Raw genomic sequence first — 57,671 nt, 5'->3', positions numbered from 1 at the left:
AACCTTTCCGCATCCTCATACCGACCAATGCGCGCCGCCACCTCCGCCAGCATGCGAATGGCCGCCACATCCGACGGCTGGCGCTTCAGCCGCTGGCGCAGCAACCGTTCGGCAATGGCGAGGCGATTGTCGAGAAGGGCGTCCGCCGCCTCGATGAGTTCGGGATCGGTGACGGAGGCGCGAATAGCCTCAGCATGGGCCCGATCCGCTTCCTGAGAGAGTCCTGCCAGCGACAACTCTGCCGCCAGCGCCCGCCATGCTGCCGCATGGCGGGAATTGCGGGCAACCGCGCGCCGCAGCGCAGCCAATGCTGCAGCGTGCTCGCCCAGCGAGGCCAGGGCCTGCCCTAATTCCAGGTGCACATCGCTACGGGCCTCCGGCTGCCGGGCCAACGGCTCCAGAAGGGCGCGGGCCTCAGCCGCTTTTCCTTGCCGGCGCAATGCAGCCGCCAGCAGCAGGATGCCATCGGCATGGCCAGGGTGGCCCGAAAGGATTTCCCGCGCGCGCCTCTCTGCCGCAACCGGGTCTTGCGATAGGAGGCGGCTCGTCTCCCGGACCACGCGGGCAAGATCCGTCGTCGTGTCCTGAGCCCTCACGCCTGCCCCCTTGTCGATTGCATGGTCCGCTTGGATTCAACTTCATCCTGCGGGTGAATTATACAATCGTCAAACAGTAATTGGGTGGGCGAGGCCAAAATGCTGGCTGATAGCCAATGCACAGGCACTCATAATTTCAGCAGGCAGGAGCCGCTCGCAACAGAGGCACGCCGTGACGAGCCTAGCCAGGTAGTCACGACATGCCGGTTTTAGGACCTGCATCGCAGCCGTAGTACCGCCGGGCCTGCTCCTCGGTCACGTAGCCGTCGCGCAGGTCTTGCGCCAGCTTGTCGCGACAGCGCTTGCGCGGGTCGCCGTAGCCTCCGCCGGTGCCCGTGACGAGCCGGAATACTTCTCCACGCACAGCCTTCAGACCAGTCACCATGGAGTAGGTCTCGACAGTGCCGTCCTTACGGTGAACCTCGGCACGGTTGCAGGAGCCCTCCTGGCCGCCCTCCAGACCCCAGGGGCGGGAGCGGGTGCGCGTTGCCGAATAGGTCAGGTATGCCTCGTCTGCAGTGACCCGGTAGTCGAGCACGACGCCCTTGCCGCCGCGGTATTCGCCCGCGCCGCCATCCTCCTGGTGCAGCGCATACTGGTCAATTTCAAAACCATAACGGCTTTCGGCAAGCTCGACCGGAATGTTGAAGGTCTCGCCATTGGCGCAACAGAACTGGCCACTGTCGCCATCGCGATCAATGCCAGCGCCCCAGCCGCCCACCAGCGGTTCGCCCATGACGAACAACTCCCCCGTCTCAGGCAGCTGCCCGGAGATGAAGGTGGCCCCGACGGTGCGCTGATGGCCGGCCGTCAACTTGTGCGGCATAACGGGGGCAAGCGCCTTCCACATCACCTCGATCGCGCCGAGCAGGGACTCATAATAGATCGAAACCGGCGCCGGGCTTCGCGCGGAAAGAATGGTGCCCGGCGGACAGATGACCTCAAGCGCCCGAAAGCAGCCGCCGTTGGCAGGAATTTCCGTGTTGGTGACCGCCTTGAACAGGCACCGCGCCCCGGTGATTAAACCGGCATAGCTGAGGTTGATCGGGCCGACCGCCTGGGGGCTGGTACCCGTAAAATCAGCAACCATCTTCTCGTCGGTAATGGTGATCTTCACCTTGATCGTAAACGGGCCGTTGCCGTGGCCGTCTTCTTCAACCACGTCCTCCGCCGTAAACACGCCCTTGGGCAGCTTCTTCAGCTCCTCCTGGGTCATGCGCTCGCCATAGCCAAGTAACGCCTCCATGGCGTCGAGCAGGCTCTCCAGGCCGTGTTTTTCGGCAAGCTCGATGATACGCCGGCTGCCGACGCGGCAGGCCGCAACGCCTGCATGCATGTCCCCGATCGTGCTGTCGGGCAGGCGGACATTGGCCCGGATCACCCCAACAAGCGCCTCGTTGAGGCGGCCCTCATCGTAGAGCTTGAGGAAGCGCAGGTGTAATCCTTCCTGAAAGATATCGGTCGATGCCGTCGTCGCGCTGCCCGGATAGGTTCCGCCCACCTCGGTCCAGTGCGCCTTGTTAACGGTCCAGGCGATGAGCCGGTCGCCCATGAAAACCGGCAGCAGGATGACCACGTCCGACAGATGGGTGCCTCCACCCTCATAGGGGGAGTTGGTTATGAAGATGTCGCCCGGCCGAGATCTTCTCGAGCGGCCAGTGTTCGAGCGTGCTCTGCACCGCCGTATCGAGGGTAGCCAGGAAGCCGGTAACGCCATTGCCCTGGGCCAGAAGATTACCGCGCGCATCCGTGGCGCCGACGGCGAAGTCCGTCGTCTCGTAGATGATCGGGCTCATCGAGGTGCGGATCATCGCGTTGAACATTTCATCCCCGAGCGCAACCAGGGCGTCCTTGATGATCTCTTGCGTAAATGGATCGCTCGCCATCGTCTGTGTCCTCTCAAGCCCCGAGGTGAACATGGTAGTTGCCGAACCGGTCCAGCTCGGCGCGCGTTCCCGGCGGCAACGGCAAGGTAACCGATGGTTCCTGAATGACGGCCGGGCCGAAGACGCTCATGCCCGGTTCCATGGCGAGGCCGTTGTAGATCGTGGCGTCGTGAATGCCGTGCTGATCGAAGTCGACCCGACGCATGCCGAGCACGGCATCGAGCACGGCCTTTCCGGTAACTTTCCGCTCGGCAAGCCGCGGCTTTTCGATCGGCACGGTTCCAATGACATGGAAGTTGACCAGCTGGACAGCATTGTCGAGCCGGTAGGTAAACCGCTTCTCATGGCTCACATGGAAGGCTTCGATCGCCTCCACGACCGGATCGGCCGTATCCAGCGCGAACGGTACGCTGACCGTGTGCTCCTGTCCAACATAGCGCAGATCCGCACGGAACTCGAAACTCGGCACGCCGCCCGCCTCTTCCGCCGCAAATTCCGTGATCGCCTGACGCACCATGGCGTCAAACACCTCTCGGATATCCGCCAGCCGCTCAGCCGTGAGCGGCGTCAGACGCGTGCGGATGTAATCGCGCCGCAGGTCGGTCAGCAACATACCCCAGGCCGAGAAGACCGACGAATTCACCGGAACGATGACCTTAGGGACCTTGAGCTCCTCGGCCAGCGCCACCGCGTGCATCGCCCCGCCACCGCCGAAGGCCATGAGCGCGAACTCACGGGGATCGTGTCCCTTGTTCGTCGAAACGAGCCTCAGAGCCGTCGTCATGTTGGCGTTGGCGATGCGGATCACGCCGCGGGCCAGCTCTTCCTGGCTGAGTCCCATCTGGCAGCAGAGCGGCTTGAAGGCTGCGCTGACCGCCTGCCAATCGGGCTCGATCTCGCCGCCCGCAAAACTGCTTGGGTCAATCCGGCCGAGCACCAGGTTGGCATCCGTGGTGGTTGGCCTGGTTCCGCCCCGGCCATAGGCCGCAGGACCAGGGCGCGCGCCCGCCGATTGCGGACCAACATGCAGCTTGCCGCCCGCATCGATCCAGGCGATGGAACCGCCGCCATTGCCGATCTCGACGATTTCGGAGACGGGCGTCTGCACCGGATAGCCAGGGTTGCGCCTGTCCCGCTCGATGTAATAATCGGTCGATACCCTGATCTGGCCGTTTTCGATCAACGTGCATTTGGCAGTTGTGCCACCGACATCCAGAACGATGAGGTTGGGCTCTCCGATTTCACGGCCGAGATAGGCGGCTGCGTAAATTCCGCTCGCGGGACCGGATTCGATCATCGTAATGGGGTTGGCTTTTGCCGCCGCCGCCGTGGCAATACCACCGTTCGACTGCATCATATAGGGCTGGCCGGGAAAGCCGCCGTCGGCAAGCTTGCGTTCAAGCGAGTCAATGTATTTGCGCGCGATGGGCGACACGTAGGCTGAAAGGACCGTGGTGTTGGTGCGCTCATACTCGCGCCATTCCCGGCTGATCTCGTGAGATGCCAGAACCGCCACTTCTGGCCACAGCGAGCGAATCGCCTGAGCAACGGCGCGCTCATTCTCCGGGTTGTGGTATGCGTGCAGGAAGCAGACGGCGATTGCCTCGACGCCCTCGGCGCGGAAAAACTCCAGCATCTCCGGCAAGGGCTTGAGGTCGACAGGCTTCGTCACAAGCCCCTTGAAGTTGGTGCGCTCCGAAAGCTCGGCACGCAGGTAACGGTCGACGAAGGGCCTGGGCTTGCGAAAGTTGAAATTGAACAGGTCCGGCCGGTTGCCACGGGCAATCTCCAGCACGTCGCGAAACCCTGCCGTGGTGATGAGCGCCGTGCGGACGCCTTTGCGTTCCGTCAGAGCATTGATGACCACAGTTGATCCATGCGCGAAGAAGGCGAGATCCGCAGGATCGAACTGCGCCTTTGCAATCGCAGCCATGACGCCCTCTTCGAAATCAGGGGGCGTCGTATCCGCCTTGACCGCTCGAACGGTCCCGGCTCCTCCCGGTCCTTGCGCCACTTCGTAATAGACAAGATCGGTGAACGTGCCGCCAACATCGCTGGCGGCCCTGAGCTTGTGAGCCATGTTCAGTCTTCCGGTTAGAATCTGGCGGCTGGAGAATGGGATCAGAAGCTGTAACGCAGGTCGATGCGCCAGATGCGCGGCGCAGCGGCATGCGCGAAGCCTGGGATCACGAACTCCGAATTGTACTTCTTATCGAAGAGGTTCTCGGCCGAGACGGTTATTGACCAAGTCCGATCGATATTTTCGAGGCCGAGCCTGGCATCAACCAGATCGACAGCAGATCGGGGCGTGCTGTTTTCCGGATCCCAGTACTGCTTGCCGAGACGGCGATAATCAAGACGGCTGAACAAACCAAGGGGCCCGTAAATCGGCGTGCGGTACTGCACGCCGGCATTGATCGTGATCTTCGGCGCATAGGGCGCATCGTTGCCCTTCGCCGCAGGGTTGGCTCCGTACTGCTTGATCTCGCTGTCCGTGAACCCGACACTGGCATAGGCGTCCAGACCTTCGGCAAGGTTGGCGGTCAGCTCCAGCTCGGCGCCGAACAGGTGCACCTTATCGATCGGCACGAGCACCTGTGCGCCCACCGCGCTCAGAAACACAAAGTACTGCTGGTTCTCAACGTTGGTGCGGAACAGGGCACCGTTCAGCCGCACACGCCGGTCCGCAAATTCGGTTTTGAAGCCGATCTCGCCGGTGGTCGTGTTCTCTTGCGGGACCAGATCGAACACCCCGGACACGCCGCCCGCCGCAGCCAGGGCCGCCGTTCCGTTCTGGTTGAACTGGCCGCTGCGGAAACCAACGCCGTAGGAGCCGTAAATATTCACCGTGTCGGTCGGCTTGTAGGAAAGAGTGACCTTAGGCTGCCACTTCTCGAACGTCGCCTGGTTTTCGGCTCCGGGCGCGCCGCTCGTGTTGAGCGGGGAGACGTGCTGATGCCGCGTCTCCCGGTCATAGCGCAGCGCCGCGCTCGCCTCGAGGCCCGGCAGAATATCGTAGGCGATGTTGGCAAAACCCGCGATGTCCTCGTTATCATTGTCGTCGGCCAGGAAGGTCGCCGTCGGATTGGCCGCTGCATCGAAGGCAGGCGTGCGGATGACCCGACGGATGCCATCGCCCGTGTCCACGCCCGTGGTGGTCGAGATGAACCGGTCGATCGAAATATAGTAGAAGCCTGCCATCCAGCGGAACCGCTGGTCTGATGGCGAGGTCAGGCGCAACTCCTGACTCCAGCTTTCAACGTCGGTGTACTGGGTTTGCGTTCCGTCCAACGAAGCTGAATAGGGAGCGGCATCTCCGGCCGTATATTCCTTCAGCCGGACATACCCGGTGACCGAGGTGAGCGTGGCGAAATCCAGGTCCAGCTCAGCTTTCAGCGAAAGTTCGTCGATATCGCGATCATCCTGCCCGCGATTGTTCGAGTAGAAGGTGCGTTCCACCTTGTCGGCATCGCCCGGAATTGTGAAGTCCATGCCGGAAAGCGTCCCGTCGGGGTTGAGAACGGCCTGCTGGAAACGGAAGTCGAGCGCTCCGCCCCGCGTGCGCGAACGGGAGCCATTGAGTGCGAAGGTCAGGTCATCAGAGGGCATCCACTTCAGAAGGCCCCGAACGGTGAAGTCCTTGTAGGGGTCCTGCTTCTTGCCGATAACCGGGTTATCGAAGTAGCCATCCCGATCGAGATAGCGGGCCCCGACGCGGAACTGCAGCCGGTCCTCGATGATGGGACCGCTGGCCGAGCCTTCAATCATCCGTTCGTCGCCAGTTGCGTAGCCGGCGCGCACGTGGCCTTCAAAATCGTTCGTCGGCTGGCGGGTGGTAATGATGATCGCGCCGCCGGTCGCATTCCGGCCATAGAGCGCGCCCTGCGGGCCGCGAGCCACCTCGATCGACTGAACGTCGAAGAGTTCCTGGGTGAACTGGCGCGAATTGCTTTGAAGCACTCCGTCAACCACAACCGCGACAGGAGATTCGCTGTTGCGGACCTGGGTGATGCCGCGAATGGAAATGGCGTTTAGCCCTGCGCTTTCCGACTGGGCAATGGTCACGTTCGGAATCAGGCCGATGAAGTCGCCCACCTGGTCGATCTTGGCATCGGCGATCTGCGCTTCGCCGAAGGCATTCACTGCGATCGGCACATCGACAAGCCGCTCCTCGCGCTGGCGTGCCGTGACGATGATTTCGTCTGCCTGCCCAGCCGCCAGCGAAGACCTTCCGCCCTCCTGCGCGAATGCCGAGGTGGATAACAGCGCCATCGCAACCAGCGACGCGCCATGGAAGCAGATGGTCTTTATGGTCTTGCGTGACATTCCTGACCCCCCGTCAGTGATTTTGTCCAAATATTGGGGCCAGATCGGCTTGTGCGCGAGCGGAATAGATCTCGCACCAGATACCCAAGGAGGTAGCCCTCGCCGCTGGCGCCGGAGCTACCTACCCACCTGGGTAGACCTAAGGCGCCGCATCCACCAGCTGTCGGCGGATCGCGGTTAAAACCGCCGCACTGCGCGAGTTGGCCCCAAGCTTCTGGTAAATGCGCTTCAGGTGGAACTTCACGGTGTTTTCGGAGAGGTCCAGATTGGCGCCGATCAGCTTGTTTGAATATCCAAGGCAAAGCTGACGAAGAACCTCCCGTTCCCGCCCGCTCAATTCGTTCGGGTCCGCTTCGGTCGTGGCCTTCAGCTCGTGGAGGAGGCTGCTGATATATGCCCCCTGCCGCTCCTCCAACTGATCGGCATATTCAGCCGCCGCATACTGGAGAAGGGGCGCTACGGGAACCGCGAGATCCAGGGCAAGCCTCATCGCCCCAGGCTCCATCAGCTGGTCAAGCCCACGGCAGAGATTCTCGATCATTTTGGCTCCCTCGCCGCGCTGCTTGAAGACCGCGGCCAGGATGAGCGCCACGCGCCCGCCATCGAGCTTGCGACCCGCAGTCGCGCATTCTTCCTCGATCGGGCGCAGGATACGCAGGGCATCGGCTGAGCGGCCGCCGGCGAGATGCCATTGCCCCAGCGCCATTCCCAACGCCGTGCGCTGCCGCCATCGATAAGGCCCCACCATGGTTTTGAGCCGGTGTTCGAGCTCCGCGGCACGGACGTAGGCATTGGCGGCGCTCGGGTCTAACGCGAGCAGCAACTCAAGCCGCCATGCCGCTGCCATGTCGATCAAACAACCGAGGCCGCGCGCATGGCCGGTTGCCTCGGCGCGTTCCACCATCTTGAGGGCCGCTGGAATGCCGCGGTCCGCTCGTTCGAGCATGACGGCCGTGCCATAGGCGCTGGCCAGCACATCCATCCAGCTGTCATGCGCCTCAACCGCAGGAAGGGCTGAGGTAATGCGCGTCAGCGCCTCGTCGGTTTCATTGCCGAGGAAAAGAATCTGGGCCAGCAGGCAACTGCCAATCGCCTTGAGCGCGCTATCCTGTCCGTAGTGCGCCTCCGCAATCACCAGCGCCTGGCGCAGCAACGCCTCCGCCTCGCGCAGGAGCCCGCGGTAAAACCAGCTCTGCGCCAGATGGAACATGCAGTAGGTGTTGCCCAGTACCGAACCCGCGACTTCCATTTCGCGCATTCCAGCGCGGCTTTCATGTTCGGTGCGCTGAAAATCACCCATCGCCAGCGCGCTGACGGCCAGCGCCGCCAGAAGCGTTGCTCGGCCAAGGTGATCGTCACGATCCAGCGCCTCGATATGGCTGGTCAGGGTCTCCGTCCACCCCGGCATATCCAGATCATCCGCATAGGCCCGCAGAAGTGTCTCGACGATAATCTGATCGCGCCTGGTGGATTCTTCCTTGTCTCCAACGATCGCCGCCTGCTCGATCCAGCGGGTGGCAGCGTCGACATTGCCGAGCTTGATCTGAAGATAACCTTGAGCAAGCAGCAGCACCGAAGAGGAGCGAATGGCATCCTCGCTGAAATTTTTCAGAAGATTCCGAACAAATCCGATACCGCGGCTCAGGATCAGCTCCCACCCGCCGGCAGCGCGGACAAACCCGATGGCCTGCCGGGTATCGCCGTTCTGCAAGGCGTGGTGAACCGCTTCCAGGAGATTGCCCTCCGCATTTAGCCTGAGCGCCGCACGGTGGTGCAGACCAGCGACCTGGTCAGCGCCACGCAGAAGCAGCCGTTGCCGGAGGAAGTCCGCAAAGAGATGATGATAACGAAACCACCGGCGGCCAGAATCAAGCGCCAGCAACAGGGCATCGAAATGCGCCAACCGCTCCAGCATCAGCTCGCTGTCGTCCCTGTCGCGCACCGCATTGGCAAGGCTGGCGTCAAACCGCTCCAGAATGGAGGTGTCGACCAGAAAGTCCTGCAGATCCTGGCTAAGATCGCTCAAAACCTGCTCCACCAGATATCGGGTGATCTCAACGGTCCGGCCGGAGAAGTCATGCAACGCCTGGCGCCGCCGGTCATCCTTGTCGAGCCACAGGCTGGCGAGCTGGAGAGTTACGGCCCAGCCCTCGGTTCGGCGGTGGAGAACCTCCGCCTCCTCCCGCGAAAGCCGCCCCCGGAAGAAGCGAAAGGTATCTTCGAACGACATGACCAGATCATGTGCATCAAAGGTACTGACGAGGCCACGCGTCTCCAGTTCGGCGAGGGCCAGATTGGGCCGATCGCGGCCGCTCACCACCATATGCATCCGCGCCCCGCCGTTGCGGATAATCATGTTCATGATCGCGTCAACAGGATCTGAACGGACGCGGTGATAGTCATCCAGAATGATGACGACCCTGTTTTCGCCGCGATGGAGCAGGTCGAGCAACTGATAGATTGTCGCCTTGGCATCCGCCTGGGAGAGATCGCGCCGCGCAAGCTCATCGAGCATGCCGAGGTCAACCCCAGCCTCGGTCAGGGCAAGAATGAGGTGGGCGACAAAGCTTGTAATCTCTGCGTCGCGTTCATCGAGCGTCAGCCACGCAACACAGGTTCCGCCCGCCGCCCGAAGCCGATGCCACCATTGTGTTAGCAGCGTGGACTTACCAAAGCCCGGCGGCGCCAGCATGATCGTCAGCGGACAGGACAACGCTTCGTCAAGGCGCGCCAGCAGAGCCGGCCTGTCCATGAGGAACAGACGCTGCTGCGGCGGCCGCAGCTTGCCGACCAAAACGCGCGATCCTTGACCAGAGGTCAAGTCAAGGCCTTCACCCATGGTAATCCCACACCCCCATTGGACAATGAGGGGCAGAGCCCGCCAAATTGTCAAGTGCCGGTTCAACCGCAGAGTGCAAGCCGCCTTCCCGTCGACAGGGGCCAACGACGGCTTCAGCCCAAAGAAATGGTTAAAACTCAAGGACGGGATAACATTCGCGGCGCCCGTACCTCTCCCTTCCTGCGCCTGCCAGGCATCCGCATACACCAGGAGGTTCCACCCTAACGGGTAGGACCGCAAAAGCGCCCGCAGTCCCGCCACCCGCACAGGCAGGATCATCGAAGCCGAAATGACTTTGACCACGCATCACGATCGGTGAGCATTACCGGACCACAAGACGCTCTCGCGCCACATACCCGACGATGCGTACATTGAGTTGAGGACAGTTGCTTTCAGGACGGCAGGGAGCCGAAGCCAAGCAGGAGACTGTCATGAGCAATGCGTCGCTTGCCCTCACCGGGGTTATCTTCCCGATGCAGCGGGGCCCTTTTCAAAACAACGGAGCCAGTCCCTGGTACACGGAAACATCCTTGGGAACGCCACCCCAAAGGCTTAAATTCGCCATGGACACCGGCACCAACATAGTGTGGTCCACTTCTTCTCTCTGCTCGCCAACCAGCTGCCAGCACTATAGCGGCGGCCGGTTTATCTGGGAGAAATCGAGCAGCTACAGATTTGTGGACTGCATCCAGGTTCCGTTCAGCTTCGGCCCTTGGGGTACGATGCAGGTGGAGACCGGCAGTGACGTGATGGCTATCCCAGGGCAAACTTCTCTGCCGCTTACCTTCTATCTTTCAGCCGATTATTCCGGTTCCCAGTTCGCGCAGATCGATTGGGACGGCGGCATCGGTATCCCATCCGGCAGTCCCTATGCCCAGGGCGGCACGACGTTCATCGTCGAAGCGCTCATGAACAATGGCATGATCTCGCCGCTCTACCCTTATGTCTCTTTTAACTGGAATCGGGCCAGTAGCACTGGCAGCTGCCAGATCGGCGGATTTGACAGCTCACAGTACATTCCCTCGGAAGGCATTTACATGCCCTGGACGCCGTACACGGCGTTTGAGGGTGTTGAATATATTTGGTCCACGCCTCTGGACAGCTATGCCGTCGGCGGCAAGGTTATCGCGCAGAATGTGCAGTTCTGCCTCGACTCCGGCTCGTCTCAGTTCAAAGGCGACAACGACATCATGAATCAGACGCTGCAGCTCATTCAGCAGCTTGGCCAGCCAGATGTCACGCTCGGCATTGGCGGCGGCCAGATTGTCGTGCCACCCGCATTGTATAATATCACGATCCAGGCAGGACCGGACCAAGGCAAGACGATTCCGCAATTCAAGCCACTCGGACTGACCAATCTGGTGCTGGTTGGCTCCATCCTCATGGAATATTGCTACACAATCTTCACCTACCGCGTCGTACAATGCTCGCCCGGCGTCTACTCCCTGGCACCAGTTGGGATGTACGCCTTCAACAAGGTGAACGGCCCGAAAATCATCACGCAGCCGTCAGCCATACCAGAGCTTGGCCCGCGCGAAGTCACGCCGGGTCGAGGCATGCCCAAATAGCCCCGCCACGCTGGAAATAGCTGATTCCTAGCGCAATCAACCTATGGGATGGAGCTTACAATGACACTTGCCGGCACATGGGTAAATGAATACGGCTCGAAAATGCAGCTCGCGCAGCTGAATACGAACCTGGTGATTGGGACCTATTCATCAACAACAGGATCGACCGGCACCTATGCGGTCATCGGCTACCAAACCTCAGCCGAGCCGACCACCAATGCCGGGCAGGCCGTGGCGCTCGCCATTGAGTGGCACTCGATTACGGGCGGGCAAGGCGATAACAGTTGGCACTGGGTATCTGGCCTGAGCGGGCAGATCAGCATTGAAAATAATGCCGAAAGCCTTGTGCTTGCCCATGCAATGGTCGCCTCAACCGACTTTCCCGGTTTGGCAACGGCCGGAACTTATATTGACAAACTTATCTATACGCGCGTTTCAGATGAACGCAGCCCGGCAACCGTCACAGTGCAGGAAGATGCCTCTCTGGCAGATCCCATGGTCGGCAGTTGGTCGGCAAACGACGGCACGGGCCTGCTCATCACCAATGTTACGCCTTACACCAATGGGGAGTTTGGCTGGGTTCGGGGCAAGGCGATCATCGGCGGCGTCGTCTGCGAAATTCAAGGCGTGACCGATATCAATGCCGCATCCAATGGCCTGACCCTGCAGTCCGTCGCAATTACGGCCTTGATGGGCACCAGCGGCCCAGCAGTTGCCTTCGGCGGCACTCTCAACCTGCAGACCGGGGTCTTGACTCTTCTGGATTTGCAATCCCAGCCAACAGCAGCCAATGCCACCTACGTTCAAACTCAGGTTTCGTCGAAAACCTTCACAAGAAATTGATAATCACTGGTCACTGCCAGCTTTGCAGCTGGAGCAATATAAGCGCCCTTTTCGGGGCGCTTTTTTTCATGATCGCGTAGCACCATGGCATCAGTATCGATCAGGCTTGGGGCGCCTGCCCGCACCACTTTTGCAGCGGCAAATCAATTAATTCTCTCAAATAAATTGTGATAATTATGCCACACATCAAGCTGGCATGACCCCGATTTTCCGCCCATACGGTTGGCATAGCGAAATTAAACGGTTACACGCTGTCCCTGTTTTCAAGGGGCCGCAGCATTGGCCTCTTTCGTCCGGTGCAGTCTTTCTGCTTTGCCGTCGCTTCGCGATGGCGCCGGTTCCGCAGGGCGCTTTTTGCGCCTGCCCAACAATCCACTCCTTCACTTAAAGGGGGAAACATGACCGGTTTTTTCTCGAGCGCGTCCGCGCTCACTGTTGCTATTTGTCTTTCAGCGCCAGCATTCTCCCAAAGCGTGCCAGCCGCGGAAAATGGCCTGGCAGACCTGGTCGTCACCGCCACCAAAACCAAACAAAACATGCAGGACGTCCCTCTCGCCATTATGGCGATGGGCGACAAGGCCCTGCAGCAGATGCATATTCAGAATTTCGATGATTATGTGAGCAACCTGGCCAATGTTCGTTCAGGTGGACGCGGCCCGGGGCAGAATGAAATCTATATTCGCGGCCTCACTACCGATGGCGCGGCCGTCTATCTGGCTGGCGCCAATGGATCCTTCCCCAATGTGGCGCTTTATCTCGATGAGCAGCCGGTTACCATTCCCGGCCGTAATCTGGACGTTTACATCACCGACATGGAGCGGATTGAGGTGCTGCCTGGGCCGCAAGGCACGCTATTTGGCGACAGCTCGCAGGCCGGGACCGTTCGTTTGATCACCAACAAGCCGCAGCTGGGGAAATTCGACGCGAGCCTCACCGGCACGGTTTCTTTTACCAAGCATGGCGAGATGTCAAACTCGCTCGAAGGCTTCGTGAACGTTCCTGTCACTGATCGTCTGGCCGTCCGCGCTACCTTCTATAACGACAATCGCGGCGGCTACATTGATAATGTTCGAGGCATTTTTACGCCGGATCGCGACATCATCAATGCCAATGCCGGCGCCGAAGTCCTGCCCGAGGGTACAACATTTGAAAGCGCGGATAATGCAGCCTTAGTGCAGGACAACTTCAACGACGCTGTCTACCAGGGCGCGCGCTTTTCCGCCAAATACGAGATCGATAGCGACTGGTCGGTTTTGGTGCAGCACATGCGCCAGAAGCTCGATGCCGATGGCGTGTTCGACTACGATCCGACCGTGGGCGATCTTGAGGTAAACCGCTTTTTCCCCGACTACCTGGATGATGAGTTCAGTCAAACATCGGCAACGATCGAGGGGCGCCTGGGCGCGCTTGATATTATCTATACCGGCTCTTACCTCGATCGCGAAGTCGAGCAATCGGTTGATTACACCGGTTACAACAACTCGGGCGCATACATCGCCTTCTACACTTGCCGTTATGATGGCGTGCGTACCTGCCTAACCCCGGTTAAAGGCTTCCAAGGCGTACAGACCAACAAGCGTTTCACCAATGAGCTGCGCGTCAGCTCGCCGCAGGAAGAGCGTTTCCGCTTCACCGCCGGCGCCTATTACGATTGGCTGAAAATCGAAACGCAGGATAACTTCCTGTATATGGCAACCACCGATCTGGGCTTTGTCAGTCGGCCACCACTGCCGGACGCGCGGAGCATTAACGACGACGTTCGTGAAACGCCCATTACTTTCTTCAACGACATCACGCGCAAGAACGAGCAAATTGCCCTTTTTGGCGAAGCGACGTTTGACATTGTTCCGGACCTCGTCGCAATTACCGGCGGGCTTCGCTATTACGACCTGAAGCTGGACTTCTACGGATCGTCCAACTTCGGCACGCAGGACCCGGACGTTCTGGGCGGCAACAACTTCGACGTTACCTTTGGCGAGAACGGCGGCCCCCGCCATCAACGCGACGTAATCCCGAAGATCACACTGACGGTGACACCCAATCGCGACCTGCTGTTCTACGGCACATACTCGGAAGGTTATCGCCCTGGCGGCTTCAACCGCGCAGGCGGCACACAGGCACGCGCGAGCGGCGCTTTCCCGGACTTTGTGATCCCGGTTTTTTACAAGTCAGATAATGTCAATAACTGGGAGCTTGGCTTCAAGACGACCTTGTTTGATAATCGGCTACGCTTCAATGGCGCGTTCTACTATATCGAATGGAACAACATTCAGGTATCGCGCTTCGATCCGGCAAATATCAGCATCCTGACCTTCATCGACAACGCCGCCAATGGCGAGATCAAGGGATTCGAGGGTGATTTCGAGTTTGCTGCAACGCCTGAGCTGATAATCTCGGGTGCGCTGTCCTATAACGACGCAAAGCTCACCGACACCAGCTCCAACGTCATCACGCTGGCCCCCGTGGGCAGCCAATTGCCACTGACGCCGAAGTTCCAGGCCAACTTGCGGGCGCGCTATACCCGCGCACTCTCCAATGATGTGGATGGCTTTATCCAGATGGGCGGACGATATGCCAGCACGTCCCACAGTTCCCTGGTAGCGGAGGAGCGCCGCAAGCAGGACAGCTATGCCATTTTCGACGCCTCCCTAGGCGCCACCTACCAGAGCTGGCAGGCAGAGTTGTACGTTCAAAACCTGACGGATGAGCGCGCGGAACTCTTCTACAACACCCAGGATGATATTCCGCGTATCACCACCAATCGGCCGCAGACAATCGGTCTGCGCGTATCCTACCGCTATTGATGCGGCCTGCGCGGGGCGGGCTGCCTGCCCGCTCCGCCCTCTCATCGCCGGAGCGACAATGAACACCGCCGATAGTCTGGACCAAGCAAAAGCCGCCCTGCAACAGGGACAGCTTGGCACTGCACGCGATCTGCTCGAACGCCTGATCGCCAAGGCTCCGGACAACAAGGACGCGTTCTATCTCCTTGCTGTCACCCAGCGTTACATGCAACAGCCTGACGCTGCATTAGCAACGCTCGAGCGGCTATCTATGCTTCGCCCTGGCTATGGCCATGATTGGCAGGAACGCGGGCATTGCTTCCTTGCCAAGGGGGAGGTTCTCGCCGCCATCAATGCGTTTGGGCGCGCCGTTCAGGCCAATCCAGCCCTGCTGGCAAGTTGGCGTGCGCTGAGAGAACTGGGCGCGTCAATGAATGACTCCGCCCTCATTCGCGAAGCGGACGAGGAAATCGCGGCACTATCGGCCATGGCGCCGCCTCTTCGGGCCATTGCCGTTATGATTCATGATGGTGAACTCGATCAGGCAGAGAAGCTCTGTCGCAATATTCTCCAGCGTGACAAGCGCAATGTGGAGGCCATGCGCCTGCTCGCGCGCATTGGGTTGCATATGCGCGTTCTGGACGATGCCGACTATTTGCTCGAAAGTGCGCTCGTTTTTGACCCTAGCCATTTCGGTGCCCGGCTCGACCATGTACGCGTCCTGCTGCAACGGCAGAAATTCGCCAGCGCGCTTGAGGCTGCGGAGATCGCCTGTGCCGCCCGGCCGGAGAGCGGCGCGGCGCGGTCGCTGCGCGCGGATGCGCTGGCGGCTGTCGGCCGCAACGAGGATGCGATTGCAGTCTATGACCAACTGATCGCCGAGCATCGCAGTGCCCCTGCTAATGCGCTGATGCGGGGCCATGCCCAAAAAACCATTGGTCAGCAAGGCGCAGCTATCGAGTCCTATCGTCTCGCGAGCCAATTGCGCCCCGATCTGGGGGATGCATGGTGGAGCCTGGCCAATCTCAAAACCTACCATTTCACTGATGATGAGATTGAGACGATGCAGGCCATGCTGGCCTCTCCCGAGACCGCGCCGCCTGATCGCTACCGGCTGGCCTTTGCGCTCGGCAAGGCATTTGAAGGCCGCAAGGACCACGAAGCCGCATTTACCCATTACCAGATTGGCAATGCGGGCAAGCGTGCCGAGCTGGATTATGAGGCCGAGGGCATGCAGCGCGCCTTCGACCTGCAAAAATCACTGCTCACGGCCGACTTCTTTGCCGAGCGCCAGGATCATGGCGCTTCCTCCCCTGACCCAATTTTCATCGTCGGCCTTCCGCGTGCCGGATCGACCCTGATCGAGCAGATATTGGCATCGCACAGCCAGATAGACGGTACGCTGGAGCTGCCCAATATCATGGCCTTCGCGCAGGAACTGGGCGGCACCCGCAAAAACGGGAAGGGCCCACGCTATCCCGACGTTCTGGCCGACCTTGATGCTCGGCAAACACGGGAGCTCGGCAAGCGTTTCCTGCGTGAGACGCAGGTTTTCCGGCAGGGTGCGCCATTTTTCACTGACAAGATGCCCAACAACTTCCGGCACATTGGCCTGATCCAACTGATCCTGCCCAATGCGAAAATCATCGATGCGCGGCGCGACCCACTTGATTGCTGCTTCTCCTGCTATCGCCAGCTCTTTGCCGAAGGGCAAAACTTCTCTTATGACCTCAGCGACATCGGCGCCTATTACCGTGGCTATGTCGATCTGATGGCGCACTGGGACAAGGTGCTGCCCGGCAAGATCTTGCGCGTGCAGCATGAGGAGCTGATCGCGGACACCGAGGCGCAGGTGCGCCGGATGCTCGACTTTCTGAGACTTGAGTTTGAGCCCGCCTGCCTTGACTTTCACCGCAACAAGCGTGCAGTGCGGACTGCGAGCTCGGAGCAGGTTCGCCGTCCGATCAACCGTGATGGCGTGGGCCAGTGGCGCCCTTACAAGCAGTGGCTCGAACCGCTCTTTGAGGCGCTCGGCCCCGAACTGGCTTCCTCATAGATAACCAAAAGGCGCGCCGGCCTGGCCATAGGCCAGGCCGGCAGCACAGATCAATGCACAACCGCGCCGCGCCCATGCCGTTCCTGCACCCGCGTAATCCACTGGTCAACGCGCCGTTCCACGACCGAGAGCGGCATCGGGCCATCGGTCAGCAGCAGATCATGAAACTCGCGGATATCGAAATTCTGTCCAAGCGCCTCTTCAGCACGCTTACGAAGCTCGACGATTTTGACCTCGCCCACCTTATAGGCCAGCGCCTGAGCCGGCCAGGCGATATAGCGCTGCGTCTCGCCTGTAACAGCGCGCTCCGGCAGAGCCGTGTTCTCGCGCAGACATGAGGCCGCCTGCTCGGCGCTCCACCCTTTCCAATGGATGCCGACATCCATTACCAGTCGGCAGGCGCGCCACATCTCGAAGGAGAGCTGGCCGAACCGCTCATAGGGCGTGTCGTAGAGCCCCATCTCCCCCCGAGACGCTCGGCATACAGAGCCCAGCCCTCGACAAACGCCGTGATATCATCGCGGCGGCGAAATTCAGGCAAATCCAGCCGCTCCTGGCCGAGTGCAATCTGCAGGTGGTGGCCGGGAACACCCTCGTGGATCATCCAGGCTGGCAGGCTGAACAGCGGATTCTTATAGGATTGCCGGCTAATCACGACAGCGCCCGAGATGCCCGCAGCGGGATCGCCCAGATTATAACCACCGGAGGATGCTTCCATCTCTGGCGGCTTTACGCGAATGCCCCAAGGCAGGCGCGGCAGAGTTCCGAACCACTGAGGCAGCAGATAATCGATACGCTTGCCGATCGCGCTCGCTTTCTCGATATAAGTCTCAAGATCCTTCACATAGAATTGCGGCGAGGAGCGAAGGAAGGCGGGAAGGTCCCCCTTGAAGCCCGTCTCCCGCATCGCCTCGTTCATTTCTGCCCGGATGCGCGCAATCTCTGACTGGCCCAAGGCAAATACCTCGTCCGGCGTCATCTCCGTCGTGGTTGAGCGACGGACCGCAAACGCGTAATAGGCGCGGCCATTGGGCAGGCTGGAAGCGCCGAGCTTTGGGCGGGCATGCGGCAGATATTCCGTCTCAAAGAAGGTGACCAATGCCTGCTGTGCCGGCTTGATGCTCTTCTCCACGACAGCTCGCGCCTCGGCCACGAGCGCTTCACGCCGATCCGCGAGTATTGTTGCAGGCATTGCCGAGAACGGCTTGAGCAGAGGGCTTGCCTCAACAGGCTGTTCTGCCGCGATCCGTAAGATCTGCAGCGCAGCTTCTGCCGTGGGGCGCGGCTGGGTGAAACCGGTTTCAATACCCCGCCGCATATTGGCGATGTTGGCCTCATAATAGGCCGGCAATGCTCGCAGGCGCGCGATCCAGCCTCGAGCATCCGCTTCGCTGCGGATTACCGTGGTCTGGGCGGCATAGTTGGCGGTATTGAAAAACCCATCACCGTTGTTAAACGGAATACGGTCTTCGTCGAAGCGCGCTTCCTCAATGAGAATACCGAGCCGCCAGTCGAGCAACTCGCGGGTAAGAGCCTCTTCGGCATCCAGCGTGTCCGCCGGCAGCGCAGCGAGACGATCACGAAGAGCCGCGTAGGCGCCTGCCCGCTTGGCGGCCGCGCTCGGGCTGACATCGGGCCAAGCGGCGCCATTGCTGGCACTGGCCTCAGCGGCAAGCCCCTCATAATCCGCAACGATGGCGCTGAGGCGCGCGGATGGCTGCTGCGCCATTGCGGGCGTGGCGAAATGAAATGCGACTCCCGTCACGAGAGCAAGACAGAGGCTCCTGCCCCCCCACATCGAAGCTTGGCCCATCAGCGACATCTCCCCCGTCGTTGCCACGCTTAAAGCGCGTTTTGTAATTACGGCTATTACTTTCGTATAATATATTCTATTTTGGAGCAAGCCACATTGGGCTCAAAGGGGGTAAGAGATATGCATAGGCGTGATTTTCTAATGGCTTCAGCGGCAGGCATCGTCTTCGCCTCATCACAGGCGGGACGTGCCAAGGCAATGCCACCGACCCAGCCGATCGCGGCTGATACCCTGGTCGGCATGGTACGCATCGCCAGCTTTTCCGCCGATGGACAAGACTGGGCGGTGTGGGAAGATCTGCGCTCGGGCGATGGCGAGCTGCTACTTCTTGACGCCCAAGGACAGGGCATTCGTCTTGCCAAGCGGACAGAGCCGACCTACGCGACGGCAAACCCGCCCTATCTCGGCCTGTCGCTGCGCGAGATTGCCCGCGCCGATGCCGATCTACTCGCGCAGAAGCTGCTTGAAGGAGGCGGCGACCCCGACGAGGAGCAGGTGCGGCGCGCGGCACCGCCGCTGGCATCCGATTTCAACCCACGGGAGTTGGGCTCGCGAATGGCCTGGACCACCTTCGTCGGCACGATCCAGGCTGGCGACACCATGCCGATCTTTCCCAATGGGCGCGACCGCTGCTTCCGCCCCGAGCATGTCTTTCCCGAGCTGAGCGGTGACGAGATCGCAAAGCGGCGCGAGGAAGGTTTGCTGGGCGGCTGGTATCCTGCGGTGCACAAGGTTATCCCGCTCGATAAGGATCGCTGGTACGACCTCCTGGTGTTTGCCGACGTCAACGCCAATGATCCACTCGTCGTTCAGACCTGGCACCGCACGATCCTGGTCGAGCATGGCAGGGCAGCGAAGATCGCCTACGGCCACAGCTACACGCCCTATCCGCCCCGGCGCCAACCACCTGAGCCGGCCCAATTCTACACGGCGCTCCTGTCGTTCCTTGCCACCTGGCGCGGCGCAATTGCCGATATGGCACCAGTCGAGCTTCCGCGCGCGGACTGGGCCGATATGGCCCGGCATGCCTTCGTCAAGGAACTGATGGTCCGGCCGGGCGGCACTTATCCCAAGTATGGCGCTGTCGACCGAGATTACTTCGGGCCTGAGTACGACGGATTCCAGGACACTTTCACCAGCTCTCTCTATGCCAATTTGGAGTGGGGAAGGTTCGAGCAGGCGAAGGCCGTACTCGACAATTACTTCACGCAGTTCGTCTTCGATGACGGCATGATTAATATGCGAGGGCCCGAAACGGCACAGTTCGGCCTGACGCTCAGTCTGCTTGCGCGCTACCTCACCTACACTGGCGATGTCGCCACGCTCCGCAAGTATCGCGGCAAGATCGCCGCAACGGCGCAGGTTCTGGCGGAACTCCACGATCAGAGCCTTGCGCTTCCCCCGCAGGATCGCGGCCATGGCCTGATCCATGGCTGGAGCGAGTCCGACGCCTGCCTGCATCCAGATCCCAGCCTCTGGTGGAAGCCCTATTACAACAACAGCGCCTTTGCGGTGCGTGGCTGGCGGGATATTGCAAAGGTCTGGACGAGCATTGATCCAGGCGGCCAGGCGCTGGCGAAAAGCTGGGAAAGCCGCGCCGAAAAACTCCAGCAGGCACTAATCAAAAGCATGCGCGCCAATGTTCGACGCGATTTGTCGCCCGCCTATATCAGCCCCCTGCCCGGCGCACAGGGGACATTTCGCGAGGCGCTGGCGACGCACCAGCGCAATGAGCAAGGCTGGTCACATCGCGTTTATTGCGAACTGCTTCAGGCCGATGTGCTGCCCGAGGATCTTGCCCGGCTGACAGTTGATTGCGTTCGCGGTCATGGCGGCACCGTCCTTGGCGTCGTTGCCAACTTTTCCGCTCCCAATGACACGTATCGCAACCTACTCGGCTTTATTACCTATGGTTACGCGCAGGAACTGCTGCGGCAGGATAGGATCGAGGAATATCTCCTGTTCCTCTATTCGCACCGCCACCACGCCCATACGCCGGGCGGCTGGGTTGCCGCCGAGGTCGCAGGAATCGATGGCGGCCTGCCGCTCTTCTGCATCCCGGCGCAACTCACCATCCCTCTGCTGCTGCGCTGGATGCTGGTCTTCGAGCGCGCCGACAGCAACACCTTGCATCTGGGACGCGCCATTCCGCGCGACTGGATCATGTCGGGACAAAAAATCGCGATCAGCGATGCGCCCACCCGTTGGGGCCGTGTGAGCTATGCGCTGTCACATGATCTTTCCAACAAGCGCATCACCATTGAGGGGCAACTGCCGGAGAACGGCCCGGAAAGCGTCGAGATGCGCGTGCGCCTGGCGCGCGGCCTTCGCCTGCGCCAGCTCACCTCCAAAATCCCGTCTGGCACTGCGCGCATTGCCTCGGATGACACAATTGTCATCAGCGGCACGCCGCAGGGCAGCTTTTCCCTGAGTGTCGCCTACGGATAAGGAAGCAAGTGATTCCAAGGGGGCCTGAGGCCCCCTTGGAAGTAACTCGAAAACCAGGCCATTCTAGCGTTGGGGCTGGCCGACCTTGAGCAGCACGGCGCCGTGGCTTGGCACCATGACGCTGTAGCCTTCAGCGAAAGTGCCAAGGTCTGCCCGCTTCCACAGATCACGGATGGCTTGGGGCCCGCTCAGCCCCAGATCCTCCCAGCGCGCCTCGATGCTACGCGGCGCAAGGCCACGGTTGAACAGCGCGACGGCGGTGGTGCCGTCGGCAAGAGGGCGACTCCAGATTTCAAGCCGGTCTTTTGCCCATACGCGGCTGCCTGCCTTCGCCAATATGTCGCGGTCCACATCCAGCACTTCGTCATTGGTCAGCAGCGCCAAGGTAAATGGATCGAGCTTCGACAGATCGGCACCGATAAACAGCGGGGCTGCCTGCATGGCCCAGAGGGTCATGTGGAGAACCTGCTCGTTGGGTGTCAGGTTGGTCGGATGCAGGTTCGGGCCCCATCCGACGGTCCCGAGGACCATCATATCCGTGTCATTCCAGCGGCCACGCGAGACATAGCGCTCACGGCCTGCCTGCCGGAAACCAACGCTGTCGAGGTTCGACCAGCTGTCGAGCAGATCGCCAGTCGTGCGCCACATATGGCCGCCGACCTCGCCGCCCCATTTCCAGACATCACCATAGCCGTACTGGCACAGGCTGAAGATGATATCGCGGTTCTGCGCCGCCAGGGCCTGCCCCATCAGTTCGTAGGGCTTCTTCAGGTTCGCCAGGCTGCGATCCGGCGTCACCTCGTCATAGGAGCACCAATCATACTTCAGGAAATCGACGCCCCATTCCGCGAATGTTTTGGCATCCTGCAATTCATGGCCGTAGCTGCCCTCATAGCCACCGCAGGTCTTGGGGCCAGGCGAGGAGTAGATACCAAACTTGAGCCCCTTGGCATGGACATAGTCCACCAGCGCCTTCATATCAGGGAACTTCTCGTTGGGCTTGATGCTGCCATCGGGATTGCGGCCGTTCGTCCAGGCATCGTCCAGCACGATATAATCGTAGCCGTGAGCGGCAAGACCGCTGGACACCAGCAGGTCAGCTGCCGCGCGAACCTTGGCGTCGTCGACGGCTGTCCCCCAGACGTTCCAGGAATTCCAGCCCATCGGCGGCGTCTGCGCGAGCGCATTCTCCCCGGCAAGGATCGTCAGCGTGCGCTCCGCCGTGCCATCGGGGCCGGTCGCCGTCAACACAACCTCGCTTTGTCCCGCGTCACGGACCGTGCCGCTGATAATGCCGGTTTCTGGATCGAGCACGAGCCCTTGCGGTAGGCCGCGCGCGCCGTAGCGCAGCGCCCCAGGGCCAGTCGCTCCGATCCGGTAGAGAAACGGCTTGCCTGGCGTCGCCCCGACAATGCGCGGACCGTGAAGCTGCGTGCGGGTTTGCTCAGGCTGAGCAACGGCAGGGCGGGGCGCCACGGGCGGAATATAGGCTGTTGGCGGCAAAGCGCCGGGAAGCATTTCGATCATCGCACCGCCCCAATCGGCGATGTCGCCATTGCTCGTATCCGCGCCGTCGTCGATACGCATTGTCAGCGTCTGCGCGCCGCGAAGGTCAACATCCAGCAACTTCGGAGCATCGCCTACGCGCAGCACGCCACTGTCTGCAACGAGCTTTTCATCCGCCCAAAGCTGAAACCGGACAGAGCCTTCGCGCTGCGGATCTTCAGCGAGATCATCGAGCCCTACCATTGAGCGGAAGCGCACGGCCTGTCCCCGCAGGTCGAGGATGAACTCAGCGATCGAGCGCGAGCCTATGCCGCGGGGATAGACGGTCCCACCAAGCGTTATCGGCTTGCCGGTCAGGGCCTTGCCGGCAACGGGCCGTCCGCGCCGCTGCTGGTAATGCGTCAGGTCGAGCGTATCAAGCCAGATGGCCCCCTCCGGCTTGGTCAGCGTCTTCTGGGCGAGGTCCGCCTGTTGCGGAGCCGCAAGCACAGGCGCGCCGGAACTGACCAGTGCCAACAAGGCGATCGCCGTTGTTTGTAGAAGCCGTTGCATTATTTCCTCCCCCGAGAAGTGTGGCCACCAACCAAAGCCGGCAACCAAAGAACCAGATGCGGGCCCTGCCGCTGGCTCAAGCGGAGCCGGAAAAGGCCGAACCTGCCTCAGCCTCTTATATCAGTAGAAAGTATACTATCAAGAATTGTACAATCTGCTTCCGCAAAATGGCTAAGGTGAGAGCCGCCCTTGCATCGACCAAATCACCTGAGATCGGGCTTGAGGTGGCGCGTTTTACCACTGTCGCGACCAAGTGATTGCGCGCCGTGAAACTTTGATGGTGGATGGCGAGCTGGCGTGCAGAACAGACAGAGCAGAAGGCACCTTTCCTGACAGGAGACGATATGGAAATCGGATTTATCGGATTGGGCGCGATGGGGCGCGCCATGGCGAAGAACCTTGCGGCAGCCGGTCATGTGGTGAAGGCATGGAACCGCTCGGGCGGTGGTGTCGATGGGGTGACAATGGTCGGCACACCCAGGGAAGCGTTTACGGGCGATGCGGTGCTGACAATGCTTTCAGACGATGCCGCCATCCGCCAAGTGGTTTTGGACAGCGATGTGCTGGCGCAGGCAAGGCAAGGCCTCATCCACATCGTCTCATCGACAATATCCGTCGCGTTCGCGCATGAACTTGTGAAGTTGCACGAGCAGCATGGCATCGGTTACGTCTCGGCGCCGGTGCTAGGGCGACCCGATGTAGCGGCCAAGGGCGAGCTCCATGTTCTCGCCGCCGGTGCACCGCCATCCGTTCAGAAGGTCCGCCCCTTGCTTGATGTTATCGGCGGCAAAATCTGGGACCTAGGCACAGAAGCTCCAATGGCCAATGCCGCCAAGATTGCATGCAATATGATGATCACCATGGCGATCGAAGCCATGGCCGAAGCAGTCGTTCTGACCGAAGCCAACGGGCTATCGCGTGATCGCTTCTTCGAACTGATCCTTGGCACGCTTTTTGGCAGCCGTTCGTACCAGGTTTATTCAGCCAACATTGCCAATGAAAACTACGAGCCGGGTTTCAAGGCGACCCTTGGCCTGAAGGACCTGCGCCTCGCAGCCGAAGCGGCCGCGCAGGTAGGCGCAAGCCTGCCTATGCTGGAAGCCGTGCACAGACGAATGAAAGAGACCGTCGAGGCAGGGTTCGGCGATCGGGATTGGTCGGCCATGGCCGATTTCACAATCCGCGCCTCCCATTCAAGATAGCGAAAAAGCTTGAAGGGAGCCGATTGACAGGCCCTCAAGCAACCATTGAGCGCGCTAAAGATTTTCGGAATCGGCAGGCGCGGGCGCTCCGCCCCGGTGACGGTTCAGCCAACGGCGGACCGTCACACGGACCACGGCCGTGGCAACCAAGGCCATGATGACGAATGCTGAAACCACGATTGCCCCAATGACGAAGGATGCAAGCGCAACCAGAAGGGCCAGGCCAACGACGGTCAGGAACAGCTTCGACAGCCTGCTCTGCGGCCGCCAGCTGTAGGTATGATCCCCGACACGGGTCATGGTGATTTGAAAGCCGTTATCCATAAACGCCAATGTAAGGTCGCTATCGCTGCCCGCAATAGGCTTGGCCATAAATCAGGACGACATGCCCAATAATCTAGACCATTCGTGCTGATTGCCGGCATTCAATGCGCCATATCGCCTCGGCCCAAGGTCTGGCATGGGTTCGATTTATCCCCAGCAACTGTGGATAACCATGTACACTTTGCCGGCACAACGGTTGTTTGCCATTGATTTTATTAATGTCCCTACCCAATGCCTAAAAATGTAGCAGCCCAGCCTGGCCTCGCTTCCTGAGGCGCCGCAGGCTTACGGACAGGAACGCTGCCGGACTTATGTAGTTGTCAGAAGAGCGCTAGATAAAGGGCTCTCCTCATGCAACATCTGCTCAGGTTCGTCAGCGGTGTCATGGGCCGTACCCCGATCATCGGGCTCCTTGCCATTTACGGCCTGTTCGGGCGCGCGGGATGACGATGCTCGGCAGTCTGTCCAGAGAGCGATTTCGCGCGGTACGCTCGCGGAGTGCCGCGCTTATCGCACCGCTGTCTGATGCTGATGCAACCGTGCAGTCCATGCCCGACGCCAGCCCTGCCAAATGGCACCTCGCTCACAGCAGTTGGTTCTTCGAAAGCTTTGCGTTGCATCCCCATGTGCCGGGCTATCACATCTTCGATGACCGCTTTGGCTTTCTTTTCAACAGCTATTATGAGGCTGCAGGCCCCCGCCAGCCGCGCGCCCGCCGCGGCCTGCTCACGCGTCCCGACTTGCCGACTATCCTTGCTTATCGCACCCACGTCGATGCAGCGGTTGAAGACGCCCTGCCGACTTTAAATCCCGAAGCGCTGGCGTTGATCGAACTCGGCCTTCACCATGAAGAACAGCACCAGGAGCTGCTGCTCACCGACATTCTCCACCTTTTCGCGCAAAATCCGCTTCATCCGGCCTACGCTCTTGATGCGCCACAGCCAGTGGCAGCCGCCGCGCCTGATGGCTGGATCAACCATCCGGGCGGCATTGTCGCTATCGGCCATAACGGCAGCCATGCGGGCAAGGGCTTCGCCTTTGACTGCGAGACGCCCCGGCACGACGTTCTTCTACAACCTTTTCGCCTTGCCGCGCGGTTGGTGACCAACGGCGACTGGCTCGCCTTCATCGCCGATGGCGGCTACCGCCAACCGTTACTCTGGCTATCCGACGGCTGGACCTGGGTTCAGAATGAGCGGATCGAAGCGCCACTTTACTGGCGGCGCGAAGAGGATGGGTGGTCGACCTTCACGCTCGCCGGCCCAAGGGCTCTCGACCCTGACGCCCCTGTCACCCATGTCAGCTATTACGAGGCCAGCGCCTATGCTGCCTGGGCCGGTGCCCGGTTGCCGCGCGAAGCCGAGTGGGAGGCAGTGGCCCAGGCGCATCCCAACCTGCCGCAGCTGTTCGATGCCTGCTGGCAATGGACTGGTAGCGCCTATCTTCCTTACCCGGGCTTTCGTCCCGCTCTTGGCGCGGTCGGTGAGTACAACGGCAAGTTCATGTCGGGCCAGTTCGTGCTGCGTGGCGGATCCTGCGCCACGCCCCCAGGCCATTCCCGCTCCAGCTACCGCAACTTCTTCTACCCGCATCAGCGCTGGCAGTTTACCGGCGTGCGACTGGCAAGGGACGATGCATGACGACAGGTGCCGAAACCGAATTTGCCCGCGCGGTCATCGCCGGCCTGTCGCAGCGCCCTCGGGTGATCCCGGCGCGCTTCCTCTATGACAAATACGGCTCCGAACTGTTCGAGGCGATCACGCGTCTGTCCGAATATTATCTGACGCGCGCCGAGGTGTGGTTATTGCGGGCGCACGGCCCCGATATCGCCCACCTTTCCGGGCATGGGCGCGTCCTCGTTGAATTCGGCTCAGGATCTTCGGCCAAGACGCCTTTGTTGCTCGATCATGTTAAAGCAACCGCCTACCTGCCGATCGACATCTCGGCCGATTACCTGCATGCTTCGGCTTCGGCGTTCGCGGCCACGCATCCCGGCCTCGACGTACTGCCGTTGGCTGCTGATTTCACCAAGCCCTTGTCCCTGCCAGCCATGGTTGCCGGCGAACCCAAGCTCGGGTTCTTTCCCGGCTCCACCATTGGCAACATGACTCATCGGGCTGCCGTGACGCTGCTCCGCGCCTTTCGTGATACGCTTGGCCCTGGCACCCGCCTCGTCATCGGCATCGACACGCGCAAGGACCCCCGGCTGATCCAAGCTGCCTACAATGACGCTGCTGGCCTGACGGCCGCCTTCAACCTCAATCTGCTCCGCCGGATCAACCGCGAACTGGAAGGGACGATACCCGTCCGTGCCTTCAGGCACCGCGCTTTCTGGAACGATACGCTCGGCCGCACCGAAATGCATCTGGTCACCGCCGAGGATGTCGCCTTCCACGCAGCCGGCCACAATTTCCATCTAGATGCCGGAGACTCTATCCACACCGAGAACAGCTATAAATACACCCTGGAAGAGGCGCGCCTCCTCGCCCGCGCCAGCGGCTGGGAGCCGCTCGTCGCCTGGACCGATCCCAACCGCCTGTTCGCGTTGCACCTCTGGGCTGCCGAGCCCGACCGGATCGAGCCCTGACAGAGAGCCCCCTCAGGCCACAGGGCGCCAACCTTACCGGGCTGTGGCAGCCCGGTTCCAGTTGGGGGTGTTGCTGCCCTGCAGGTGCCTGACGAAGAAATCAAACTGCCGCCGTTGCAGGTAGTGGATCGGGCCGGTGGAGCGGCCCACGGCGTGGCCTTCACCCGGAACCTCAATCAGATCAAAGTCCTTGCCGGCCTTGATCAAGGCATCGACCACCTGAAGCGACGAGGACGGGTCAACGTTGGTATCCTGCTCGCCGAAAATGATGAGCAGGTTGCCCTGCAGACGCCAGGCGTTTTCAACGCCAGAGGCGCGCGCATAGCTCTCATCAACTGGCCAGCCCATCCACTGCTCATTCCAGCTGATCTTATCCATGCGATTGTCGAAACAGCCCGCAAAGGCAACGCCGACCGTATAGAATTCAGGATGGAAGAGCAGCGCGCCAAGCGTGCTCTGCCCGCCGGCCGACCCGCCGTAGATGCCGACACCATGGCCGATGTCATACCACGAATACTTTGCCGCGGCTGCCTTGTGCCAGAGGATGCGATCAGGAAAGCCTGAATCGCCGAGGTTCTTCCAGGCGACATCCTGGAACGCCTTGGAGCGGTTGGCTGTCCCCATGCCGTCGATCTGCACGACGACGAAACCAAGGTCCGCCAGCGCCTGCATGCCGATCACCTTGTCGCCCCCCGAATGATAACCAAACGGCCAGAAGCTCTTCGGGACAAAGCTATCGTGCGGGCCGGCATAAATGTTCTCAATGACCGGGTAGTGCTTGGTGGAATCGAAATCGCGCGGACGAACGATCAGGCCCCATATGTCAGTCTTGCCGTCGCGGCCCTTGGCGACGAATACCTCCGGCGCCCGGAAGCCGGCAGCTGTCAGCCGGGAAATGTCGCCTTCCGCGATCCGGCGCACCAGCGAGCCGTCACGCGCCCGGCGAAGCTCGGCAACGTTCGGCATATCGACCCGCGAGTAGACGTCGACATAATATTCCATATCAGACGAGAAGCTGGCCTGATGGTTTGCCTTCTCCGGCGTCAACGGCGTCAGGTCCGAACCGTCAAAGTTGATCCGGTAATAGTGTATGAAATAGGGATCCTCGCCTGGGTTCATGCCGCTCGCGGCAAACCAGATCTGGCGCGCCTTGTCATCAACGCGCACCACATCCCTGACCACCCAATCACCCTTGGTGATCTGCTTCTTCACCCGACCGGTGCGGCCGTCATAAAGATAGAGATGCGCCCATCCATCACGCTCGGAAAGCCAGATCACCTCTTCGCCGCGATTGTTCACATCATGGCGGAAACCGCGGTCCTGATAGATGAAGGTATCAGCTTTTTCCTCGACGACGGCGCGTGCCGCGCCGCTTTTCGCATCCACCTCGATGACCCGCGCAAGCTGATGGCCACGCTGGGTGTATTCAAAGGCAACGGTCTTGCTGTCCGCCCGCCAATTGAGATGCCGCAGCTGATAGGGGTTGGGGAACAGCGCGTTCGAGACGTTGATCTGCCGTCCGGCAATGACGTCGAAAAGCACCGGCTGCTCAATGTCGATCGCATCGCCCGGCTTCGGATAGAGAACCTGCTGTACCGTTGGTTGCAGCTGGTCCTTGGGTGCAGCGCTCACGTAGGTCACATAGCGAGCAAAGCCCGGACGGACGCGATAAGCGGCGACCTTTGTTGAATCCGGCGACCATTTGATGGTCTGCGGATCATAGAAATTGCCCTCCGTACCATCCTGGCTCAGCACCTTGGTAGCGCCGCCGCCAACAGGACGGACAATGACATTGTAGCCTTCGACAAGGGCTTCCCACTTGCCATCGGGCGAGATTTTCGGGCTGTTATCGGCGGGAACGCGTAGATCGCGCACGACACCGAAACCGGACGGGCGGCCAACATGCTGCTGTGGCACGCACTTGGCTTCCTTGAAGCTGCAGCGCCAGGGCTCATAGTGCAGCTCGAAATCGATCGCCTGCCCCCCATCGGCATAGCGGAAGGTCTCAAAAGGCAGCTGCAACGCGGAGTAGTCCTCGCCCGTCGCCCGGTGCAACGCTGCGGCAATCGCAGCCTGATCGAAGGCAGGGCCCTGCGTGCCCGTATCGGCGTTCTCGCGGATAAAGGCGAAACCGCCTTCTACCGTTTTGCGGTAGACGAAGTCATGGCTACCTGGCACCCACTGCGCGGGAAAGACGATGTTGCGGGTCAGCAGCATCCAGTTATCGCGCAGTGATAGCGAACGCTCGTAATCGGCAGCAGAAGGAGCAGCTGAAGCCGTAGCGCTGAAGACAAGCAGCAGGCTTCCAAGCAGGACACGAACGAAGGTTGGCACCGGCAAGACCCCCTTTGAGACCGATCGAAAGATTATATCGTATACGAATCATCGCCTAATTAATAGAGTGTTTTCAAGCCGAGGGTTCATGGCGGGGTGGCCGCCAGCCGATTTGCGGATTGGCGCTCACCAGCGCTTGGGATTTGCAGCAATCAGGCATAAAAAAAGCGCCGATGAATGGGCGCTTTTTACTGCCTGGGCCTTGGGTCCCAATCCTGGACGCAAGGTGAAGGGCGATGGCCTCCTTAAAGAGAGCTGGCTGGTTCACGGCCCGCAGCCTCATGACTCCATACGGCGCGGACGCAATTTCGTCCGGCGGCCTTGGCCGCATAGAGGGCTTCATCAGCGCGGGACAGTACCACATCCAGGCTTTGGTCGCATGACAGGCAATCCGACAGTCCAATACTGGCCGTCACCGGAACGCGTGCGTCCTCGTAGTTCACTTCCAGGCGCATCACTGTCCGGCGCATACGCTCGGCAATCTGCAGCGCTTCACTTGGGTCGGTGTTAAGCAAAAGTACCGCAAACTCCTCGCCTCCCCAACGACACATGAAGTCAGACCCGCGCAGCATCCTGTCCAGAGCGCGGGCCAGATGATAGAGCACCGCATCGCCAGCGGCATGGCCATAGGTGTCATTGATCCGTTTGAAGTGGTCGATATCGATCAGCGCGATGCATATGTGTTCATCGTATCGCCTGGCACGGATCAGGGATCTTTCGGCCTGCTCGGCGAAGTGGCGCCTGTTCCAAAGCTTGGTCAGAGCATCTGTCGTTGCCAACTCGAACAGCTGACGCTCGGTCTCCTTGCGCTCCGTAATATCCGTCACGATTGCCAGAAACCCAAGAAGGCTGCCCTGTTCATCGTCCAGCCGGGTCAGTGACAGCTCGACCGGCAGGCGGCTTCCATCCTTGCAGATGTAAGACCATTCCTGAACCAACGGCATGCCTTTCAGGACTTGCCCCTGGAACATTTCATAAACGCTGACATCTCGCCCCAACTCCTGGCTCATGACCGCCCTGCGCTCTTCGATCTCGGCCGGATCATGCAGGATAAGAGCCGTCTTTTTGCCAATCACCTCCTCGGCCTTGTAGCCGAGAAGCCGCTCAGCCGCAGCATTGAAGCTGCGGAATACAAGGTTCCGGTCCACCGAAAGGATGATTTGACGAGCACTGTCAAGAATCGCCCTCTGCAAAGCGAGAGCCTCACTCAGGCGCCGCTGGTAGATCCTGCTCTCGGTTATGTCGCGCAGGAACCAGATCCGGCCGCGCCCAAGGTTGCATTCATCAATAAGGCCGCGGCTAAAGATCTGGTAAATCTTCCCATTCTTAAGCTCGACCTCGTAGCCGACAATATTCTCATGCAAATTGCGATAGGCCTCTTCGATCATAGTCAGAAAAGTGCCCGGATCGACAAGCTGGGCCAGTATCCGCGGCAGCAACGCCTCGCGCCCTTGGCGTACGATCTCCTCCGTCACGCCCCATAACTCGCTTAACCGGGCGTTCCAATTGAGAAGGGTTCCGTGGACATCGGCAATCATTATGCCATCGGGGCTCAGATCCTGTTGCGCTTGCAGAAGAAGATTCTGATACCGCAGGGTTTCGTGCGCGCGCCGCTCCTCGGTCACATCAACCATCGTGCCGAGCATACGCACGACGGCCCCGCTCCCGCCCTGGTCCCTGACCGGGTTGAGAGTAATGCGGAGCCACCGCTCGCCGACCGGAAGCGTCAGCAGCACCTCGAAGATCACAGGCTCACCGGTTTGGCTACACAAGCGATAATGGTGCTTAAAGATTTTGGCCTGTTCCGGCCTTATCATCTCTTCAGGCAGCTGCCCCCTGACGCTTTCCGCCGGGAGGCCCGTTGCCGATTGCAGCGCCTTGTTAGCGTAGATGACAACGAAATGATCCTCGCCCGCCGTCCCTACGATAAAGGTCGGGGCTCCAATACTGTCCATGAGCCGCTCAAGATCGGCTCCTCGGAGCTGCGAAAGCATGATCGGACCTCAGCGATGGCCCATCGTCTCCTCAAACAGACAACGCCTGAAAGCCTGGGTTTATTGCATTCCTACCGGGCAGATCACCATTTCTACGTATAATGACCGAACCTTAACGAACCCGATCAATAGCCCAGGCGGCAGAGTGAGCCAGCCCGGCGATGTTGACGCCTCAAGCTGGCGCCCATGCAGACTAGGGCAAGCTGCTGAACCGCTTAGCCAAGGAAGACCATCACTATTGACTCGCTTCGATCGTCGCCTAGAGTGTTTCGTATACGTTATCCGTTTGCTGCGGTTGGGCGTGCGCCGGAAACCGTGACGAACAACGCCCATAGGCCGGGTTGCTCGGCTTGCGTGGTCAAAAGGAGCCAGGGATGAAGGGCTATTCCTTTGCAATTGCCGTCGCAGGTTCACTGCTATTTTCAGCAAGCGGTTACGCGATCGCAGCCGAACAGGTAACGGCTGCTGAGTCATCAGCAAGCGCAGATGCTCGCCTCAAAGCGCTCTACGATGCCGAATGGCAATGGCGCACGCAGGAGTTCGGCAAGGATCAGGATGGCGAAGGCGGCGGACCGCACATGCCCCATGTCGACCCAGCCAGCCAGCAACGCCGCTACGCCTACTGGTCGAACGCGCTCCGGCAGCTCGATGCAATTCCGGTCAACGAGCTTTCCCCTGAGGAGCGGATAAACGCCGAGGTTTTCCAAGCAGCGCTTGAAGGCTTCATTACCGAGCAGCGCTTCCGCGAATACGAAAATCCCTTTGGCTTCTGGACGTGGATCGCGCCACGCCATGGCTTCGGATCAAGCGCGGAATACCGCGATTATATCAGCCGCCTTGGTGAAATGCCGCGCTACATCGACGAACAGATTGCCAACATGCGCGCAGGGCTGAAGCGTGGATTCACAGACCCTCGCATATCAATCGTTGGGCGCGACAAGGCTATCGAGCCTCTTGCCTTTGCCGATGCAGAGAAGAATCCTCTCTACACCCCCTTCGCCAAGATGCCATCGAGCGTCCCGGCAGCCGAGCGCGATGCGCTGGTCGCGGAAGGCAAGGCCGCAGTCGCGGCGGCAGCCAAGGCCTTCGCAAAGCTGCATGTTTTTGTGCGCGACGACTATATTCCGCATGCCCGGGAGAGCACGGCAGCCGAAGTCCTGCCGAACGGCAAGGAGTATTATGCCGCAAAGCTGCGGCAATATACGACCACGGACATGACGCCCGAGGAGATTCATGCTCTGGGCCTAAAGGAAGTGGCCCGAATCGATGCCGACATGAAGGCGACGATGAAAGAAGCGGGTTGGACCGGTGACTTCCAGGGCTTTCTCAAGTATTTGAAGTCTGATCCCCGCTTCTACGCCAAGACGCCTTATGAATTGATCGCGAAATCGGCATATGTCGCGAATAAGATCAACGGACAGCTGAAATTCCTGTTTGGGTTGCTGCCGCGCTACCGCTTCACCATCGTGCAGACGCCGGCAAACATCGCGCCATTTGCCACCGGCGGCAACGGTGGTCTCGATAGCTGCCTGATGAACACCTACAATCTGCCGGCCCGCCCACTTTACACCATTCCACCACTGACCGCGCATGAATGCGCGCCCGGTCACAGCTTCCAGGCCGCGCTCGCGCTCGAAGGGCCAGATCGCCCGGAGATCCGCAAGACCACCTACTTCTCCGGCTATGGCGAAGGCTGGGCGCTCTACATGGAATGGCTCGGCACCCAAATGGGCATCTATGAAACGCCTTATGATGAATTTGGCCGCGAAACCTATGAGATGTGGCGTGCCGCGCGGCTGGTGATCGATACCGGGCTTCACCATATGGGCTGGACCCGCGAGCAGGCGATTGAGTACCTGGCCAGCCATACCGCGCTATCGGATCATGAGGTCAGAATCGAGGTTGATCGCTACCTTAATTCCCCAGGCCAGGCCTGCGCCTACAAGCTTGGCGAGCTGCTGATCCGCCGCAAGCGGGCTGAAGCCGAAAAGGCGCTCGGCGCGCAATTCGACCAGCGGTGGTTCCACGATACAATATTGGACCTGGGTTCGGTGCCGCTATCGACCCTTGAACGGGTGCTGGATGAGTGGATTGCAGGAGGCGGGAAAAATCCACACCTGAGTTCAACAGCGTCCGCAGAGCATCCATAGGTTGTCCACCCACGATCATCCTGTGGCCCTTGTCGGGCAGCAGGAGCCAGATCGCCGGTAGGGAAGAAGCAGAAAGAACACGGCAACGAACAAATGGGCAGGGCCGCGACAAGGCGTGGCCTGCCCATTTTCCCGCCATGATGCGAAGTTCGCGCTGGCAGGCTCAGGCTTTCATCAGCAACTCTTCGATAAGCCCGTCAACAGCCTCTCAATGGGCTGGGTTTTCAGGTCACGATCGCCCGGCTTCACGCGCCACGGCAGCATAAGATGCACGCACGTCAACAAGCTGTCATCTGAGTCGGCTAACTGCGCCTTGTTACGTACGCGCAAGGGCCGATCATGACGTGGGTTCGCCAGATTGACCGGTGGTTCATCGACAGGGTGCATGTCCACCATCTGTCTCACCGGAAATTCGCTCTTCACCTGCTCAGGAACGAAGAAGATGCCGAAGAAGTCGTTCAGGAAGTCTATGCCCGCCTGATGGCGCTGGATGACTGGCAACGCATCGTCGATCCGCATGCCTTTGCCATGCAGATGATCCGCAACATCGCGATCGAGCGCTTCCGCCGTGCGGACGTGGTGCGAATCGATCGGGCAGTTGTATTGCACGAGATGGATGCAATGGATGATCGCCCTTGGCCAGATCAGGTTACTTTCGATCGGGCGGAGTTGCGACGGGTCGCCCGTGCGATGACAGCACTGCCGCAGCGGTGCCGGGAAGCGCTCTATCTGCGGCGCATCGATGGCCTGCCGCCAAGTCGAGTGGCGGAAAAAATGGGCATCGCCGTCTCCACTGTTGAAAAACACCTCGTCAAGGGATTGCGATTATTGCAAGAGGCGCTGAAATCCACAGACAAGGGTGAAGTCACGAGGTCGATGGACGCATGGAGTCGGAGAAGGCAGGGGGAGAACTGATCGCGGAGGCTGCCGAATGGCTGGTCGCGCTCGATGCCGGCCGTGCGGATCCACAATTGTTCGAAGCCTGGCGCGCTGCCGATCCTCGCCATGCCGCTGCCTTTGCCCAGATGCTTGCAATTTGGGAGCGCACGGGCGCTCTGCGTTTGTCACCCGAACGGCCAGACATGGCCCTGCCCGCAGTCAGGATACAGGAAGACATGGAAGAGAAACCTGCATTCAGCCGCCGGCGACTGCTGGCCGGCGCGGGCGCAGGCGTTGTTTTGGCAGCAACAGGCAGCGTGGCGTGGCTGCACGGCGCAGGGCGTGAGCGCATCCAGACGGCGGTAGGCGAGCGGCGAGCAATCCGGCTACCTGACGGCAGTGCGGCGGAACTCAATACTGATAGCGTACTCTCCTGGGATTTCGGCAAGCGCCGATCGATGTGGCTGGAGCGTGGCGAGGCCGCGATTTCCGTTGCCACGAACCACGCCCAGCCCTTTGTCCTGCATGGCGCCGACGTGATCGCCCGACTGACGGAAGGCCGGTATAATCTTCGCCTGTATGACAATGGCCCGGAGCTGATCGCCCTTTCGGGCGGCGGCGTAATTCATCGGCCAGACAACACCCGGATTGCGCTTGCGCCCATGCATGCCGTCTCAAATCGTGGCGGCCGCATGCAGACGCTCGCGGTCTCCCCCAGCACCGCTGACGTCATCTCAGCCTGGCGTCGGGGCGAAATCATCTTCAAGGGCATGCGCCTTGACGCGGCGGTGAGTGAGTTCAACCGCTACCTCGACAAGAAACTGGTGATCGGCGACCCAAGAATCGGCGCGATCCGGCTGGAGGGGCGCTTCTTTGTCGACGACCCCACCAGTTTTCTGCGCTCGCTGCAGCATGGCTTCGACATCCGGGCAGACGTTGGCCCGCAAACCATTACCCTGCGCTCTGCCTAACCACATGCGACGCATCATCTAGACCTGTCTGATTTTTTCTTCCGCTGCGATGGCGGAATTACGAGGCCGTCTCGTCTACGCCCGGAACCTGTTCGAGGGGTACGATGAGAACGCCTTGCCTTGTTGCGTTGTCTGTCAGCATGGCGGTGCTTGCACCGGCCATCCTGCCATCGACAGCCACGGCGCAGACGGCAAGTGACAGCGTTCAATTTGATATCCCCAGCCAACCGCTCGCTGACGCGCTCAACCAATATGCGCGTCAGGCGGACCGGCAGATCCTCCTGCCCTATGAGGCTGCCGCCGCCCTGCGGAGCCCGAAGGTCCGGGGCCGGATGACGCGGCAGGAGGCGCTGGAGCGGCTGCTGGCAGGCAGCTCCCTCGAAATCGCCGACATGACGCCGCAGGCCATCACCATCCGCCGTCCCCGCATTGAAACGGCCAACGCAGACCGGGCGTCTCCCGGCGAAAGTCCATCACCAGAAAAGGGGCGCCAGATCCGCAAGCCCAATCGGCTGAGCGGACAGCGCCGCTGCCTAGCGTACAGCGAAAGGGAAAAGATGAAATCCACCACCAAAGTGCTGCTCTGCTCCAGCATGCTTGCCGGAGGGCTGACACAGGCGCCCGGCGTGCTCGCGCAGGATGTCGCAAACGAAGCCGGAGTATCGAGCCTAGACGAGATTATCGTCACCGGCCGCGCCGGAACGGGCGTCCGCACCAAGGCCGAGACCAGCTATTCGGTAACCAATATCGATGAGGCGACTTTGCGCCTCCAGGCGCCGACCAGCGTCACCGAAGCCCTGAAGTCGGTTCCCGGTTTCTGGGTAGAGGCCTCGGGCGGCGAGGCCAGCGGCAACGTGCGCGCTCGCGGCGTGCCGGTGGATGGCTTCGGCTCAGTCCAGTTACTCGAAGACGGTATTCCCATCCAGCACGACCCGGCGCTCGGCTACCTGAACGGCGACCAGGTCTTCCGCCTCGATGAAACCATCGATCGGATCGAGGTAGTGCGCGGCGGCCCGTCGTCGGTGTTCTATGCCAACGCGCCGGCCGGCGCGATCAACTTCATTCCGCGCAAGGTGGGCGATGAGGCAGAGGGCCTGGTCAAGGCGACCGTTGGCGATCATGACCACTACCGCCTTGATTTCTGGACCGGCGCGCCCATCGGCGAATGGAAGCTGGCGATCGGCGGCTTTTACCGCAGCTATGATGGTGCTCGCGACGTAGGCTTCACCGGAAACAAGGGCGGCCAGATCCGGGCATCCCTGTCACGCGAGTTTGAACGCGGCTCGATCGAGCTGGACATCAAGCGCGTGGACGATACGGTTGCCTTTTACACCGGCATTCCCATGCGGACCGATGCGGATGGCAAGATCCGCGCGGTGCCCGGCTTCGATGGGCATCACGGCAGCGTTGCCGGCCCTGAGACCTCGCTCATCAACATGATCATGGGCGACGGCAGCATTTACGAGTTCGATAACACCCGCGGCACCGAGATCAAGCGCACGCAAGTCACCGGCCGCTTTACCTTCGAGCCGGCGGACGGCTGGAAGATCGTCAACACGTCGCGCTTCAACGACACGACGACCCAGCGCAACGGTGTCTACCCCAACACCTTGCTGAGCGCGACCAGCTTCCTCGAGCAGCAGGCCGGGCTGCTGGGCTCGGTGCCGGGCGCGACTGGGCTGCAGCTGCGCTACGTCAATGAGCCGGGCGGTATCTACAACACCGCCAACCAGAACGGCAATGGGCTGGTCATGGTTGGCGGCCTGCGTGGCATCACCATGCCGGTGAAGGAATTCATCAGCGACACCCAGGTCTCGCACCGCATCGAGCTGGGATCTTCCACCCACGACATCACGTTCGGCTATTACTTCGCCCACATCCAGGAAGACTTCAGCCGCTACTCCTCGTCCGTGCTGCTCGACGTGCAGACCAATGCGCGGCTGCTTGATCTCGTCGCGGTGGATGCAGCGGGCAATGTTGTCTCGTCGCTAACGGACAATGGCATCTGGCGCTACGGCTATGAGTGGGAAAACGCCTCGGGCGAGCAAACCACCCACGCCTTCTATCTGGCTGACGAATGGCAGGTCACCGATGCCCTGCGGATCGATGGCGGTCTGCGCTGGGAGAAGATGACGGCCAGGGGTCGGGTCGAGACCAAGCAGACCGTGAACCTGGGCTCGCTTCCCACCTCGCAGATCCAGACCGGCACCGGCGTGTTCGGCCACTATGACGACAGCTTCGATAAGCTCGGCTGGACGGTCGGCGTGAACTACCAATTCGATGACCGGATGGGCATGTTCGCCCGCTATACCGCCGCCAGCCGCATGCCGAGCCTTGGCAATTACATCACCAACGCGGCGGCCAAGCCCGACACGCAGACGATGGATCTGGGCGAAGTGGGCTTCAAGTTCAGCAGCCCGTTGGTCGATGTCTATGCGACCGGCTTCTGGACGAAATACAACAACGTGGGCTTCAGCAACTACCGCTTCGACCTTGAAACCGGCGCCTCGGTGTCCGAAGCGCGCTACGCCGACACCCAGACCTTCGGCCTCGAACTCGAGACCGTCATCCGCCCGACCACCTGGTTTGACCTGGCCGGCACCGTCACTTTCCAGGAACCGAAGTACAAGGGGCTGACCTATACGGACGCTTCGGGCAAGCTGAACGACTACGACGGCAATCAGCTCATCCGTGTGCCGAAGTTCAGCCTGCGCGTGGTGCCGGGCGTCAACCTGTTCAACGGCGCCCTGCGCCTGCAGGCGGCTATCGAGCATCAGGGCAAGCGCTATGTGGATACCGCCAATTCCGTACGGCTGCCGTCCTATGAGGCGGTCAACTTGAGCGGGCGCTGGCAGATCAACGAGCAGCTGTCGTTCTACGGCTATATCGACAACCTCACCAACTCCCTGGGCCTGACCGAGGGCAATCCGCGCGCAGGCGAACTGCAGAATGCGGACGCGGGCGCGAACACCTTCATCGCCCGTCCGCTGATCGGCCGCACTTATCGCGCGGCGCTGATGTACCGGTTCTAAGGCAACGGAGTCATGACTATGCGGCGGCTCAGCGCTCTTCTTGTATCCTTGTCCCTGGCGCTGGTCGCCGCTCCTGTCGCCGCCGTCTCGCCCGCATCAAGCGCGGGCGGGACAGCGACTTCGGGCGAGTTTGTCCTCACCGGTACGCTCACCCATGCCGACCACGAACAGTACCGCGAGGTGCCCTTCGACGTGCCGGAAGGGGCGACGCGCATCAGCGTAAACTTCTCCTACGACGGCAAGGCGCAGAAGTCGGTCATCGACTTGGGACTCCTCGACCCGCAGCGGTTCCGGGGCTGGGGCGGTGGCAGCCATCCTGGCTTCACCGTCGCTGTCGAGGATGCCTCTCCCGGCTTCCTGGCCGGCCCCCTGCCAGCCGGGCGTTGGCATCTGCTCCTGGGCACACCCAACATTCGCCCCAATGCCACCGCTCGCTACGAGGCACGGATCATAATTGAACGAGCGCCTCAGCCGACCGAGTTTGCCAAGGCTCCCCTCAAGGTCGCTGCCGGCTGGTACCGGGGTGATCTTCACACCCATACCGGCAACAGCGACGGCCGCTGCGCGAGCCAGAGCGGCGCGCGCGTCCCCTGCCCTGTTGATCGCACGGTTGCCGCGGCAGCGAAGCGCGGTCTCGATTTTATTGCCATCACCGACCACAACACCACCGCCCATTATGCGGCGATGCGGGCCTTGCAGCCCGCCTACGATAAGCTGCTCCTGGTGCCGGGACGGGAGATCACGACCTTCTGGGGTCACGCCAATGTGTTCGGTGTGACCGGGTTTTTGGACTTCCGGACCCTTGCTGGCAATGCCGCAGCCGCCAGATGGATCGATGCGGCGCGAGCCGCGGGCGGCGTCATCTCGATCAACCACCCAGGCGCGCCCTCGGGTGAGATCTGCATGGGATGCGGCTGGCGGATCGAGGGCCTGGCCCCAGGCGCGGCGCAGGCCGTTGAGGTGGTCAACGGTGGGACGATGTCTGAGACGGGGTCCGCAGAATCGCCGCTTCAGGGCTTCGCCTTCTGGCACGAGCGGCTGAATGCGGGCGAGCATCTGACCGCGATCGGCGGTAGTGACAATCACGATGCGGGCCGGCCGCTCGACCAGCCAAGTTCCATCGGGTCGCCGACGACCGTGATTTATATGGCCGAGCTGTCGGTCAAGGGTATGCTCGATGGCCTGCGCTCGGGCCGAGTGTTCATCGACATCGAGGGCACGCGCAACCGCCTGCTCGATATGACCGCGCGGGCCGGCGGCCGTGAGGTCGCAATGGGTGGGACGCTGCGACTTAACAAAGGCGATACGGCCGAGGTCACGGTGACGGTCAAAGGCATAAGCGAAGGGCGCCTGGCTGTGATCGCCGACGGCCGGGAAGAGACAAGCCTCGGTCTCCCGATCGTCAGGACAGGCAACCCCGAGAAACGGCTCCCCTTCCGTTGGACGGGTGACGGCCGGCGCCACTGGCTGAGGGTCGACGTGCGTGGAAAGGATGGCCGCCTGCTGCTCGTCGGCAACCCGATCTACGTCGAGCCCGCCGAATAGACGGCGCGACTCCCTTTCCCCTTCCGAGGCTGTTACGGCATGGCAGTCTCCGCATCATCGCCTTCCACCAGATGCCCCATCCCGGCCAGACGAACGCCTTGCCGCTCTCACGGTGGCGAGGCGCCCTCAAAGGCCGAGAACCTCCACATAGTTGTACAGGCAAACTATTATACTATTTTCTTGGCCCCTGGTGCTGCGTGATGGCATAGTTCGCGCGTATTACATGTCGGACCAATAATCATTGGAAAGGGCATGCACCTTCAGGCCGACAGCGAGAATGAACTGACGCGACGTTATCGGCGCTGGCGTCCGGCGTTGATGTCGTTCTTTCTGAAACGCGTTCACGATCATGCCGAGGCTGAGGACCTGACTCAGGACGTTTTCGCGCGCGTATTTGGCGGCGCCCAAGGCGATCCCGATTTGCATGCAGGCTATGTCTTCCAGATCGCATCCAATCTGCTGCGTGATCGTGCGCGGCGCTCAAGGGTGCGGACCGACAGTCGCGAGGCGGTTGGCAGCCTCTATGGCCAGGGGATCGACTGGCTCGATCCCGAGAAAATTACAGCCGCGCGCGATGCGCTCGCCGTGCTGGCCGCCGGGCTGGCCGAGTTGCCGGAGCGGACGCGCGCCATCTTCGTCCTGTATCGTGTCGAGAATATCGAGAAGCGCCTCATCGCGGAAAGCTTCGGCATATCGCGCAGCGCGGTCGAGAAACATGTGGCGCGCGCCATGGTCCATCTGATGACCTGCGCCAGGAAAGACAGCGAATGAACGAGCCGATTCACACCATATCGGACAAAAGAGATGAGCGCGCCGCCTTCTGGTGCATGCGACTGGCCGATGCGCGCCTCGATGCCGACGAGCAGGCTGCGTTCGACCGTTGGATTGCCGCCGACTCCCATAATGCGCGGGCTTTTGAAGAGGCCGTGGCGATATGGGAGGGGATCGACGCCATCACCGATACCCCTGAAATGATCCGGCATCGCGCTGAGGCAGTGGAATCGCTGCGGAAGCTCAATGCAAGGCGCTGGGCGCGCAGCGCGTTCCTGCGCTGCCCCACCGGCATCGCCGCCTGCCTCGCCCTGTTGGTGGCCCTGACAATCCTTCTCCTGCATGATGGCACGACCCATTACAGGACGGATATTGGCGAACGGCGCGTCGTAATGCTCGATGATGGTTCGCGACTGACGCTCGATGCCGCGACCGCAGTCGATGTCCGGCTGGATGATGACCGCCGAAACCTCGAACTCCTTGCCGGACGCGCCAAGTTCGATGTGGTCCATGATCCGCTGCGCCCCTTCACCGTGCGCGCACGCAACCGCGTGACGGTCGCGACGGGAACGTCATTCAGCGTCGAATTACTGCCGGAGCAGGTGCGCGTCGTACTTTATGAAGGCCAGGTTGAGGTCATCGATCACCCGGAGAACGACGAGGTGCTGGCGCCCATGCGATCGCCGGATCCACAGCCGTCGATTCCCGAATACACCGAGCCCGCCCTCGTGTTGAGTCCGGGAAAGGAGTTGATCGCCTCCACCGCCGGCAGCGCAGCGCATGTCATCGAAGCAGACCTGACGCACTCGCTGTCCTGGGAATCCGGCCTTCTCAGCTTTGAAGGCGAGCCACTTGCACTCGCCGCCGAACGAATGAACCGCTATGCAAAGAACCGCATCGTCGTCCGCGATCAGCGCATCGCGTCCTATAAGATTAGCGGCGTTTTCGAGGCGGGCGATGTTGATGCCTTCATCGAGGGGGTGACCGCGCTCTATCCGATCAATGCAACACGCGAACCCGGCAAACTGGTGCTGGCCAGCAGCCACTAAAAATCGCCCCCCCATCAGAAAAAATATATTCAGGTTCAGGCTCGTCCCGCAGAAAGTTGCGAGCGGGCCTTGACGTTACGGAAACCTGGCGTTCGCGCATGAGGCCACCTCATGCGGCAAAAATATAGGCGGCCCGCCGTGGTGTGCCGTCGCGGCAATCGCGCGTAATACCCTGTAACTGCGCGCAGATAAGATCTGCGGCACCGTCAGAGGATGATTCATGAAAAGGCTTGCAAGACTCGTCGTTCTGTCATCGGCCCTTTTGGGCGCGCACACCGCCCATGCAACGCTGCCGGACAGCAAACTGGCAGGCACCGTCACCGTCAAGAAAGGCAAGCAGCTCTCCTGCCGGATCAAAGTGGAAGTCGCCAACAACAAGGCAACGGTTGATCTCAGCCCAGGCAACCTGTTGTGCAACATGGTATCGTTCAGGGGCGGCCCATACGATATCGAGGTAAGCGACAGCACCGTCAGGCTCAGGAACGTCGACGTGTCCACGGCCATTTCCGGCGGCTGCGCCGGCGATATCGAGGCGCAGTGGGATGGCACGACCCTGAAGATTGACACCACCCTTCCGCCCAAGACCAGCGGCTCGCCATGCATCGTCAAAGGAACCGCCGAACTTAGCGACGCTCCTCGGGATTCCTGAAATGCAGGATCGGGAGCCCCCCATCGGGTAGAATATATTCTGGTTGATGGGCATATCCCAAAGAGCACGCCCTAGCAGATAACGCTACGGAATCCTGGAATTCGCGCAAAAGGTAACCGCCTTTATAGAATAATATATAGAGCGGCCGGTGTGTCATCGTGACGATTATGCGTATTACCCTGTGATTGCGGACCCGAAAGAACCGCAACACTATCAGGGGGAGATAGTCAATCATGTGCAGGTCTCTGCGAGGCATTCTCGTTTCTGCCACGTCACTTACCGCCATCGTCATCGCGGCACAGCCGGTCATCGCCGCAGAAACACGCGAACAGCTTTACGAATTCAACATTCCCGCTCAGGATCTCGGCAGCGCGCTCAATGCCTTTGCGCGCGCCGCGAACCAGCAGGTCACCTTCGATCCGGCGGCCGTTCGCGGCAAGACAAGTGCGGCGCTTTCGGGTCAATTCAGCGCGCGCGCCGGGATCGACCGCTTGCTGGCAGAGTCCGGATTAAGCGTCCGCGTCGGCCAGTCGGGCGTATTCATCGTCCAGCCCGCTGCCGGAGCGAGCGCCGGCGAGGTTGATGAGGCTGCCCCCAGCGCCGGGGCGCGCAGAGGAGAAGCCACTCTCGCCGATATCATCGTGACCGCACAGAAGCGCGAGGAACGGATCAGCGACGTGCCGATCGCGATTACGGCGCTGACGGCGGAAGGACTTGACGACCGCAAGATCGAGGGCGGCTCCGAGCTGCTGCGGGCGATCCCGAACGTCAATTTCTCCAAAAGCAATTTCAGCATGTATAACTTCTCGATCCGCGGGGTCGGGACCAAGGCGATCTCGGCGTCGAGCGACCCTGCCGTCGCCGTCAGCTTCAATAACACACCGCTGGTCCGCAACCGCCTGTTTGAGTCTGAATTCTTCGACATGGCGCGGGTGGAAGTGCTGCGCGGCCCGCAGGGCACGCTCTACGGCCGCAACGCGACGGCGGGTGTCGTCAACATGATCCCGGCGCTGCCCGAGCCCGAGTTCGGCGGCGAGATCAAGGGCGAGCTCGGCAACTACAAGTCCAAGCGCCTGAGCGGTATGCTTAACGTGCCGATCACGGACACCCTCGGGGTCCGCGTGGCCGGCGCGTGGACCAAGCGCGACGGCTATGATTACAACACCTTCACGGAAAACCGGGTCAACGACCGCGACCTGTGGTCGACGCGGGCCTCGGTCCAGTGGGAGCCGAGTGACCGCTTCCGGGCCAGCGTCATCTGGCAGCATTTCGAGGAGAACGACAACCGCTCCCGCACCGGCAAGCAACTGTGCACCACCGATCCCGGCCTGGAGATGGTGGGAGATATCCCGATTACCGACCCGCGTATACGCGGGAAGCTGAGCCAAGGCTGTCTGCCTGGCTCGCTTTACGATGATGCCGCCTATGGCACGCCCAATGGCGACAGTCTGGTCTACATAACCCATCCTGCTGACAATATCACCCTTGGCGCTTGGTATGATCCCACTCGCCCTCGCGGGCGTGGCGACCCCGCCCGTCCGATCAAGTCAGGCGACCCTTTTGAGGGAGTCACCCAATCCCGCGACTTGCGCGAGATCTCGACCAGCATCGATCCGGTATTCCGGGCAAAGAACGATGTCGTACAGTTTAATATGGATTTCGACGTGGCGGACGGGCTGCAATTGGTCTCGCAAACCGCCTATGCGCGCGACCGCTTCTATTCGATGCAGGATTATAACCGCTTCGTCACCAATCCACTGTTCAATGACACCGCCCAACCCATAGTGGATGTTCGCGGCAATATAATAAACGAAGTCAACAAGGGGCCGACGCCGGGCGGAATTTTCTGTGATCCACAGCTTGGCTGCTCGGATCGTATGTTGTCCGCTGATCTCAGTCGCTCACGTAACCGTCAATGGTCGCAAGAGTTGCGCTTGCAATCCAGTTTCGAGGGGCCGGTTAACTTCAACATCGGCGCCAACTACTTGGATTTCAAATCGCAGGACGATTACTACGTCTTCAATAACATGTTCACATTTATTGCGGACTGGTTTTATAGCAGAGATCCCAGAAACAGCATGATGCTTCTGCCATGCGAACTGGGCGATGAATCGCGTGAATGCCCCTACGTCGACCGCAACCCGATCGACAGCCTGGACAATCAGGGCCACAACTACTTCCTCAGCCAGAATGGCGTGAGGATCAAAAGCTGGGCCGCCTTCGGCGAACTGTACTGGGAACTGGCAGACAACCTGAATCTGACCCTCGGCCTGCGCTATACCAAGGATAAGAAGGTATCCGACCAGATTCCCAGCCAGTTGCTGCTGGGCGGCGGCATCGATTCAGGGAGGATTGTGGGCGATAGCACGGGCGGCCGGGTGAACAGCGGCTATCCGGCGCTGGACAGCATCGAGCAGACCTGGGGCAAGTTTACCGGCCGCGCGGTGCTGGATTGGAAGCCGGAGTTGAGCTTCACCGACGATACGCTGATTTATTTCTCGGCAGCCCGCGGCTACAAGGGCGGCGGCGTCAACCCGCCGCGCGTCGACTTTAACTCGGATGTGGTGCAATACCAGTACCTGCCGCAGACGTTCAAACCGGAATATGTCACGTCCCTTGAAATCGGCACGAAGAACAGCTTCGACGGCGGCCGCCTGACGCTGAATGCCAACGGCTTCCTCTACAATTACAAGGATTATCAGATTTCCCAGATTGTTGACCGCATTGCCTACAACGAGAATTTCGATGCGATCAACTGGGGCCTGGAACTTGAAGCGGCGTGGCGGCCGACCCGCGCCTTCCGCCTCGACGGCACTGTCGGCTATCTGAAAACACGGCTGAAGAAGGGATCGCAGTCGATCGACGTGATGAACCGCACCCAGGGCGACTCGGACTGGGTGACGCTGCGCCCCTGGGTTCAGGTTCCTTCCAACTGCATCGCGCCGCGCGCCTTTGTGGAAAAAGTCCTGTCCAGCCCCCTGCCACCTCATCAGGCGCTTGCCGCGCTGTGTCCCGGATCGACGCGGGTCGGCACCTTCGATCCGAAGGTAAATTCCGGGTTTATGCTCAATGAGCGGTACGGTTTTACCTACGATCCCTTCGCGCCCTATAATCCGGATACGGTCGGCATGAATATCGAAGAGGGCGGAAGCGGCGCACCCAATGGCGGACGCGGCTTTGCCGCCGACCTAACCGGGAACGAACTGCCCAACGCACCGCGCATTACCGTCAATATCGGGGCGCAGTACACCTTCTTCTCCGAGACCGACGATTGGGATCTGACCTTCCGCGCCGATTACTACCGCCAGTCGAAAAGCTATGCGCGAATCTACAACACTGAGTTCGACCGGCTGAAGGCCTGGGATTATGTCAACCTCACCATGACCTACACGCGCCCAAAGTCGGAGCTGACCATGCAGGTTTACGTGAAGAACGTGTTCAACAACACGCCGATCACCGACACCTTCGTCAACAGCGACGACACCGGCCTGACCACTAACGTGTTCACGCTCGATCCACGCATCATCGCCTTCAGCATCTCCAAGAAGTTTTAATGAATACAACAATAGCCATGCATGTCATGAAATAGACAAACACAATAACACAATAACACAATAACACAATAATGCGGCGACCCGCTTATTCAGCGGGCCGCCGCCCTTGTTTTAAAATACTTGTTTGACTATTTAATTTACATTTTTACAATATGTTGGAAATTTACTTTATGACGACCCATAGTCGTATTGCACAATAATGTGCAGCCTCAAATACGACATGGGGGAGATTCATGAACAAGCTTGCAAAAATCGCCATGTTGGCGTCTGCGTTCTTCATTCCACACGTTGCGAATGCCGCAGTGCCCACCGGCCCGTTCTATGGCACGGTGGTTGTTCACAAGGGCCTCACGCTCACATGCGATATTGAGATCACGATCGATACCTCCGGCACCCCGGACCTGGCGTATATTTCACTGGTGCCGGGAGACTTTCTCTGCGCTTTTGTGGACTTAGGCGGGCCGTATCCCGTAACGATTACTGAATCCTCGCCGGGCAGCAGCAGCGGCACCTACACGATTTACGGCGTTGAGGTGACCACGATCACTTCTGGCGGTTGCGAAGGCGACGTCTCCGGCACATGGAGCGGAACGACCCTCGATATTGATGCCGTCCTGCCGCCCGCAGACTCCGGTACGGGCGACTGCTCCATTGAAGGGTCGGCCTCGGAGTAAGGTGGAAGCCCCTCGTAACGTCCCGTTACGCGAGGCCCTGGGCGGGCGCACAACACTGTGCGCCCGCCTTCCCTGAGTAGCGGATGGAAGGCGCCCGCATCTTGGTGAGAGTGACACGGTTCGGCGTAATACAAATCGCCCTGCACGGGCTGCTTTCCCTTGCCGCCTCCCTCGGGCTACCGTGCCGCGACGCCAGGGCGGAGGCAGACAGCGGGGCCACCAGCGCGGTGGCGGCGTCACAAGGGATCGCGGCGGCGGCACCTCATGACCGCGCGGCGGCTGGCGGCGCCCCGAAGGCAAGCGACGACATCATCGTCACCGCCAAACGTTATGGCGACGCCAGGGTGAAAGCCGAAACCGAATTCAACGAAGAACAGATTGCCCCGTTCGGCGCCGACAGCATACAGGACCTGCTCGGGCGCATGGAGCCGTTCATCGACGCCGGAGGCGAGGAGCCGGTCATCCTTATAGACGGGCAACCGGCCGGGTTTGACCGGTCGTTCCTGTCCTACCCGGCCGAGGCATTGGAACGCCTTGCCGTGCTGGCACCCGAGGCCGCCGCCCAGTATGGCCAGCCCTCCGGCAAGCGCGTGGTCAACCTGGTCCTGAAAAAGAAGTTTTCCAGCCTCACCGCCGATGCGGGGGTGACATGGGCAACCAGGGGCGGGCGATATGGCGGCAGCCTGTCTGCCGGACGGCTGATCATAGACAGGCCGACCCGCTGGAACGTACAGGCGCGCATCAGCGCCGACAGCGCCTTACGCAAGAGCGCGCGCAACGTTCCGCCACGCGGCGGCCCAGCCGATCGCATGGGCTATATCTCCAGCCCCGACGGGGCGGAAATCGACCCGGCGCTCAGCCTCGCCGCGGGCGGGATCGTGACCTATGCCGCCATACCGCCGGAAGCGCTCGCGGGAACACCGACGCTGGCCGATTTCGCCGCCACCGCAAACCGCTCGCACCCGGTCGATCCCAACGATTACGAAACCCTGACGCCCTCCGGACGCAACCTCTCGCTCAACGCGGGCGCAACCCGTCCGCTGGGGGAGTTTTCAGCATCATTCAGCGTCAACGCGACCCGCAACACAAGTCACGGGCGGCGCGGGCTGCCGATGGCCTCCATCCTTATCCCGGCAAGCAGCCCCTGGTCGCCTTTCGCTGGCGACGTGATGCTGACGCGCCCATTCGCGGGCGAGCAGGTGCTGCGGAACGACAACACGTCGAAATCGCTTGGCGCCTCGTTCACGCTCTCGGGCAAGATCAGCGGCTGGCAGACCAATTTCTCCGCCCGGTACGCCCGCACCTGGAGCGATAACCTTCTGGAGCAGGGCGTCGATGTAGGCCGCGTCCAGGCCCTCGTCAACGCCGGGGATCCCGACTTCAACCCCTACGGCCCATGGGACGAGCGCCTGCTGCTGAGCAACCGCAACCACTCGCGCGGGGAAAATCTCAGCGCCCGCCTCAATGTCTCAAGGACGCTTATCGACCTGCCCGCCGGCCCCCTCACCACCAATCTTTCCCTGAACGGGAGCCGTAACCAGACCCGCAGCCAGCGGAGCGACAGCCTTCTCGGCCCGGCGCCGCCGCTCAAGACGACGCGCGAGCGGGCGGATGGGCAGATAGCGCTCAGCCTGCCACTGTCCCGCCGCGAGGAAGAGGATTCCAGCGTCTTGGGAGACCTGACCCTCGATCTCTCGATGAGCGGCCAGGCAGAATCGAACACACCCCTGCAAAAGCGATACGGCGGCGGCTTTACCTGGTCGCCAAGCCCCGTTCTGCAACTGCGCGGGTCTCTCGAGCAGATCGAGACGGCGCCCTCCTTCGAACAGCTTGATGGTCCGGTCATCTCGACCATCAGCCGGATCTATGATTATTCCCGGCAGGAAATGGCCGAGCCCGTGTGGATCATCGGCGGGAACCCCAGCCTTGGGCGCGGCAGCCAGCAAAACCTTGCCCTGAACGCACAGGTGCGGCCGTTCGGCAACCAGGATCTGTCGCTGAACATCGGCTATCGCCAGCGAGTCGCCAAAGGCGGCGTGACGGCATTTCCGGAGTTGACCCCCGCAATCGAAGCGGCGTTTCCGGAACGGGTGACGCGCGATGCGGCGGGGCGGCTGATCGCGGTCGATGCCCGCGCGGTCAATATCGCCCATGACACCGCCACCGAACTGGTATCCGGCATCACGCTGCGCTGGCAGTCAGGGCGAAAGGCCGGAGGGGACGGACAGCAGGCCAGACCGGCAGACCCCGTTCTGGTAACCGCCTCGCTCAACCATCACTGGCGCCTGAAGAACGAATTGCTGATCCGGCCCGGCGTCCCGCCAATCGATCAACTCGGGCCAGATGGCGGCCAGGCTCGCCACACTCTCTCGTTCCAGGCTACGGTCGGGAAGCGGGGACTGGGCGCGAGCTGGAACGCCAGATGGACGGGCCCCTCGCGCTTGCGCGGCACCACACCTTCAGGAGATTTTCATTTCAAGCCGTCGATGACGCACAATCTCTCGATGCACATTGAACCTTACCGCATCTTCGATTCATTGAGCGGTCAGGGGTGGATAAAAAATCTGAAAGTCTCGCTCGATGTTCAAAACCTTTTCGACAGCTATCGTCGGGTTACCTTTGGCGACGGCAGCATTCCGGCCGGATACAGCCGCGACGAAATCGATCCGCTCGGCCGCACTGTTCGCCTGACCATTCGAAAAAATTCTAGGATGGCTGACAAAACAGAGTAGTTGTTGGTCGCTCTAAAAGCTACCAACAGCGGGAACCAGCTCCCAGCAGGAGCTCGACCGGCTGCACTTGAGCCCGCGGCAACTATGCGCCAAAGTCAGGCATACCATAAGCATCCGCGATGAGCTCGGTTGAACGGTAGATCGCGTCAGGCGAATGGCCGAGGTTCAACACCATGAGCTCGTCAGCTTCCAGGCGCTGTTGCCAGGCATTCAGCTGCTCGACTACCTGCTCGCCAGTCCCGCTCATGATTTTGGCATTCCACATCTCAATGATATCTCGCTCCGCCGAAGAGTAGGGATAGGCTTCTGCCTCCTCCGGGGTCGGCACAACAAAGGATTTGCGCTGAGACATCCGCATCATGCTGTGCGAGTAGGCCCACGCCTGACGCCGGGCTTCATGCTCATCATCCGCAGCGAGCACTCCAAAACTGACAATGGCATAGGGCCGATCGAGCACGGTGGAAGGCTTGAAGTTTTGTCGATAGAGAGCGAGCGCCAGCTCGACGTTTTCATCTGCCAGATGCGCTGCAAAGGCAAACGGCCATCCAAGATGTGCGGCAAGCTGCGCCGAGTAGCCAGAGGAGCCCAGAAGCCAGACCGGGGGGCGTTCGAAGGAGCGTGGCACGCCGTTTTTCCTGTCCTGCCGTGGGCCGGGCACGGCATAGACGCTTTTCTTGAAAGCATGGCTGTCGGGAAAATCATCGTCCAGAAAACGGATGAGCTCCATGACCTGGTTTGGAAAATCCTCGGCGTTGATCTGCCCGCGCCGCAAGGCGTTGGCAGTCGTCATGTCCGCCCCCGGCGCCCGGCCAATGCCCAGATCAATACGCCCCGGCGCAAGCGACGCCAGCAGCCCGAACTGCTCTGCAATAACCAGAGGTGGGAAGTTGGGGAGCATCATCCCGCCCGCACCCAGGCGTATCCGCTCCGTCTCGCCGACAAGGCGTGCGAGGAGGAGCGGCGGCGAGGATGTGGTAACGCCAGGCATGGCGTGATGCTCGGCCACCCAATACCGGGTAAAGCCCCTCCGGTCAGCCAAACGGGCGAGCTCAATGCTGCCGGCCAAGGCTTCACGCGCCGTATAGCCCTTGCCTGCCATGGCAAAATCGAGAATCGATAAAGAAACCGGCGCATTGCCAAATCGCGTTCCAAAAATCGATGCGGTCATTTCAGCACTCCGTGGTGCGTTACACCTGCTTCGAGCGGCAACGCACCGGCATGTTTACAGGGGGTAGGGATTCTGTTGCAGCCGACGTGGCGCGAGCGGATTGCCATCGCGCCACATCGCGCCGACCTCTCTTTACTGAGAGATGTATTCGCTCGTAGCGATGACCTTGCTGTAAGCGAATGCCAGGGCCGACATGTTGGCGGCATGGACCTGCGCGGCCGGAACCGTCATCCCATTGAACTCGACATCACGGGTGGCGCAGGCGTCGTGGATGACAACGGTATTGTAGCCAAAGTCAGCGGCAGCACGGCCCGTAGCCGCGATGCACATGTGGCTCATCGCGCCGATAACCACGACTTCCTCGATACCCTTCTCATCCAGTATCTGCTTCAGCTCGGTCCCGTGGAACGAGTTGGGATGGTTCTTCACGACGACGGGCTCACCCTCGGTCGGCTGGACGGCAGGGTTGATTTCCACGCCTTCCGTGCCGGGGATGAAGAACGGCGCATCTGGACTTAAGAACTCGTGGCGGACATGGATGACCAGATCGCCACCCGAATGCGCTTTCTCGATCACCTTGGCTGCATTTTCAGCCGCCTTCTCGATGCCAACGAGGGGCCACTTTCCTGAGGGCCAGTAATCGTTCTGCAGGTCGACAACGATAATCGCACGTTTGCTCATGGGTCTTCCTTCTCGTCCAAGGTCAGTATGAGGCTGCTTGATACAGGAGGGAGGACGCCCATATAATTGTCGGAACCGACATAATAGAGGTTGATACCGACATATGCCGTCAGATCGCCCAGCCGAGGTTGGCATCGTGCTGTATCCCGGCGCGCAGATGGCGGCCGTGCTCGGGCTCACCGATCTGCTCAGCGTCGCTGACCGACTGGCAAGAGAGAAACATCCGTTTGGGGCCTCACCCCTGCTCCGGATCAGCCATTGGCAAAAAGCGGCGCAGGAAGAAACGCCAGTCCGCGTGTTCGATACCATTTCGGGGGAGGAGGGGAAGCCAACCGTGCTCATCCTGCCCCCTACCCTCGGCGATCCTGTCTCTCGAGAAACGGCCGCCCTCTATGCTGACTGGCTACGAAACAGTCACGGCTCGGGCATCACGCTGGCATCGGTGTGCGCGGGCGCGCTCGTGCTTGGCGAAACCGGCGTTCTGGCGAACCGGACCGTGACAACACACTGGGCCTATGGCGAACTGCTCCGAACGCGGTTTCCGGATGTGGGCGGTGTGGAAACCGATCGGCTGATTATCGATGATGGCGATATTATTACTGCCGGCGGCGTCATGGCCTGGACCGACCTCGGCCTGAAGCTGGTCGATCGCTTCCTCGGACCAACGGTCATGATCGAGACGGCGCGCTACTTGCTGCTCGATCCGCCTGGGCGGGAGCAGTGCTACTATAGCGTTTTCGCACCGAGATTGACCCACGGTGATACAGCCGTGCTCAAGGTACAGCACTGGTTGCAGGCCACCGACGCCAAGGATACCAATCTCGCGGCACTCGCCGCACATGCCGGACTGGAGGAGCGGACCTTCCTGCGACGCTTTCAGAAGGCAACGGGCTTGACGACGACAGAGTATATTCAGAGGCTCCGGGTCGGCAAAGCGCAAGAGCTATTGCAGTTCTCAAGGCTTCCTATCGACCAGATTGCCTGGGAGGTGGGCTATGCTGATCCTGGAGCATTTCGCAAAGTGTTCACGCGGATCGTCGGCCTGACGCCTAACGAGTTTCGGCGACGATTTCGGGCGTGAGCCCATCGCTTGATGTCTTGCGAGTGACGGCAGGAAGGCCTTCAGGCCGGGACCAGCCCGCATTGCTCACTCTTCCGCATAGCTCGCACAGCATTTCGGCGAACCGCTGGCGGATCAGAATTTCAGGACGCAGCTAAAACAGCAAAACCAAGTGGGGCCTGGACGGCCTTTGACAACGGCTTGCCGTGAAGGCCCCACTCTATGCCCGCTGTTTCTCAGACAACCAATGCAATGCCTCAATCGTCCCTTAGCTTCACATATGCCGACTTTATGCAGAGCAACAGGTTTTATTAGGTGTTTTAAGCCTGGCTTTAGCCGAACAAATGAGCAGCATGCGTGATCGCACCGCCAGCGCGTATGGCGGCTGCAACGACCGCAACCTCGGCCAATTGCTCGTCCGTCGCGCCTGCCTTGCGAGCTTCCTGCCGGTGTATTTCAAGGCAGTATGCACATTGGGTTGTCAGCGCAACCGCAACCGCGATCAGCTGCTTGTCAAGGACCGAGAGGCTTCCTTCCTGGAACACTGCTTTATCGAATGCCCAGAAAGCCTTCATCGGTTCCGGCGCGCCACTGTCCAGCTTCTTCAGGTTCTGGAGCTTTTTCATATCGTGCATTTGAGACCTCACTTATGTACGCGGCTCTAGACCGGCGCTCGCGGATCGAGTCCGGCTTCTGGCTCACATTGACTATTCGTCTGCCCGAAGGATCCGGTTACGCCGTGTGCAGCGAAATCGTTCTTTCTAGCTCGGCCAACTCCCCGGCCCGAAGGTCGTGTATCTACTGCGGGGTCCTCCCTGCTCTTATTCAGGCCTGTTGAGATGCGTCATAATTAACGGGACTCCTGCATGTAACCATCATGCAGGTTCGTCCGAAATTCCGACTGTAGAGGCGCAACTTCAAGGCGTCAGGACAGGGACGAGGCATCCATGATGACTTTACGACTTCGCCGCTATGCCCACTGGGCACCGATTCCGCTCCGCCTGCTCGTGGGCTATGGCTTTTTTGCTCATGGCCTGGCGAAGCTGGAAAAGGGTCCGGAGAACTTCGTGCGTATCGTGGATGCAATCGGAACACCGATGCCGCACATGATGGCGTGGCTGACGATCCTTATTGAACTGCTCGGCGGCGTCGCAGTGCTTGCCGGAGCGTTCGTCGGGCTCGCCAGCATTCCCATGGCGGCAGTGCTGCTGGTCGCCATGTTCACGGTCCATATCCAATTTGGCTTTACATCGATCAAGTTGATGGCGGTCACCAGCGCAGGCCCACAGTTTGGCCCGCCCGGCATGGAAGCAGACCTGCTCTATCTTGCCTGCCTCGCCGCGCTGGTTCTGATAGGATCGGGGCCGTTTTCAGTCGACCAATGGATTGCGAAACGACATGGATGAGAGCTCTTATCCCACGTTACAGCTCTGGTACGCGCCGACATCACCGTTCGCGCGCAAGGTACGCGTGGCTGCCTGCGAACTGGGCCTTGCGGACCGGATTGAGCTGGTTCGGGTCGATCCCTGGACCGACAACCGGTTGCGGGCGCGCAACCCGCTCGCCAAGGTCCCGACGCTTGTTGTCGACGGCAGCGAGATATTTTTTGAGTCCGGAGTGATTTGCGATTTCCTGGATTCGCTTAAAGACCAACGGCAGCTGTTTCCACCTGCTGGAACTGCGCGATGGAAAGCATTGCGATTGCAAGGCGCAGCGGACGGCGCCATGACGGCGATGGGCCGACTGTTCGCCGACGAACGCAGACCTGCGAACGAACGCTCCGAGGCGATGATGCGTCGCTTTGTCGAAGCACGGGAGGCGACGCTCGACTGGCTGGAACAGGCGGACTTTGCGCCCAATCCGACTATCGGGGAGATCTCGGTCGCAGTTCTGCTTGGCTATCTTGAGTTCCGCTGGCCCGAGCGCAACTGGCGCATCGGTCGGCCACGGCTCGCCGACTGGTTCGACGCGTTCCGGATGCGGCCATCAATGCAGACGACCGCACACAGCCATTAACTGAGCCTCGCCCTTCCCGTGGTCACCGGGGAGGCCTTGTCCGGAGCAGCAGCCGCCATGAGTCAGAGGCCTTCAAGCGTCACTCCGCCAGAATCTCGTTAAACTCCAAAACATTGAGGTCGGGGTCGCGAATGAAGCAGACATTACGCCGCCCATGGCCCATCATCAGCGGACCCTCGCTGATCTTGATGCCCTCCTGATCCAGCCAGGCGACCAGCGCATCCATACTGTCGATGATGAAGGCCGCATGGGTATAGCCGGGCCGTTTTACAGGGGCATCGAGAAGGACGTTTCCTTCGTTTGCCGCCTCGCCGTTATAAATCAGGTGGATCCGTAGACCCGTGGGGTGCACGAGACCGCAGGCCTGCACCGCGGGAGCGAACTCCTCGGGGTCGCGCACGAAGCCGAGCTTGCCATAGAATGCCTCAGCAGTGGCGAGATTGGTGACGCGAATGCCGACGTGGTCGAGCTTGAGCGTGCCAAATAGCATGGGTCTATATCCTGTAGAATAACCGGAGATCAGGCCTCAAGGCCTGCGCGCGTCCTGGCAAAAGGAATGAAGCCGGGCAGCTGTTCGATCTGGCGAAGCCAAACCAGAACCCTAGGGTAGCCGGACAGCGCCACATTCCCCTCGGGCGCGCGTTCGATGTAGCTGTAGAGCGCAACATCCGCGATGCTCGGCTGCTCCGTCCCTGCGATCCAGCGGCGGGTTGCCAGCACCTGGTCGATCACGCTGAGCGTTGCATGAGCACGTCCCATCACCTCATCGGCATTGAAGGGCGCACCGAACACGGTCATCAGCCGTGCGGCGCAGACCCCATAGGCGACCTTACCGGCGGCGACGGATAACCAGCGCTGCACTTCGGCTTCTTCAACGGGATCGGTCGGCAGCCAGTGCGAGGGACCAATCTTCCGCGCGACATAAACCAGAATGGCCAGGGAATCCGCGATGATGATGCCATCATCATCGAGCACCGGAACCTCTCCAAACGCATTCATGGCGAGAAACCCGGGCTGCTTATGGGCACCGGCCGCAAGATCAACATCGACAAGCTCGTGAGGCATGCCGGCGAGCGAGAGGAACAGGGCCGCGCGATGCGCGTGCCCCGAAAGAGAATAATGGTAGAGCTTCATGGCTTTTATCCCGTGCCAAAGATCAGCGGACCGGCAGAGTCCGAGAGAGAAAATCGCGGATGAGCGGGATGATCTCGTCCGCACGGTCCTCCAGCGCAAAATGGCCGGAATCGATCAGGTGCAACTCGGCTTGAGGATTGTCGCGCAGATAAGCCCTCGCCCCGTCGGCAGGAAAGATCTCGTCATTGGCGCCCCAGACGATCAGCGTCGGCGGCTTACGGGTGCGAAAGAAGGCTTGGAATTCCGGATAGAGCGCGACATTGGTGCGGTAATCGTAGAAGAGATCGAGCTGGATCTCGTCATTGCCGGGACGATCGAGCAGCGCCTGATCGTGCAGCCATGTGTCGGGATCGACGCGGCTCGGGTCCTTAACCCCATGCAGATATTGCCATTTGATATGCTCCGGGGTCAGCGCCATACGCAGAGCATTACGGTTGGCAGCTGTGTTGTTGGCCCACAGGGCCTCGATCGGTTTCCAGAAGTCCTGAATGCCGTCCTTGTAGGCGTTGCCGTTCTGAACGATCAGCCCGGTGACGCGCTCGGGATGGCGGATCGCCAGCCGCAGGCCCACAGGCGCGCCGTAGTCCTGAATGTAAATTGTGTAGCAATCAACGCCGAGCTGATTGAGCAGCGCCTCGATTACGTCCGTCAGATGCGCGAAGGTATAGGCGAACCGGGTATGTTCCGGCGCGCTGCTTTGGCCAAAGCCCGGATAGTCCGGCGCAATGACGTGGTAGCGATCCGCCAGCGCTGGGATCAGATTGCGATACTGAAAGGATGAGCTCGGGAAGCCGTGCAGCAGCAGCACGGTCGGTGCATCCTTCGGACCAGCCTCACGATAGAAGATGTCGAGGCCCTCGATCTTGGCGGTGCGATAGTGGATCACTGAGCTCGCTGGCATTGGCGAGACGGGCTGCGCGTGGGCGGAGCCTGTCGCAAATGGTACCGCCAGCCCGATGGATGCTGCGGTTAATGCACCCAATGCGATGCTTCTCATCGTGATTGCTCCTTGAGTGAGTGGCTGCGATAGCCCTTTCTCGCTCATGGCGCAGATCATGATAATCAGCTGAAAACGCAGTTCATCATTGCGCTTTATAACGATAATGTCATCCCGAAAGGGAGGCGACGATGGACAGGCTGCGGGCGCTGCGGACCTTTATCAGCGTGGCGGAACATGCGAGCTTTGCAGAGGCTGGGCGCCGGCTGAACATGTCGCCGACCACAGTCACCCGCACGATCGCAGCGCTGGAGGCAAGTCTTGGCGTTCCGCTACTGATGCGAACGACGCGCAGCGTGAGGATGACCGAAGACGGCGCGATCTTCCTTGAGCGCTGTCAGGCTGGCATTGCTGAGATCGATCAGGCCTTCGAGACCATTCGAGGTGGAGGCCCGACTCCACGAGGAACCCTGACAGTAACTGCGCCTGTTATGTTCGGTCGGCTGCACGTCCTGCCAATCATCACAGAATTGCTTAGTCTCTATCCGGACCTTCAGGTCCGACTGCTGCTTCTTGATCGGGTGATCCGATTGGTGGAAGAGGGGATCGATATCGCGGTCCGCATCGCCGATCTGCCGGACAGCGCGTTGCATATGCTGCGTATTGGACAGGTCCGCTGGGTCCTAAGCGCAAGTCCCCATTATCTCATGGAGCGAGGCGAGCCGGTGACGCTTGCTGATCTGCGAAACCATGACCTGATCGCGATCGAGGATGAAACGGACCTCCATCGCGGATGGCGGCTTGAGGATGGGCGGCGATCAGGGCGGCCACCGCGCCTGTCGGTCAACAGCGTGGATGCTGCCATATCGGCGGCCGTTGCGGGCCTCGGCATCGTCAGAACGTTATCATACCAGATCACCGAGCATGTGACGGCCGGAAGGCTCCAACCCGTGCTGGCAGAGGATCCCGCCCCTGCCCTGCCGGTCTCTCTCCTGTTCCAGAGCGGACGCAA

The 57,671-nt window shown here is 60.6% G+C and carries 39 protein-coding genes and 1 pseudogene (2 of these 40 cut by a window edge); 23 read left to right on the top strand and 17 right to left on the bottom strand.

Features of this window, described 5'->3' with window-relative positions; translation table 11 throughout:
- From L0C21_RS15085 to L0C21_RS15060, 6 genes are all read right to left on the bottom strand, one after another.
- Positions 1–596 carry the start of a tetratricopeptide repeat-containing sulfotransferase family protein gene (locus L0C21_RS15085; RefSeq protein ID WP_259279259.1) on the bottom strand. The gene continues 1,435 nt to the left of window position 1, outside the view, so 596 of the gene's 2,031 nt are visible here — the first part of the coding sequence; its start codon is at positions 594–596; its stop codon lies beyond the left edge, outside the window.
- 193 nt (positions 597–789) lie between these two features.
- The gene (locus L0C21_RS15080) at positions 790–2,313 is read right to left on the bottom strand and encodes a hydantoinase B/oxoprolinase family protein (protein ID WP_259279258.1); all 1,524 of its coding nucleotides are present in this window, start codon (positions 2,311–2,313) and stop codon (positions 790–792) included.
- Complete coding sequence (locus L0C21_RS15075; protein WP_259279257.1) at positions 2,198–2,482, bottom strand: hydantoinase B/oxoprolinase family protein; 285 nt, start codon at positions 2,480–2,482, stop codon at positions 2,198–2,200. The genes L0C21_RS15080 and L0C21_RS15075 overlap by 116 nt, the downstream gene beginning before the upstream one ends.
- Positions 2,483–2,495: 13 nt before the next feature.
- Positions 2,496–4,562 carry a hydantoinase/oxoprolinase family protein gene (locus tag L0C21_RS15070; RefSeq protein WP_259279256.1) on the bottom strand — a complete coding sequence of 689 codons (2,067 nt, stop codon included), beginning with the start codon at positions 4,560–4,562 and terminating at the stop codon, positions 2,496–2,498.
- Positions 4,563–4,603: 41 nt separating this feature from the next.
- Entirely contained in the window at positions 4,604–6,808 is a 2,205-nt protein-coding gene (locus L0C21_RS15065; RefSeq protein ID WP_259279255.1) for a TonB-dependent receptor, read from the bottom strand.
- 139 nt (positions 6,809–6,947) lie between these two features.
- Entirely contained in the window at positions 6,948–9,602 is a 2,655-nt protein-coding gene (locus L0C21_RS15060) for a winged helix-turn-helix domain-containing protein (protein WP_259279254.1), read from the bottom strand.
- Positions 9,603–10,078: 476 nt separating this feature from the next.
- On the opposite strand from L0C21_RS15060, the gene L0C21_RS15055 reads away from it, so the two are divergent.
- The 4 genes from L0C21_RS15055 to L0C21_RS15040 all read left to right on the top strand — a co-directional run bounded on the left by L0C21_RS15055 (position 10,079) and on the right by L0C21_RS15040 (position 16,897).
- Complete coding sequence (locus L0C21_RS15055; RefSeq protein ID WP_259279253.1) at positions 10,079–11,215, top strand: pepsin-like aspartic protease; 1,137 nt, start codon at positions 10,079–10,081, stop codon at positions 11,213–11,215.
- 60 nt (positions 11,216–11,275) lie between these two features.
- Positions 11,276–12,058, top strand: a complete 783-nt coding sequence (locus tag L0C21_RS15050) for an avidin/streptavidin family protein (RefSeq protein WP_259279252.1) — start codon at positions 11,276–11,278, stop codon at positions 12,056–12,058.
- Between the two features lie 398 nt (positions 12,059–12,456).
- Positions 12,457–14,862 (top strand): TonB-dependent receptor, encoded by a 2,406-nt coding sequence (locus L0C21_RS15045; RefSeq protein ID WP_259279251.1) that lies wholly within the window; start codon positions 12,457–12,459, stop codon positions 14,860–14,862.
- 58 nt (positions 14,863–14,920) lie between these two features.
- Positions 14,921–16,897 (top strand): tetratricopeptide repeat-containing sulfotransferase family protein, encoded by a 1,977-nt coding sequence (locus L0C21_RS15040; protein ID WP_259279250.1) that lies wholly within the window; start codon positions 14,921–14,923, stop codon positions 16,895–16,897.
- A gap of 50 nt (positions 16,898–16,947) precedes the next feature.
- On the opposite strand, the pseudogene L0C21_RS15035 reads toward L0C21_RS15040, so the two are convergent.
- Positions 16,948–18,626 (bottom strand): annotated as a pseudogene (locus L0C21_RS15035) (DUF885 domain-containing protein).
- A gap of 204 nt (positions 18,627–18,830) precedes the next feature.
- Here L0C21_RS15035 and L0C21_RS15030 point away from each other — a divergent pair.
- The gene (locus L0C21_RS15030; protein WP_259279249.1) at positions 18,831–21,158 is read left to right on the top strand and encodes a hypothetical protein; all 2,328 of its coding nucleotides are present in this window, start codon (positions 18,831–18,833) and stop codon (positions 21,156–21,158) included.
- Between the two features lie 63 nt (positions 21,159–21,221).
- On the opposite strand, the gene L0C21_RS15025 is transcribed toward L0C21_RS15030, so the two are convergent.
- The gene (locus L0C21_RS15025; protein WP_259279248.1) at positions 21,222–23,216 is read right to left on the bottom strand and encodes an NPCBM/NEW2 domain-containing protein; all 1,995 of its coding nucleotides are present in this window, start codon (positions 23,214–23,216) and stop codon (positions 21,222–21,224) included.
- 344 nt (positions 23,217–23,560) lie between these two features.
- Here L0C21_RS15025 and L0C21_RS15020 point away from each other — a divergent pair, with 344 nt between their 5' ends.
- Positions 23,561–24,418, top strand: coding sequence for an NAD(P)-dependent oxidoreductase (locus L0C21_RS15020; protein ID WP_259279247.1), 858 nt, complete (start codon positions 23,561–23,563; stop codon positions 24,416–24,418).
- A 54-nt stretch (positions 24,419–24,472) separates the two neighbouring features.
- Here the strand turns inward: L0C21_RS15020 and L0C21_RS15015 are convergent, their stop codons facing one another.
- A complete protein-coding gene (locus L0C21_RS15015) occupies positions 24,473–24,790 on the bottom strand; it encodes a hypothetical protein (protein ID WP_259279246.1) in 318 nt (105 codons plus the stop codon).
- A 395-nt stretch (positions 24,791–25,185) separates the two neighbouring features.
- On the opposite strand from L0C21_RS15015, the gene egtB reads away from it, so the two are divergent.
- Positions 25,186–26,382, top strand: a complete 1,197-nt coding sequence (gene egtB, locus L0C21_RS15010) for an ergothioneine biosynthesis protein EgtB (protein WP_374940269.1) — start codon at positions 25,186–25,188, stop codon at positions 26,380–26,382.
- Positions 26,379–27,329 (top strand): L-histidine N(alpha)-methyltransferase, encoded by a 951-nt coding sequence (egtD, locus tag L0C21_RS15005; RefSeq protein ID WP_259279245.1) that lies wholly within the window; start codon positions 26,379–26,381, stop codon positions 27,327–27,329. The genes egtB and egtD overlap by 4 nt, the downstream gene beginning before the upstream one ends.
- 33 nt (positions 27,330–27,362) lie before the next feature.
- Here egtD and L0C21_RS15000 read toward each other — a convergent pair whose 3' ends face one another.
- On the bottom strand, positions 27,363–29,663 hold the full coding sequence (locus L0C21_RS15000) for a DPP IV N-terminal domain-containing protein (protein WP_259279244.1): 2,301 nt from the start codon (positions 29,661–29,663) through the stop codon (positions 27,363–27,365).
- Positions 29,664–29,908: 245 nt separating this feature from the next.
- On the bottom strand, positions 29,909–31,657 hold the full coding sequence (locus tag L0C21_RS14995) for a sensor domain-containing diguanylate cyclase (protein WP_259279243.1): 1,749 nt from the start codon (positions 31,655–31,657) through the stop codon (positions 29,909–29,911).
- A 374-nt stretch (positions 31,658–32,031) separates the two neighbouring features.
- Here L0C21_RS14995 and L0C21_RS14990 point away from each other — a divergent pair, with 374 nt between their 5' ends.
- From L0C21_RS14990 to L0C21_RS14940, 11 genes are all read left to right on the top strand, one after another.
- Positions 32,032–33,807, top strand: coding sequence for a DUF885 domain-containing protein (locus L0C21_RS14990; RefSeq protein ID WP_259279242.1), 1,776 nt, complete (start codon positions 32,032–32,034; stop codon positions 33,805–33,807).
- Between the two features lie 339 nt (positions 33,808–34,146).
- The gene (locus L0C21_RS14985) at positions 34,147–34,722 is read left to right on the top strand and encodes an RNA polymerase sigma factor (protein WP_259279241.1); all 576 of its coding nucleotides are present in this window, start codon (positions 34,147–34,149) and stop codon (positions 34,720–34,722) included.
- Positions 34,692–35,657: a FecR family protein gene (locus tag L0C21_RS14980; RefSeq protein WP_259279240.1), complete on the top strand. Its 966-nt coding sequence runs from the start codon at positions 34,692–34,694 to the stop codon at positions 35,655–35,657. The genes L0C21_RS14985 and L0C21_RS14980 overlap by 31 nt, the downstream gene beginning before the upstream one ends.
- A 140-nt stretch (positions 35,658–35,797) precedes the next feature.
- A complete protein-coding gene (locus tag L0C21_RS14975; RefSeq protein WP_259279239.1) occupies positions 35,798–38,689 on the top strand; it encodes a TonB-dependent receptor in 2,892 nt (963 codons plus the stop codon).
- Positions 38,690–38,707: 18 nt separating this feature from the next.
- Positions 38,708–40,234, top strand: a complete 1,527-nt coding sequence (locus L0C21_RS14970) for a CehA/McbA family metallohydrolase (RefSeq protein WP_259279238.1) — start codon at positions 38,708–38,710, stop codon at positions 40,232–40,234.
- A 252-nt stretch (positions 40,235–40,486) separates the two neighbouring features.
- A complete protein-coding gene (locus L0C21_RS14965) occupies positions 40,487–41,005 on the top strand; it encodes an RNA polymerase sigma factor (RefSeq protein ID WP_259279237.1) in 519 nt (172 codons plus the stop codon).
- Positions 41,002–42,054: a FecR family protein gene (locus L0C21_RS14960; protein WP_259279236.1), complete on the top strand. Its 1,053-nt coding sequence runs from the start codon at positions 41,002–41,004 to the stop codon at positions 42,052–42,054. The genes L0C21_RS14965 and L0C21_RS14960 overlap by 4 nt, the downstream gene beginning before the upstream one ends.
- Positions 42,055–42,274: 220 nt before the next feature.
- Positions 42,275–42,703 carry a PraA/PraB family alkane oxidation protein activator gene (locus L0C21_RS14955; RefSeq protein WP_259279235.1) on the top strand — a complete coding sequence of 143 codons (429 nt, stop codon included), beginning with the start codon at positions 42,275–42,277 and terminating at the stop codon, positions 42,701–42,703.
- A 233-nt stretch (positions 42,704–42,936) separates the two neighbouring features.
- Positions 42,937–46,257, top strand: a complete 3,321-nt coding sequence (locus tag L0C21_RS14950) for a TonB-dependent receptor (RefSeq protein ID WP_259279234.1) — start codon at positions 42,937–42,939, stop codon at positions 46,255–46,257.
- Between the two features lie 233 nt (positions 46,258–46,490).
- Positions 46,491–46,931: a PraA/PraB family alkane oxidation protein activator gene (locus tag L0C21_RS14945; RefSeq protein WP_259279233.1), complete on the top strand. Its 441-nt coding sequence runs from the start codon at positions 46,491–46,493 to the stop codon at positions 46,929–46,931.
- An 83-nt stretch (positions 46,932–47,014) separates the two neighbouring features.
- On the top strand, positions 47,015–49,663 hold the full coding sequence (locus L0C21_RS14940; protein ID WP_259279232.1) for a porin family protein: 2,649 nt from the start codon (positions 47,015–47,017) through the stop codon (positions 49,661–49,663).
- An 82-nt stretch (positions 49,664–49,745) separates the two neighbouring features.
- On the opposite strand, the gene L0C21_RS14935 is transcribed toward L0C21_RS14940, so the two are convergent.
- Entirely contained in the window at positions 49,746–50,831 is a 1,086-nt protein-coding gene (locus tag L0C21_RS14935; RefSeq protein ID WP_259279231.1) for an LLM class flavin-dependent oxidoreductase, read from the bottom strand.
- A 132-nt stretch (positions 50,832–50,963) separates the two neighbouring features.
- A complete protein-coding gene (locus tag L0C21_RS14930) occupies positions 50,964–51,512 on the bottom strand; it encodes a cysteine hydrolase family protein (RefSeq protein WP_259279230.1) in 549 nt (182 codons plus the stop codon).
- A 103-nt stretch (positions 51,513–51,615) separates the two neighbouring features.
- On the opposite strand from L0C21_RS14930, the gene L0C21_RS14925 reads away from it, so the two are divergent.
- Entirely contained in the window at positions 51,616–52,593 is a 978-nt protein-coding gene (locus L0C21_RS14925) for a GlxA family transcriptional regulator (RefSeq protein WP_259279229.1), read from the top strand.
- A 311-nt stretch (positions 52,594–52,904) separates the two neighbouring features.
- On the opposite strand, the gene L0C21_RS14920 is transcribed toward L0C21_RS14925, so the two are convergent.
- Positions 52,905–53,207: a carboxymuconolactone decarboxylase family protein gene (locus L0C21_RS14920; RefSeq protein WP_259279228.1), complete on the bottom strand. Its 303-nt coding sequence runs from the start codon at positions 53,205–53,207 to the stop codon at positions 52,905–52,907.
- A gap of 312 nt (positions 53,208–53,519) precedes the next feature.
- On the opposite strand from L0C21_RS14920, the gene L0C21_RS14915 reads away from it, so the two are divergent.
- Together L0C21_RS14915 and L0C21_RS14910 are read left to right on the top strand one after the other, a co-directional pair.
- Positions 53,520–53,978, top strand: coding sequence for a DoxX family protein (locus tag L0C21_RS14915; RefSeq protein ID WP_259279227.1), 459 nt, complete (start codon positions 53,520–53,522; stop codon positions 53,976–53,978).
- Positions 53,971–54,588, top strand: coding sequence for a glutathione S-transferase family protein (locus L0C21_RS14910; RefSeq protein WP_259279226.1), 618 nt, complete (start codon positions 53,971–53,973; stop codon positions 54,586–54,588). Before L0C21_RS14915 ends, L0C21_RS14910 begins: the two co-directional genes overlap by 8 nt.
- Before the next feature lie 79 nt (positions 54,589–54,667).
- On the opposite strand, the gene L0C21_RS14905 is transcribed toward L0C21_RS14910, so the two are convergent.
- Genes L0C21_RS14905 through L0C21_RS14895 form a run of 3 tightly spaced genes read right to left on the bottom strand, consistent with a single transcriptional unit; the run spans position 54,668 to position 56,719 of the window.
- The gene (locus tag L0C21_RS14905; protein WP_259279225.1) at positions 54,668–55,078 is read right to left on the bottom strand and encodes a VOC family protein; all 411 of its coding nucleotides are present in this window, start codon (positions 55,076–55,078) and stop codon (positions 54,668–54,670) included.
- 29 nt (positions 55,079–55,107) lie between these two features.
- On the bottom strand, positions 55,108–55,722 hold the full coding sequence (locus L0C21_RS14900; RefSeq protein WP_259279224.1) for a glutathione S-transferase family protein: 615 nt from the start codon (positions 55,720–55,722) through the stop codon (positions 55,108–55,110).
- A gap of 22 nt (positions 55,723–55,744) precedes the next feature.
- Complete coding sequence (locus L0C21_RS14895) at positions 55,745–56,719, bottom strand: alpha/beta fold hydrolase (RefSeq protein WP_259279223.1); 975 nt, start codon at positions 56,717–56,719, stop codon at positions 55,745–55,747.
- A gap of 131 nt (positions 56,720–56,850) precedes the next feature.
- On the opposite strand from L0C21_RS14895, the gene L0C21_RS14890 reads away from it, so the two are divergent.
- A protein-coding gene (locus L0C21_RS14890) for a LysR family transcriptional regulator (protein ID WP_259279222.1) crosses the window boundary here: on the top strand, positions 56,851–57,671 show its 5' portion. Its footprint extends 67 nt past the window's final position; only the first 821 of its 888 coding nucleotides appear in the window; its start codon is at positions 56,851–56,853; the stop codon falls past the right edge of the window.

The organism is Pedomonas mirosovicensis (assembly GCF_022569295.1).
GTDB lineage: Bacteria > Pseudomonadota > Alphaproteobacteria > Sphingomonadales > Sphingomonadaceae > Pedomonas > Pedomonas mirosovicensis.
Note: the sequence above shows the minus strand (reverse complement) of the source record. Positions and strands in the feature narration are given on the sequence as shown.

Coding starts and splice junctions, on each gene's coding strand:
- L0C21_RS15080 (WP_259279258.1), bottom strand. CDS start 2,313: ATGGCGTTACCGGCTTCCTGGCTACCCTCGATACGGCGGTGCAGAGCA.
- L0C21_RS15075 (WP_259279257.1), bottom strand. CDS start 2,482: ATGGCGAGCGATCCATTTACGCAAGAGATCATCAAGGACGCCCTGGTT.
- L0C21_RS15070 (WP_259279256.1), bottom strand. CDS start 4,562: ATGGCTCACAAGCTCAGGGCCGCCAGCGATGTTGGCGGCACGTTCACC.
- L0C21_RS15065 (WP_259279255.1), bottom strand. CDS start 6,808: ATGTCACGCAAGACCATAAAGACCATCTGCTTCCATGGCGCGTCGCTG.
- L0C21_RS15055 (WP_259279253.1), top strand. CDS start 10,079: ATGAGCAATGCGTCGCTTGCCCTCACCGGGGTTATCTTCCCGATGCAG.
- L0C21_RS15050 (WP_259279252.1), top strand. CDS start 11,276: ATGACACTTGCCGGCACATGGGTAAATGAATACGGCTCGAAAATGCAG.
- L0C21_RS15045 (WP_259279251.1), top strand. CDS start 12,457: ATGACCGGTTTTTTCTCGAGCGCGTCCGCGCTCACTGTTGCTATTTGT.
- L0C21_RS15040 (WP_259279250.1), top strand. CDS start 14,921: ATGAACACCGCCGATAGTCTGGACCAAGCAAAAGCCGCCCTGCAACAG.
- L0C21_RS15030 (WP_259279249.1), top strand. CDS start 18,831: ATGCATAGGCGTGATTTTCTAATGGCTTCAGCGGCAGGCATCGTCTTC.
- L0C21_RS15025 (WP_259279248.1), bottom strand. CDS start 23,216: ATGCAACGGCTTCTACAAACAACGGCGATCGCCTTGTTGGCACTGGTC.
- L0C21_RS15020 (WP_259279247.1), top strand. CDS start 23,561: ATGGAAATCGGATTTATCGGATTGGGCGCGATGGGGCGCGCCATGGCG.
- L0C21_RS15015 (WP_259279246.1), bottom strand. CDS start 24,790: ATGGCCAAGCCTATTGCGGGCAGCGATAGCGACCTTACATTGGCGTTT.
- egtB (WP_374940269.1), top strand. CDS start 25,186: ATGACGATGCTCGGCAGTCTGTCCAGAGAGCGATTTCGCGCGGTACGC.
- egtD (WP_259279245.1), top strand. CDS start 26,379: ATGACGACAGGTGCCGAAACCGAATTTGCCCGCGCGGTCATCGCCGGC.
- L0C21_RS14995 (WP_259279243.1), bottom strand. CDS start 31,657: ATGCTTTCGCAGCTCCGAGGAGCCGATCTTGAGCGGCTCATGGACAGT.
- L0C21_RS14990 (WP_259279242.1), top strand. CDS start 32,032: ATGAAGGGCTATTCCTTTGCAATTGCCGTCGCAGGTTCACTGCTATTT.
- L0C21_RS14985 (WP_259279241.1), top strand. CDS start 34,147: ATGACGTGGGTTCGCCAGATTGACCGGTGGTTCATCGACAGGGTGCAT.
- L0C21_RS14980 (WP_259279240.1), top strand. CDS start 34,692: ATGGAGTCGGAGAAGGCAGGGGGAGAACTGATCGCGGAGGCTGCCGAA.
- L0C21_RS14975 (WP_259279239.1), top strand. CDS start 35,798: ATGGCGGTGCTTGCACCGGCCATCCTGCCATCGACAGCCACGGCGCAG.
- L0C21_RS14970 (WP_259279238.1), top strand. CDS start 38,708: ATGCGGCGGCTCAGCGCTCTTCTTGTATCCTTGTCCCTGGCGCTGGTC.
- L0C21_RS14965 (WP_259279237.1), top strand. CDS start 40,487: ATGCACCTTCAGGCCGACAGCGAGAATGAACTGACGCGACGTTATCGG.
- L0C21_RS14960 (WP_259279236.1), top strand. CDS start 41,002: ATGAACGAGCCGATTCACACCATATCGGACAAAAGAGATGAGCGCGCC.
- L0C21_RS14955 (WP_259279235.1), top strand. CDS start 42,275: ATGAAAAGGCTTGCAAGACTCGTCGTTCTGTCATCGGCCCTTTTGGGC.
- L0C21_RS14950 (WP_259279234.1), top strand. CDS start 42,937: ATGTGCAGGTCTCTGCGAGGCATTCTCGTTTCTGCCACGTCACTTACC.
- L0C21_RS14945 (WP_259279233.1), top strand. CDS start 46,491: ATGAACAAGCTTGCAAAAATCGCCATGTTGGCGTCTGCGTTCTTCATT.
- L0C21_RS14940 (WP_259279232.1), top strand. CDS start 47,015: ATGGAAGGCGCCCGCATCTTGGTGAGAGTGACACGGTTCGGCGTAATA.
- L0C21_RS14935 (WP_259279231.1), bottom strand. CDS start 50,831: ATGACCGCATCGATTTTTGGAACGCGATTTGGCAATGCGCCGGTTTCT.
- L0C21_RS14930 (WP_259279230.1), bottom strand. CDS start 51,512: ATGAGCAAACGTGCGATTATCGTTGTCGACCTGCAGAACGATTACTGG.
- L0C21_RS14925 (WP_259279229.1), top strand. CDS start 51,616: ATGCCGTCAGATCGCCCAGCCGAGGTTGGCATCGTGCTGTATCCCGGC.
- L0C21_RS14920 (WP_259279228.1), bottom strand. CDS start 53,207: ATGCACGATATGAAAAAGCTCCAGAACCTGAAGAAGCTGGACAGTGGC.
- L0C21_RS14915 (WP_259279227.1), top strand. CDS start 53,520: ATGATGACTTTACGACTTCGCCGCTATGCCCACTGGGCACCGATTCCG.
- L0C21_RS14910 (WP_259279226.1), top strand. CDS start 53,971: ATGGATGAGAGCTCTTATCCCACGTTACAGCTCTGGTACGCGCCGACA.
- L0C21_RS14905 (WP_259279225.1), bottom strand. CDS start 55,078: ATGCTATTTGGCACGCTCAAGCTCGACCACGTCGGCATTCGCGTCACC.
- L0C21_RS14900 (WP_259279224.1), bottom strand. CDS start 55,722: ATGAAGCTCTACCATTATTCTCTTTCGGGGCACGCGCATCGCGCGGCC.
- L0C21_RS14895 (WP_259279223.1), bottom strand. CDS start 56,719: ATGAGAAGCATCGCATTGGGTGCATTAACCGCAGCATCCATCGGGCTG.